Source organism: Thiohalocapsa marina (assembly GCF_008632335.1).
GTDB classification, from domain to species: domain Bacteria; phylum Pseudomonadota; class Gammaproteobacteria; order Chromatiales; family Chromatiaceae; genus Thiohalocapsa; species Thiohalocapsa marina.
In genome coordinates this window covers 1-57,671 of the sequence record NZ_VWXX01000002.1, presented here as the reverse complement: position 1 = coordinate 57,671, position 57,671 = coordinate 1, and the positions used below count along the sequence as shown (strand labels likewise).

At 66.5% G+C, this 57,671-nt stretch carries 47 protein-coding genes (1 of these 47 running past the window's edge); 26 read left to right on the top strand and 21 right to left on the bottom strand.

All coding sequences use genetic code 11. The annotated features are described in order from the left end of the window. Both F2Q65_RS01765 and F2Q65_RS01760 read right to left on the bottom strand, forming a co-directional pair. Nucleotides 1–1,106, bottom strand: the 5' portion of a protein-coding gene (locus F2Q65_RS01765; protein ID WP_150090217.1) for a S41 family peptidase. It extends 166 nt beyond the left edge of the window; 1,106 of the gene's 1,272 nt are visible here — the first part of the coding sequence; the start codon lies at nucleotides 1,104–1,106; its stop codon lies off the left edge, out of view. Nucleotides 1,107–1,491: 385 nt separating this feature from the next. Beyond that, complete coding sequence (locus tag F2Q65_RS01760; protein WP_150089806.1) at nucleotides 1,492–2,862, bottom strand: murein hydrolase activator EnvC family protein; 1,371 nt, start codon at nucleotides 2,860–2,862, stop codon at nucleotides 1,492–1,494. Nucleotides 2,863–2,960: 98 nt separating this feature from the next. Between F2Q65_RS01760 and F2Q65_RS01755 the strand changes: the two genes are divergently transcribed. The 4 genes from F2Q65_RS01755 (at nucleotide 2,961) to F2Q65_RS01740 (ending at nucleotide 5,685) form a co-directional block, all read left to right on the top strand. Continuing rightward, nucleotides 2,961–3,263, top strand: a complete 303-nt coding sequence (locus F2Q65_RS01755; protein WP_150089804.1) for an ArsR/SmtB family transcription factor — start codon at nucleotides 2,961–2,963, stop codon at nucleotides 3,261–3,263. A 258-nt stretch (nucleotides 3,264–3,521) separates the two neighbouring features. Then, complete coding sequence (locus F2Q65_RS01750) at nucleotides 3,522–3,947, top strand: rhodanese-like domain-containing protein (protein WP_150089802.1); 426 nt, start codon at nucleotides 3,522–3,524, stop codon at nucleotides 3,945–3,947. A 166-nt stretch (nucleotides 3,948–4,113) separates the two neighbouring features. After that, nucleotides 4,114–4,611: a protein-export chaperone SecB gene (gene secB, locus F2Q65_RS01745; protein WP_150089800.1), complete on the top strand. Its 498-nt coding sequence runs from the start codon at nucleotides 4,114–4,116 to the stop codon at nucleotides 4,609–4,611. 3 nt (nucleotides 4,612–4,614) lie between these two features. Beyond that, nucleotides 4,615–5,685 carry an NAD(P)H-dependent glycerol-3-phosphate dehydrogenase gene (locus tag F2Q65_RS01740; protein WP_150089798.1) on the top strand — a complete coding sequence of 357 codons (1,071 nt, stop codon included), beginning with the start codon at nucleotides 4,615–4,617 and terminating at the stop codon, nucleotides 5,683–5,685. 114 nt (nucleotides 5,686–5,799) lie between these two features. Here the strand turns inward: F2Q65_RS01740 and F2Q65_RS01735 are convergent, their stop codons facing one another. Next, complete coding sequence (locus F2Q65_RS01735; protein ID WP_150090215.1) at nucleotides 5,800–6,282, bottom strand: tRNA (cytidine(34)-2'-O)-methyltransferase; 483 nt, start codon at nucleotides 6,280–6,282, stop codon at nucleotides 5,800–5,802. Between the two features lie 234 nt (nucleotides 6,283–6,516). On the opposite strand from F2Q65_RS01735, the gene F2Q65_RS01730 reads away from it, so the two are divergent. Continuing rightward, nucleotides 6,517–6,741 carry a hypothetical protein gene (locus tag F2Q65_RS01730; protein WP_150089796.1) on the top strand — a complete coding sequence of 75 codons (225 nt, stop codon included), beginning with the start codon at nucleotides 6,517–6,519 and terminating at the stop codon, nucleotides 6,739–6,741. A 339-nt stretch (nucleotides 6,742–7,080) separates the two neighbouring features. Here the strand turns inward: F2Q65_RS01730 and F2Q65_RS01725 are convergent, their stop codons facing one another. The 6 genes from F2Q65_RS01725 to F2Q65_RS01700 all read right to left on the bottom strand — a co-directional run bounded on the left by F2Q65_RS01725 (nucleotide 7,081) and on the right by F2Q65_RS01700 (nucleotide 16,278). Continuing rightward, a complete protein-coding gene (locus F2Q65_RS01725; protein WP_386114229.1) occupies nucleotides 7,081–8,478 on the bottom strand; it encodes a KamA family radical SAM protein in 1,398 nt (465 codons plus the stop codon). A gap of 412 nt (nucleotides 8,479–8,890) precedes the next feature. Further along, nucleotides 8,891–9,286: a hypothetical protein gene (locus F2Q65_RS01720; RefSeq protein WP_150089794.1), complete on the bottom strand. Its 396-nt coding sequence runs from the start codon at nucleotides 9,284–9,286 to the stop codon at nucleotides 8,891–8,893. Nucleotides 9,287–9,462: 176 nt separating this feature from the next. After that, the gene (ntrC, locus tag F2Q65_RS01715; RefSeq protein WP_281290971.1) at nucleotides 9,463–10,905 is read right to left on the bottom strand and encodes a nitrogen regulation protein NR(I); all 1,443 of its coding nucleotides are present in this window, start codon (nucleotides 10,903–10,905) and stop codon (nucleotides 9,463–9,465) included. Next, nucleotides 10,895–11,977 (bottom strand): nitrogen regulation protein NR(II), encoded by a 1,083-nt coding sequence (gene glnL / locus F2Q65_RS01710; RefSeq protein WP_150089790.1) that lies wholly within the window; start codon nucleotides 11,975–11,977, stop codon nucleotides 10,895–10,897. Before glnL ends, ntrC begins: the two co-directional genes overlap by 11 nt. 402 nt (nucleotides 11,978–12,379) lie before the next feature. Beyond that, complete coding sequence (glnA, locus tag F2Q65_RS01705) at nucleotides 12,380–13,786, bottom strand: glutamate--ammonia ligase (protein ID WP_150089788.1); 1,407 nt, start codon at nucleotides 13,784–13,786, stop codon at nucleotides 12,380–12,382. Between the two features lie 845 nt (nucleotides 13,787–14,631). Continuing rightward, a complete protein-coding gene (locus tag F2Q65_RS01700; protein ID WP_246155906.1) occupies nucleotides 14,632–16,278 on the bottom strand; it encodes an AmpG family muropeptide MFS transporter in 1,647 nt (548 codons plus the stop codon). 425 nt (nucleotides 16,279–16,703) lie between these two features. Between F2Q65_RS01700 and F2Q65_RS01695 the strand changes: the two genes are divergently transcribed. From F2Q65_RS01695 to rng, 4 genes are all read left to right on the top strand, one after another. After that, nucleotides 16,704–17,270 (top strand): tetratricopeptide repeat protein, encoded by a 567-nt coding sequence (locus tag F2Q65_RS01695; protein WP_342782207.1) that lies wholly within the window; start codon nucleotides 16,704–16,706, stop codon nucleotides 17,268–17,270. Nucleotides 17,271–17,337: 67 nt separating this feature from the next. Beyond that, nucleotides 17,338–17,820 (top strand): 23S rRNA (pseudouridine(1915)-N(3))-methyltransferase RlmH, encoded by a 483-nt coding sequence (gene rlmH, locus F2Q65_RS01690; RefSeq protein WP_150089786.1) that lies wholly within the window; start codon nucleotides 17,338–17,340, stop codon nucleotides 17,818–17,820. Nucleotides 17,821–17,838: 18 nt separating this feature from the next. After that, the gene (locus F2Q65_RS01685; protein WP_150089784.1) at nucleotides 17,839–18,456 is read left to right on the top strand and encodes a Maf family protein; all 618 of its coding nucleotides are present in this window, start codon (nucleotides 17,839–17,841) and stop codon (nucleotides 18,454–18,456) included. Then, a complete protein-coding gene (gene rng / locus F2Q65_RS01680) occupies nucleotides 18,453–19,907 on the top strand; it encodes a ribonuclease G (RefSeq protein WP_150089782.1) in 1,455 nt (484 codons plus the stop codon). Before F2Q65_RS01685 ends, rng begins: the two co-directional genes overlap by 4 nt. On the opposite strand, the gene folK is transcribed toward rng, so the two are convergent. After that, nucleotides 19,871–20,398, bottom strand: a complete 528-nt coding sequence (gene folK, locus F2Q65_RS01675) for a 2-amino-4-hydroxy-6-hydroxymethyldihydropteridine diphosphokinase (protein WP_150089780.1) — start codon at nucleotides 20,396–20,398, stop codon at nucleotides 19,871–19,873. The genes rng and folK overlap by 37 nt on opposite strands. Nucleotides 20,399–20,445: 47 nt before the next feature. Here folK and pabB point away from each other — a divergent pair, with 47 nt between their 5' ends. Next, complete coding sequence (gene pabB / locus F2Q65_RS01670; RefSeq protein ID WP_150089778.1) at nucleotides 20,446–21,846, top strand: aminodeoxychorismate synthase component I; 1,401 nt, start codon at nucleotides 20,446–20,448, stop codon at nucleotides 21,844–21,846. Nucleotides 21,847–21,877: 31 nt separating this feature from the next. Here the strand turns inward: pabB and F2Q65_RS01665 are convergent, their stop codons facing one another. Beyond that, entirely contained in the window at nucleotides 21,878–22,804 is a 927-nt protein-coding gene (locus F2Q65_RS01665) for a ribose-phosphate diphosphokinase (RefSeq protein ID WP_150089776.1), read from the bottom strand. 3 nt (nucleotides 22,805–22,807) lie between these two features. Then, nucleotides 22,808–24,361 carry a thymidine phosphorylase family protein gene (locus F2Q65_RS01660; RefSeq protein ID WP_150089774.1) on the bottom strand — a complete coding sequence of 518 codons (1,554 nt, stop codon included), beginning with the start codon at nucleotides 24,359–24,361 and terminating at the stop codon, nucleotides 22,808–22,810. A gap of 564 nt (nucleotides 24,362–24,925) precedes the next feature. Here F2Q65_RS01660 and F2Q65_RS01655 point away from each other — a divergent pair. From F2Q65_RS01655 to F2Q65_RS01635, 5 genes are all read left to right on the top strand, one after another. After that, nucleotides 24,926–29,320, top strand: a complete 4,395-nt coding sequence (locus F2Q65_RS01655) for a YhdP family phospholipid transporter (RefSeq protein ID WP_150089772.1) — start codon at nucleotides 24,926–24,928, stop codon at nucleotides 29,318–29,320. Between the two features lie 99 nt (nucleotides 29,321–29,419). Further along, nucleotides 29,420–30,247 carry a carbon-nitrogen hydrolase family protein gene (locus tag F2Q65_RS01650; protein WP_150089770.1) on the top strand — a complete coding sequence of 276 codons (828 nt, stop codon included), beginning with the start codon at nucleotides 29,420–29,422 and terminating at the stop codon, nucleotides 30,245–30,247. Nucleotides 30,248–30,410: 163 nt separating this feature from the next. Next, nucleotides 30,411–31,856 carry a metalloprotease TldD gene (tldD, locus tag F2Q65_RS01645; RefSeq protein ID WP_150089768.1) on the top strand — a complete coding sequence of 482 codons (1,446 nt, stop codon included), beginning with the start codon at nucleotides 30,411–30,413 and terminating at the stop codon, nucleotides 31,854–31,856. Nucleotides 31,857–31,903: 47 nt separating this feature from the next. Continuing rightward, nucleotides 31,904–33,286: a metalloprotease PmbA gene (gene pmbA, locus F2Q65_RS01640; RefSeq protein WP_150089766.1), complete on the top strand. Its 1,383-nt coding sequence runs from the start codon at nucleotides 31,904–31,906 to the stop codon at nucleotides 33,284–33,286. Next, entirely contained in the window at nucleotides 33,279–33,611 is a 333-nt protein-coding gene (locus F2Q65_RS01635; RefSeq protein WP_246155901.1) for a hypothetical protein, read from the top strand. Before pmbA ends, F2Q65_RS01635 begins: the two co-directional genes overlap by 8 nt. A gap of 62 nt (nucleotides 33,612–33,673) precedes the next feature. Here the strand turns inward: F2Q65_RS01635 and F2Q65_RS01630 are convergent, their stop codons facing one another. Further along, entirely contained in the window at nucleotides 33,674–34,243 is a 570-nt protein-coding gene (locus F2Q65_RS01630) for a peptidylprolyl isomerase (protein WP_386114152.1), read from the bottom strand. 308 nt (nucleotides 34,244–34,551) lie between these two features. After that, nucleotides 34,552–35,181: a hypothetical protein gene (locus F2Q65_RS01625; protein ID WP_150089762.1), complete on the bottom strand. Its 630-nt coding sequence runs from the start codon at nucleotides 35,179–35,181 to the stop codon at nucleotides 34,552–34,554. Nucleotides 35,182–35,331: 150 nt separating this feature from the next. On the opposite strand from F2Q65_RS01625, the gene F2Q65_RS01620 reads away from it, so the two are divergent. From F2Q65_RS01620 to F2Q65_RS01600, 5 genes are all read left to right on the top strand, one after another. Beyond that, on the top strand, nucleotides 35,332–36,864 hold the full coding sequence (locus tag F2Q65_RS01620) for a helicase HerA-like domain-containing protein (protein ID WP_170265440.1): 1,533 nt from the start codon (nucleotides 35,332–35,334) through the stop codon (nucleotides 36,862–36,864). Nucleotides 36,865–36,930: 66 nt separating this feature from the next. Continuing rightward, nucleotides 36,931–37,917: a glycine--tRNA ligase subunit alpha gene (gene glyQ, locus F2Q65_RS01615; RefSeq protein ID WP_150089758.1), complete on the top strand. Its 987-nt coding sequence runs from the start codon at nucleotides 36,931–36,933 to the stop codon at nucleotides 37,915–37,917. Continuing rightward, nucleotides 37,914–40,019: a glycine--tRNA ligase subunit beta gene (gene glyS / locus F2Q65_RS01610; protein ID WP_211353920.1), complete on the top strand. Its 2,106-nt coding sequence runs from the start codon at nucleotides 37,914–37,916 to the stop codon at nucleotides 40,017–40,019. Before glyQ ends, glyS begins: the two co-directional genes overlap by 4 nt. 56 nt (nucleotides 40,020–40,075) lie before the next feature. Continuing rightward, nucleotides 40,076–40,627: a D-glycero-beta-D-manno-heptose 1,7-bisphosphate 7-phosphatase gene (gene gmhB / locus F2Q65_RS01605; RefSeq protein WP_150090205.1), complete on the top strand. Its 552-nt coding sequence runs from the start codon at nucleotides 40,076–40,078 to the stop codon at nucleotides 40,625–40,627. A gap of 71 nt (nucleotides 40,628–40,698) precedes the next feature. After that, the gene (locus F2Q65_RS01600) at nucleotides 40,699–41,424 is read left to right on the top strand and encodes a lysophospholipid acyltransferase family protein (protein WP_150089756.1); all 726 of its coding nucleotides are present in this window, start codon (nucleotides 40,699–40,701) and stop codon (nucleotides 41,422–41,424) included. 168 nt (nucleotides 41,425–41,592) lie between these two features. Here F2Q65_RS01600 and gyrB read toward each other — a convergent pair whose 3' ends face one another. The 4 genes from gyrB to dnaA form a co-directional block, all read right to left on the bottom strand. After that, nucleotides 41,593–43,998, bottom strand: coding sequence for a DNA topoisomerase (ATP-hydrolyzing) subunit B (gene gyrB, locus F2Q65_RS01595; RefSeq protein WP_150089754.1), 2,406 nt, complete (start codon nucleotides 43,996–43,998; stop codon nucleotides 41,593–41,595). Between the two features lie 201 nt (nucleotides 43,999–44,199). Then, on the bottom strand, nucleotides 44,200–45,246 hold the full coding sequence (recF, locus tag F2Q65_RS01590; RefSeq protein WP_150089752.1) for a DNA replication/repair protein RecF: 1,047 nt from the start codon (nucleotides 45,244–45,246) through the stop codon (nucleotides 44,200–44,202). A gap of 12 nt (nucleotides 45,247–45,258) precedes the next feature. Continuing rightward, nucleotides 45,259–46,368, bottom strand: coding sequence for a DNA polymerase III subunit beta (gene dnaN, locus F2Q65_RS01585; protein ID WP_150089750.1), 1,110 nt, complete (start codon nucleotides 46,366–46,368; stop codon nucleotides 45,259–45,261). A gap of 251 nt (nucleotides 46,369–46,619) precedes the next feature. Next, on the bottom strand, nucleotides 46,620–47,969 hold the full coding sequence (gene dnaA, locus F2Q65_RS01580) for a chromosomal replication initiator protein DnaA (RefSeq protein WP_150089748.1): 1,350 nt from the start codon (nucleotides 47,967–47,969) through the stop codon (nucleotides 46,620–46,622). Nucleotides 47,970–48,420: 451 nt separating this feature from the next. Between dnaA and rpmH the strand changes: the two genes are divergently transcribed. The 5 genes from rpmH to mnmE all read left to right on the top strand — a co-directional run bounded on the left by rpmH (nucleotide 48,421) and on the right by mnmE (nucleotide 52,423). After that, nucleotides 48,421–48,555 (top strand): 50S ribosomal protein L34, encoded by a 135-nt coding sequence (gene rpmH / locus F2Q65_RS01575; RefSeq protein WP_150089746.1) that lies wholly within the window; start codon nucleotides 48,421–48,423, stop codon nucleotides 48,553–48,555. Between the two features lie 70 nt (nucleotides 48,556–48,625). Beyond that, nucleotides 48,626–49,129, top strand: a complete 504-nt coding sequence (gene rnpA, locus F2Q65_RS01570) for a ribonuclease P protein component (protein WP_246155891.1) — start codon at nucleotides 48,626–48,628, stop codon at nucleotides 49,127–49,129. Beyond that, nucleotides 49,108–49,344 (top strand): membrane protein insertion efficiency factor YidD, encoded by a 237-nt coding sequence (gene yidD, locus F2Q65_RS01565; RefSeq protein WP_246155886.1) that lies wholly within the window; start codon nucleotides 49,108–49,110, stop codon nucleotides 49,342–49,344. Before rnpA ends, yidD begins: the two co-directional genes overlap by 22 nt. Continuing rightward, entirely contained in the window at nucleotides 49,337–51,016 is a 1,680-nt protein-coding gene (yidC, locus tag F2Q65_RS01560; RefSeq protein WP_150089742.1) for a membrane protein insertase YidC, read from the top strand. The genes yidD and yidC overlap by 8 nt, the downstream gene beginning before the upstream one ends. A gap of 54 nt (nucleotides 51,017–51,070) precedes the next feature. After that, on the top strand, nucleotides 51,071–52,423 hold the full coding sequence (gene mnmE / locus F2Q65_RS01555) for a tRNA uridine-5-carboxymethylaminomethyl(34) synthesis GTPase MnmE (RefSeq protein WP_150089740.1): 1,353 nt from the start codon (nucleotides 51,071–51,073) through the stop codon (nucleotides 52,421–52,423). A gap of 151 nt (nucleotides 52,424–52,574) precedes the next feature. Here the strand turns inward: mnmE and F2Q65_RS01550 are convergent, their stop codons facing one another. The 3 genes from F2Q65_RS01550 to F2Q65_RS01540 form a co-directional block, all read right to left on the bottom strand. Then, nucleotides 52,575–53,123 carry a DUF342 domain-containing protein gene (locus F2Q65_RS01550; RefSeq protein ID WP_150089738.1) on the bottom strand — a complete coding sequence of 183 codons (549 nt, stop codon included), beginning with the start codon at nucleotides 53,121–53,123 and terminating at the stop codon, nucleotides 52,575–52,577. A gap of 196 nt (nucleotides 53,124–53,319) precedes the next feature. Further along, a complete protein-coding gene (locus F2Q65_RS01545; protein ID WP_150089736.1) occupies nucleotides 53,320–54,696 on the bottom strand; it encodes a TRAP transporter large permease in 1,377 nt (458 codons plus the stop codon). After that, complete coding sequence (locus F2Q65_RS01540) at nucleotides 54,689–55,243, bottom strand: TRAP transporter small permease subunit (protein ID WP_150089734.1); 555 nt, start codon at nucleotides 55,241–55,243, stop codon at nucleotides 54,689–54,691. Before F2Q65_RS01540 ends, F2Q65_RS01545 begins: the two co-directional genes overlap by 8 nt. Before the next feature lie 69 nt (nucleotides 55,244–55,312). Between F2Q65_RS01540 and F2Q65_RS01535 the strand changes: the two genes are divergently transcribed. Then, nucleotides 55,313–56,407 (top strand): TRAP transporter substrate-binding protein, encoded by a 1,095-nt coding sequence (locus tag F2Q65_RS01535; RefSeq protein ID WP_150089732.1) that lies wholly within the window; start codon nucleotides 55,313–55,315, stop codon nucleotides 56,405–56,407. Nucleotides 56,408–57,671 lie beyond the last annotated feature (1,264 nt).

Below are 57,671 nucleotides of genomic sequence, written 5' to 3'. Positions count from 1 at the left end.
GGCAGATGCCGTCGCAGGTCGGCCTCGGTCAGGGGCGCGACGGCATCTGCCTCGTCCAGGGTCAGGCTGCCGCGGGCCAGCTCGATGTCGGGGACGATGCCCTGGGCCTGGATGGAGCGGCCGGACGGGGTGTAGTAGCGGGCCGTGGTGAGCTTCAGCGCGGTGCGCTCATCGATGGGGACGATGGTCTGCACCGAGCCCTTGCCGAAGGTGGTGCGGCCCATGACGATGGCGCGGCCCTGGTCCTGCAGGGCGCCGGCGACGATCTCGGAGGCCGACGCGCTGCCGCCGTTGACCAGCACCACCAGCGGCGCGGCGTCGAGCACGTCGTCCGGCCCGGCCTTGAACTCCAGCCGGGAGTCGTCGATGCGGCCTTCGGTGTAGACGATGAGCCCGCGCTCGAGGAAGGCATCGCTGACGCCGACGGCGGCATTGAGCACGCCACCGGGGTTGTTGCGCAGGTCCAGCACCACGCCCTCGAGGCCGTTGGGGTTGTCGCGCTTCAGCGTGGCCACGGCGTCGAGCACGTCCTCGGTGGTGCGCGCCTGGAAGTTGGAGATGCGGATGTAGCCGAAGCCGGGCTCCAGCGTGCGGCTCTTGACGCTGGCCACCTTGATCACGTCGCGCACGATCTCGATGCTCAGCGGGTTGCCCTCGTCCTCGCGCACCACGGTCAGGGTGATACCGGTGCCCGGCTTGCCGCGCATGAGCTTGACCGCCTCGCTCAGGCTGAGACCCTTCACCGGCTTGCCGTCGATGCGCACGATCAGGTCACCGGCCTGGATGCCGGCGCGCTGGGCCGGGGTGTCGTCGATAGGGGCGATGACCTTGATGAAGCCGTCTTCCATGCCGACCTCGATGCCGAGGCCGCCGAACTCGCCGCTGGTGCCGACCCGCAGGTCGCGGTACTCGTCCTGGTCCAGGTAGGCGGAGTGGGGATCCAGCCCGCCGAGCATGCCGCGGATGGCGCTGGAGAGCAGCGCGCGGTCGTCCACCGCCTCGACATAGCCGCTCTTGATGCGACCGAACACCTCGGCGAAGGTGCGCAGGGCATCCAGTGGCAGGCCTTCCGGCGCTTGCGCCGTGTCGGCGCCATCCGGAGCCATGGCGTCGGGGGCGGCTTCTTCCGGAGTGGCCTCAGGGGCGCTTTCGGCGTCCGGAGCCGCACCGGGGGGCATATCCGTCGGCGCATCAGGGACCGGAACGGATTCCGGCGCCGGGTCGGATGCCGGCTCCGATGCCGAATCCGCCGCGGGCTCCGGGGCCGGCGTATCCCAGGCCGGCGGCGGCAGTGGGGCCGGCGGTTGATGGGGCCGCAGCACGGGCGCTTGCGATTTTGGTGCCGACTCCGGTGCCGTTGTCGATTCCGGCGCTGATTCCGGTGCGGGTCCGTCGGCGTGGACGGGGCTCGACAGCAGCGTGAGCAGGGCGCAGGAAAGTAGCAGTCGGTTCGTGCGGTTCATTGTTGACCCCGGGGATCTGTTCGGTCTGTCAGCCACGGCCCGGCGCGCACCAGTGCTCCGGGTCCAGCGGCCGTCCCTGTCGCCGGACGGCGAAGTATAGCCCAGGATGGAGACTGCCGCCGCTGCCGCCGGCCAGCGCGATACCGTCGCCGGTGGCGACCCACTCGCCCACCTCTTTCAGAAGGGTCTGGTTATGGCCGTACAGGGTCATGACGTCGTCGCCGTGGTCGATGACCAGCAGCAGGCCGAAACCCCGCAGCCAGTCGGCGTAGATGACCCGGCCATGGTGCACCGCCCGGACCTCGCCCCCGGCGTCCGCGGCAAGCAGGACGCCGTCGGCGTGCAGGTCCTGGTCCTCGCTCCCGGGGCGAAAGCGGCTGATCAGCCTGGCCCTGGGCAGTGGCCAGTCGAGCCGGCCCTTGCGGGCGACGATGGATTCCGGATTCACGTCGAGCTCGTCGGCGATCTCGGCCTGGCGTCGCAGTTGTTCGATCAGCGACCGCAAGGCCTCGGCATTGGCAGTGAGCTGGCTCAGCCGGTCGCGGTCGGCGGCGATGAGCCGGTCCAGGCCGTCCACGAGCACTGCTCGCTCCTGCTGCGCCATGGCCAGCCGCTGGCGGGTCTCGTCCTGGCGGTCGGCGAGGCGCTGCAGGCGCTCCGCCTCGGTCGCGGCCCGATCCTGCAGTGCCGACAATTGCTCGGCCAGTTGCCCAACCTCGGCAATGCGCCGGGCGCGCGCCTCGCCCAGGCAACGCGCATAGCCCAGCATGCGGTCCGCCAGCACCAGGTCGTCGCCGTCCAGCAGCAGTCGCAGCCGGTCGCCCCGACCGCGGGCATAGGCGGCGCGCAGCAAGGCGGCCAGGGACGACCGGGCGGCGGCCAGCTCGCCGTGCACCCGCTGCAGGCGGGCGTCCAGTTCGGCGACGGTGGCCTGCTGCTCGTCCACCAGCAGGCGCAGTTCGCGGCCGGCCCGGGCCAGCGCGGCGATGTCGCGTTCGCTGCGCTCGAGTTCGCGGTAGAGGTCCTCGCGGCGTTGCTCGCGGTCCACCAGGGCCTGCTGCAGGCGAGCGGCGCTGGCCTCGAGCCGGTCCAGTTCGCGCTCGCGGGCGGCCATGTCGGCCACATCAGGCGTCTGGCTCGCGCCTGACTGCGCCTGCGGGGGCGCGGCGTCGGGCAATTCCGGAACCGGTTCCGGAGCCGCCCCCTGAACAGGATCGGCCGTCGGCACCACGACCGCTTGGGCGAGAACAGCGGACGGGAACCCGAACAGGCTGATGGCCAGCGCGGCGACGGGCCCCAGCCCTTGCAGCACTGTCCTTTGCCGAACCGGTTCCCGCGACTCGATCAACCGCCGGACGGGCGCAACCCCGATGACGGTCCAGGAGAAAAAGTGTATCATCGTATGCTTATTCTATGATGTGACTTCCGACGATGAACGTTCATCCTCACCGATCAGACTGGCCGATTCTGAACAGTTCCCCCGAGCAGGCTAAGGACATGGAACTGTTTGCAGATGACGCCGATATCGAGCGGGCGTCGCGTTCGCTGAAGGCGATGTCACACCCGCTGCGGCTGAAGATCCTGTGCACGCTTGGCGACGAGGAGGTCAGCGTTCAGGATATCGTGGAGCATGTGGGCACGTCCCAGAGCAACATTTCGCAGCATCTGGCCATCCTGCGGGACAAGGGTATCCTCACTTCACGCAAGGATGCCAACCGGGTCTACTACCGAGTCGGCGATTCGCGCACGCTGCGGCTGATCGGCATGATGCGCGAGGTCTTCTGCAACCACGAGCATTGATTGCGGGCCCGGCCGGGGGGCCTCTCAACCGGGTTGCTCACGAGCTGGCATTGGCTGGCGGCTTCCGAGCGACTCGCAAACAACACTCAGGCCTGCCTCTGCGTCCTCCGCGGCTCTGCCGTCGGACGCGTCACCGTCCGGTCATCCATGGCGCGGGGGTTTCCGGTATACTTTCGCGCCTTTCGTCATTGCCCGGTATCCGGCGTCGGTCCGACGCATCCGGGCACAACAGTAACGGCAGCATGAAGAGCATCATCGATGCAGGCGCAACTCCTCGAATTTCTTGGCAATCACTGGATCCTGTTCATGGCCCTGGGGGTCATTCTCGGTCTGCTGACGTACAACCTGATCGTCGGTGACAAGGGGTCGGTGGACCCGATGGGGGCAACGGCCCTGATCAACCAGAAGAATGCGGCGATCATCGACGTGCGCCCGGCGGCGGACTTCGCCAAGGGGCACATCATCAATGCCGTCAACATCCCTATGAACGGCTTCAAGAACCAGACCGCGGCGCTGGGCAAGTACAAGGACAAGCCGATCATCGTCAACTGCCGCTCCGGCTCGCAGTCCCAGGCGGCCTGCCATGTGCTGCGCAAGGCGGGCTTTCCTGAGGTATACAACCTCAAGGGGGGCGTGATGGCCTGGGAGAATGCCAATCTGCCGCTGACGCGCAAAAAGCGCTAGGGTGACGCTGATTTACTGGCCTCCCGGCCAGAAATCGGTACGCGATTCGAAAACGCGGTTTCCGACCCGCTTCATCTTCAGCGGCATGCGCCGCTAAGAATGGCGGGGTATCCTGCCCCGCGCGGGCCCGGACTACTTTAGACACACATTTCAGGAAGCAGACATCATGGCCGAAGAACAACCGCAGACCGCTGCCTCAGGTGAGGCCCAGCGCCAGTTCATGCTGCGCAGCGTCTATGTGAAGGATCTGTCGTTCGAGTCGCCGAACGCACCGGAGATCTTCCGCGGCGAATGGAAGCCGGAGACCGCGCTGCAGCTCGACATCAAGATCAAGGCGCTTGCCGAGGACACCCACGAGGTAACCCTGACGGTCACGGTAACCACCAAGGTCGGCGAGACCACGGCGTACCTGATCGAGGTGCAGCAGGCCGGTATCGTCACGGTGCAGGGCTTCGAGCAGCAGGAGCTGGGGCCGATGTTCTATGTCTACTGCCCGAGCGTGCTGTTCCCCTACGCCCGCCAGGCGGTGACCGACCTGGTGGCCAAGGGCGGCTTCCCGCACCTGGTGCTGCAGCATGTGAACTTCGACTCCATCTACGCCCAGAAGCTGGCCGAGCAGGCGAAGGCCCAAGGCCAGGGCCAGCCGGCGGAAACCCAGCACTGATCAATGAGCTCGACCGCCCCGGCAACCGACCACGTCCCTGACCTGCCCTCAGACCGCAGCCCCGATCATCGGCCTGATCACTCCAGGGTCGCCGTCATCGGCGCCGGCTCCTGGGGCACCGCCCTGGCCCTGCAGATCGCACGAACCGGTCATCGGGTGGCGCTCTGGGGACATGATCCGGAACACATCGCCGCCCTTGTCCGCGACCGCGAGAACCGCGCCTTCTTGCCCGGCTTCGCGCTGCCGCCGGCGGTGCAACCGGAGGCCGACCTGGCGACTGCGCTGCGCGGGGCCGTCGACGTGCTGCTGGTGGTGCCGAGCCAGTTCTTTGCCGATATGCTGGACCAGGTGGCGCCACTGCTGTCGGACGGCCAGGGCCTGGCCTGGGCCACCAAGGGGTTCGAACCCGGCAGTGCGCGCCTGCTGCACCAGGTGGCGATGGAGCGCGTGGGCGAGCGCGACCTGGGCGTGCTGTCCGGCCCCAGTTTCGCCGCCGAGGTGGCACGGGGCCTGCCCACCGCCATCGCCGTGGCGGCGTCGCGGCTGGAATTTGCGCAACACCTGGCCAACCTGGTCCACGGGGGTAGTTTTCGCGCCTACACCCAGGACGATCTGATCGGCGTGCAGGTCGGCGGCGCAGCCAAGAACGTGCTGGCCATCGCCACCGGCATTGCCGACGGTCTGGGCTTCGGCGCCAACGCCCGCGCTGCACTGATCACCCGCGGCCTGGCGGAACTCATCCGTCTGGGCGTCGCCCTGGGGGCCCGCCCCGAGACCTTCATGGGCCTGGCGGGCCTGGGCGACCTGGTGCTGACCTGCACCGATGACCAGTCACGCAACCGCCGCCTTGGACTCGCGCTGGCCCGGGGCAGGTCCGCGCAGCAGGCGATGGCGGAGATCGGTCAGGAGGTGGAAGGTGTGGTCACCGCCCGCGCCGTCAAGACCCTGGCCGCCCGGCTGAATGTGGAGATGCCGATCTCGGAACAGGTCTACGGCGTGCTGTACGAAGGCCTGACACCGGAAGAGGCCACCCGCCACCTGCTGGAGCGCGCCGGCAAGTCGGAGCTGGATTAGGGACGCATCCCCAATATCCCGGCCGGAAAGACGGATCCTCCTGTCGTCCCGGCCGGGAAGCGGGGATCCAGGCCAGGGAGGGCAAGCCTGTGTCGACCCCGATGCGGCGCCTCCCTAAAGTGCTGCTGGCGGGGCCTCAAGGACAGCAAACCCGTTCTGTCGCCAGGCCTCGAACAGCACCACCGCCACGGCATTCGACAGGTTCAGGCTGCGGTTGCCGGGCTGCATGGGGATGCGAACGCGGTGCTCCTGCGGCAGCGACTGCAACACTTCGTCCGGCAGCCCCCGGGTTTCCGGACCGAACAGCAGGGCGTCGCCCGGCATGAAATGCGGCTGCGTGTAGCACACCCCGCCACGGGTACTCAGCGCGAACAGCCGCGATGCACCGATGGCCCCGCAACAGGCGGACAGCGACGCATGCACCCGAACCCGCGCATATTCGTGGTAGTCCAGCCCCGCCCGCCGCAGACGCCGGTCATCCAGCTCGAAACCCAGCGGCTCGACCAGATGCAGCGCGGCACCGGTGTTCGCGCAGAGGCGGATCACATTGCCCGTGTTGGGCGGGATCTCCGGCTGATAGAGGATGACGTGGAACATGGACCCAGGCCGGTTGTTGCCGTTCATTGCGGTTTCTGCGGCCTGCCGATGACCCCGGTGGACTGACTGGCGGCGGAACCAGCCGAACGAAAAGCCGAAGGCAGGCCGGGTGACACCGACTTGACGCCGACGAAGCGCAGCGTGCTATATTAAGATTTCCGCATATACAAGGCTAGGAATATTCCCGGGCCACCAATCGAAGCTCCATACCATTCCCGAGAGGGGGACATACAGATGACCGACATCGCTGCGTTGAAGAAAGAGAAGCAGGAACTGATCGACAAGATGCTCGTGATGCAAAAGCAGTTCATCGACCACGAGCACGCGCATGGCGTCACCGGCAAGGACTATTGGGCCTCGCAGGACGGTCTGCTGGCCAACTACCGCCAGGAATACATGGACATGGCCAACCGCGTCGTCGACATCGCGCACGAAATCGTGGGCTCCTCCCGCAACTGAGCCCAAACGCCACGCCGTCACGCGCTGCGTCATTCCGGAAATACGCCGATGTCCAGCGCTGGCACGGCGCGCCGGAGGCGAAGACAAAACCCGCTGTTGGCAGCGGGTTTTTTTTATGCGCGACCAGTGGGGGTGGAAACGCTTCGCTTATTCCACCCTACCGGTGTTGTCTTGCCTGCTGATCTATGGGGGTGGAAACGCTTCGCTTATTCCACCCTACCGGTGTTGTCTTGGCCGCTGATCTATGGTGGTGGAAACGCTTCGCTTATTCCACCCTACTGGTGTTGTCTTGGCCGCTGATCTTCGGCTTGAAACACCTGCCCATGGAGCCGCGAACCATCAATCCCCAAACCCCATCCCGAGCCAGCGGTTCTGATACTCCTCCTCGAAGAAGAACCGCTCCTCCCCGAAGGCCGGCTTCAGATCATCCAGCCAGAAGGCCTCGGGATCGAACCGGGCAAAGAAGGGCCGATTGACCCAGTCCGGATTGCGTCCCTGCAGAAAGCGCAGCACGAACACCCGCTCGCCGCCGATCTCGGCCATCCCCTGCACCTCCACCTTGCCCGGCCCGGCGCTCATGCTCGGACCGCGCGCCGTGCGCGACAGGCCCGATACCTGCTGGATCGCCTCGTGGTAGATCTCCCAGGCCTGCGCCAGCGGCAACTTGAAATACTGATGCGCGCCGGTATCACGCTCGACGAACATGTAATACGGCACGATGCCGAGCCGCACCTGCGTCTTCCACAGCCGCGCCCAGACATCAGAATCGGCATTGATATGCGCCAGCAGCGGCCCCTGGCTGCGGATCTGCGCCCCGGTGGCCCGGATGCGCGCGATCGCCTGCTCGCAGATGTCCGTGTCCAGCTCGCGCCAGTGGTTGAAGTGCGCCATCAGCGCCACATGCTTGCCGGCGGCGGACAGGCGTTCCAGCAGATCCATCAGCTCGTCGGCATCGGCGTCGGTGACAAACCGGTAGGGCCAGAAGGTCAGCGCCTTGGTACCGATGCGGATGGTCTGGACATGATCGAACTCCGGGCGCAGCAGCGGCTCCAGATAGGCCTTCAGGTGCCGGGTCTTCATCACCATCGGGTCACCGCCGGTGAACAGCAGGTCCGTGACCTGGCGATGCTGCAGCAGGTAACGGTGGACCTTGTCCGCCTCGTTGGTGGCGATGCGCAGGGTCTTGTCGCCGACGAACTGCGCCCAGCGGAAACAGAAGCTGCAATAGGCGTGGCAGGTCTGCCCCTGGCTGGGGAAGAACAAGACCGTCTCGCGGTACTTGTGCTGCAGTCCGGGCACGACCTCGCCGTTGGGCAGGCGCGGGACGTTGAGCTCCCGCTGGCCCGCCGGATGCGGGTTCAGCGCCTGGCGGATCTCGGCCACAGCGGCATCCAGTTCGGCCCTGGGCGCGTCGCGCCGCAGCAGGTCGGCGACCCGGTCGAAGTCTGCCCCGGCGAGCATGCCGGGTTGCGGAAAGGTCAGCTGGAAGATCGGATCGGCGGGCACATTATCCCAGTCGATCAGGTCTTCGATGACGTAATCGTTGACGCGAAATGGCAGCACGGTCGAGACCACCTTCATCGCGAAGCGTTGCGCCGCGGGCAGGTGGTGCACGGCGGTGATGCGATCGAGGTCGCGCTGCGTATGGACCCGGTACGGGCGTCCCGATCTGGCACCGGCGCCATCATTGACTCTGGCGTTGGCCCCGGGTCCTGCGGGAAGCTCCCGCGGCCGCATCGGTACCGGGTTGCTCGGTACTGGATTGACTGCATTCATGGTTCGCTCCTTCCTGCCGCCGCGGGCAGGTACGCGTCGGCACTGTCGGCATCAGGCCGGACAGCGGCCGTGATCGACGGCGAGGCGATGCCGTCGATCATTCGGCGCCGAGAGTGCGCCGACACGGTTCAGTGATGCCATCCGCCAAGTCTTCCTGAACCCGCGCCAGAGGATGTGGAGGCACGGATCGAACGGAGACTGCGTCGACGGATGGAGGGATTCCGGAAACCCCCGGACGGGTCACGCCTGTAGGCGCTTGTTGTGTTATCTGGGCCTATTATACCCGGCGCGGGCCAGCTTTTCGGATCAATGCCTGGATGGCACCGGCCTGTGTGGCCTTGCGGGTCTTTTAGCGGGTCCGGGGTGGCCCGGGTCAGTCGCGGATGTGGCGGATGTATTTGGCCACGTCGCGCATCTGCAGCCGCACGGCGCGACCACTGGCGACGATGCGCTGGTCGCTGTCGCGCAGCCGCAGGTCGCAGCGGACATGGCCGCGGCTCTCCAGCGGCACGGGGATCATGTTGCGGTAGGTGTAGACGTTCTCGTCGACGTCGCCGCCGTCGCAGATGCCCGGTCCCTCCGGCACGGGCTGTTCCGCCTCCGCGTCGTCGATGATCAGGGTGCCGGCCTGCCACCAGAGGGTACGCTCGGCGGAGCCGGTCATGGTCTTGACGATGTAGGCGCGGGCGAACTCGACCCGCAGGGTGCCGTCCTGCAGGGAGGCGCCGGCAATCTCTGAGCCGGGGAGTTGGATGCTACTGCTGTCCACGGGTGGTATTGCTGTCTGGTCAAAACCTGTTAAATGCGGGTGACAGGGAGAATTCCCAGTCCTGGAGACGCTGGCAGATGGGGTCTGATCGGTCCAGCACAGGTTCGCGACTGGTTCGGGGCTGGGCCGGAGCCAGGCCAGAGCAGGGCCAGAGCAGGGCCGGAGCAGGGCCCGGGTCAGGGCTCGCGGTCTTCGTCGTCGTGTTCCAGACCCACGGGCACCGCCAGTTCCAGTTCCTTGATCTTGCGCGTCAAGGTGTTTCGGCCCCAGCCGAGCAGGCGGGCGGCCTCCTGTCGACGGCCGCCGGTGTACTCCAGCGCGGCGGTGATCAGGATGCGCTCGAACGCGGGCATGGCGGAGTCCAGCACGGCGCCGCCCCCCTGCAGCAGTCGATGGCGGGTCCAGGCGCGCAAGGCGCTCTGCCATTGCTCGTCGTCGTCGGCGGCGGGCTCGCCTGAACCCAGGTCCGGCGGCAGGTCGCAGATGTGGATCTCCTTGGTGGAGGCCATCACGGTCAGCCAGCGGGCGGTGTTCTCCAGTTGCCGCACATTGCCGGGCCAGTCGAGGCATTGCAGCCGCTCCAGCGCGTTGGCGGAGAGGACCTTGGGCTCGCAGCCCAGTTCGATGGCGGCCTGGGCCAGGAAATGGCGCATCAGCAGGCCGATGTCCTCACGCCGTTCGCGCAGTGCCGGCAGGTGGATGCGGATGACGTTGAGCCGGTGGAACAGGTCTTCGCGGAACTGCCCCTGGCGCACCAGGTGCTGCAGGTCCTGGTGGGTGGCGGCGATGATGCGCACATCCACCTTGATGGGGCTGAGCCCGCCCACCCGGTAGAACTCGCCGTCCGCCAGCACCCGCAACAGCCGTGTCTGCATCTCCGCCGGCATGTCGCCGATCTCGTCCAGGAACAGGGTGCCGCCGTCGGCCTGTTCGAAGCGCCCCTCGCGGCGTGCCTGGGCGCCGGTGAAGGCGCCGCGCTCGTGGCCGAAGAGTTCCGACTCCATCAGGTCCCGCGGGATGGCGGCCATGTTCAGCGCAATGAACGGGGCACCGGCCCGGGGGCTGTGCCGGTGCAGGGCGCGTGCCACCAGTTCCTTGCCGGTGCCGGATTCGCCGTTGATCAGCACGGTGATGTTGGAGCGCGCCAGCCGGCCGATGGCGCGGAACACCTCCTGCATGGATGGCGCCTCGCCGATGATGTCCGGGCTCTTCTCCAGCGGGGCGGGCTCGGCGGCTCCGGCGGCGGACTGATGGCGGCAGGCGCGGCGCACCTGATCAACGGCGTCGTCCAGGTCGAACGGCTTGGGCAGGTATTCGAAGGCGCCGCCGTGGAAGGCGGACACGGCGCTGTCCAGATCGGAATGGGCGGTCATGATGATGACCGGCAGCGCCGGATGGCGGGCGGTGATCTGCCGCAGCAGGTCCAGCCCGTCGATGCCCGGCATGCGGATGTCGGACAGGATCACGTCCGGCTGCTCGCGCTGCAGCGCCTCCATGATGCCGACGCCGTTGGAGAAGGCGGTCACGTCCATGTCGGCCTGGCGCAGCGCCCGCTCCAGAACCCAGCGGATGGAGCGGTCGTCGTCGATGACCCATACTCGCGGCAGCTTACTCACCATAGGACTCCAGGGGCAGGTAGACGAGGAATCGGGTGTTTCCGGGGCGGCTCTCGCACTCGATCAGGCCGCCGTGCTGGCTGATCAGCTCCTGGGCGATGGCGAGTCCGAGGCCGGTTCCTCCGGCGCGGCCGGAGACCATGGGGAAGAAGATGCGCTCGATGAACGCCTCCGGGATGCCCGGCCCGGAGTCTTCCACCTCCACCCGCAGCACCAGGCGGTAGCGGGTACTGCCGATGGTGAACTGGCGCAGCACGCGCGAGCGCAGGATCAGCTGACCGCTGTCGCCGGCGGCCTGGGCGCCGTTGCGGGCGATGTTCAGCAGCGCCTGGATCAGGCGATCGGCATCCGCCTTGAAATCCGGGATGCTCGGGTCATAGTCGCGGATGATCTGCGGACCGGCCGGAAACTCGGCGCACAACAGGCTGCGCACGTGCTCCAGCACATGGTGGATGTTGACCTGGTCATATTGGGGCATCTGATTGGGGCCGAGCATGCGGTTGAGCAGCGCCTGCAGGCGGTCGGCCTCGTCGATGATGATCTGGGTGTATTCCCTAAGCGCGCTGTCCGGCAACTCGCGTTCCAGCAGTTGCGCGGCGCCCCGCAGGCCACCCAGCGGGTTATTGATCTCGTGGGCCAGGCCGCGCAGCAGGGCCTGGGTGGCCTGGTGCTGGGACAGCAGGTGCTCTTCGCGGGTGATGCGGATCTGCCGGTCCACCTGGTGCAGTTCCATCAGCAGCTGGCAGTCTGCACCGGATTGGTGCACCGGCAGCAGGGTGCAGTTCACGCGGATGGGCTGGCCGTCGGGCCGCAGGATCTCCACCTCCCGCTCGGTGAACGGCTGTCGCGTGGCCAGGGCCTGGCGCAGGCGCCCGGTGATAGGCTCCCCCGGGCAACAGATCAGATCCCCCGCCACCTTGCCGAGCACCGTGTTCTCGCTCATGGCCAGCAGGTTCTCGCCGGCGGCGTTGAGATACCGCAGACGCAGGTCCTGATCGAACAGCAGCACCGCCGTGTTCAGGTTGCCCAGGATCGAGGCCTCCAGTTGACCTTCCGGTAGCTGGCGCTGTTTCATCCGTCTCGCTGTGTCCGCTGGGTTGGGTTAGGGGTTGGGTTGGGAATGGAAATGGCGGCTTGCCCAATGTTTTTGCAATTAACGCGCCAGAAAACACCGTGTCCTACAGCCGCCTCGGTGTCGCCGGATCCATGCAGCCAATTCCATGCAGTTGGGGGTCAGCGGCAACGGTGTCAGGTTTTGGCGCCGCTTAAGGAGACGCTGATTTATTGGCCTCCTGGCCATAAATCAGCACGCGATTCGAAAACGCGGTTTCCGAATCGCTTCATTTTCAGCGGCTTGCGCCGCTAAAAATGGCGGGGCCTCCTGCCCCGCACGGGAAATGCTGAATAAATCAGCATTTCCTTAAACGCAAAACGCCCCGAAACGGGGCGCCTTGCGGGGTCGGTTGCCGATCCGGCCTCAGAGGCTGTAGTACAGGTCGAACTCCACCGGATGCGTGGTCATGCGCAGCAGCGTGACCTCCTTCATCTTCAGCGTGATATAGCTGTCGATGACGTCATCGGTGAAGACGCCGCCGGCGGTCAGGAACTCGCGGTCCTTATCCAGTTCGTTCAGGGCCATGTCCAGCGCGTAGCAGACCTGCGGGATGGCCTTCTCTTCCTCGGGCGGCAGGTCGTACAGGTCCTTGTCCATGGCGTCGCCGGGATGGATCTTGTTCTGGATGCCGTCCAGGCCGGCCATCATCATGGCCGCGAACGACAGATACGGGTTGCCGGTGGCGTCCGGGAAGCGCACCTCGATGCGTGCCGCCTTGGGGTTGGGATCATAGGGGATGCGCACCGACGCGGAGCGGTTGCGGGCGGAGTAGGCCAGCATCACCGGGGCCTCGAAGCCCGGCACCAGGCGCTTGTAGGAGTTGGTGGAGGCGTTGGTGAAGGCGTTCAGCGCGCGGGCGTGCTTGATGATGCCGCCGATGTAGTACAGCGCCAGCTCGGACAGGCCGCCGTACTTGTCGCCGGAGAACAGGTTCTGCCCGTCCTTGGCCAGGGACTGGTGCACATGCATGCCGCTGCCGTTGTCGCCCACCAGGGGCTTGGGCATGAAGGTGGCGGTCTTGCCGTAGGCATGGGCAACGTTGTGCACGCAGTACTTCAGGATCTGGTTCATGTCGGCGCGGTGCACCAGGGTGGAGTAGCGCGTGCCGATCTCGCACTGACCGGCAGTGGCTACCTCGTGGTGGTGCACCTCGACCGGCACGCCCATCTCTTCCAGGGCCAGGCACATGGCGGCGCGCAGGTCATTCAGCGAGTCCACCGGGGGCACCGGGAAGTAGCCGCCCTTGACGCCGGGACGATGGCCCATGTTGCCATCTTCGAACACGCGCTCGGAGTTCCACTGGGCCTCTTCGGAATCGATCTTGTAGAAGGCGCCGCTCATGTCGGCGCCCCAGCGCACGTCGTCCAGCACGAAGAACTCGGGCTCGGGGCCGAAGTAGGCGGTGTCGGCGATGCCGGTGGACTTCAGGTAGGCCTCGGCGCGCTTGGCCACGGAGCGCGGGTCACGCTCGTAGCCCTGCATGGTGGAGGGCTCCAGGATGTCGCAGCGCACGATCAGCGTGACCTCGTCGGAGAACGGGTCGAGCACGGCGGTGTCTGCTTCGGGCATCAGCACCATGTCTGACGCCTCGATGCCCTTCCAGCCCGCGATGGACGAGCCGTCGAACATCTTGCCGTCCTGGAACATGGCATCGTCGACCATGCTGGCGGGCAGCGAGACGTGCTGCTCCTTGCCCCGGGTATCGGTGAAGCGGAGGTCGACGAACTTGACTTCCTCGTCTTTGATCATCTTCAGGACATTGGCGGACATTGATTGGAATCTCCCGATTTCGAGTACGGTGGTTTGTGGTCGTGACCTGAACTATGGGTCTGCGGGGCATCCGGTTGGTCCGTGCCCGGCGCGTCGCCCCGATGGCCTGCCAAGCTACAAGCAGTATCCGTGCCAGTATCTATGGCAGCAGCGCTGGCGGTCTCCGTCGGCGCATGCGTCGCGGTGCCCGCAGGACGCGCCGGGATACACCTGCCGCGTGGTTCGGTGGCTGTTGCGTTGCGATCTGGGTCGAATGTCGGCCGGCGTTCAATGGGTTTTCAACGGGCTTTCAGCGAGCACGGCCGCGGCCATGCGTTCGGCGCAAGCGCCTGACAGTGGTCGGTGCACCACAGGGAGGCGGTAATCTGCACCAGGATGGACCACGCCCCCGGATGATAGCACTGTTCTGGTGCGTTGCCGGGCCACAGAAGGCCACATGATGAGGGTCGCCTGACCACCTTGGCTCCCATGTGCCAGGCAGGAACCATTCGAACAAGGCACTGCCTTCGGAACTCGGAACTGGCGGCTGAGGCTTCTGCATCTGTCGATCGGGCTGGCGGGTCGGGTGTCAGCACGCGGGGGACGCCGTGAATCCGTCCGTGGAGGCTTCACGACCGCATCCATGCGGTCGAGACCCCCGCGTGCTGACACCCGACCCACCAGCCCTGCACAGACATCGGCTGTTGGCTCGCCGTTACGCCGTCGCCCGCGCCGATGCAGCCACTGATCCTCGCTCGCCGTTACGCCGTCACCCCTCATCCTGGTTCCCATGCGCTGCGTGGGAACCTTTGTGCGTTGGCTCACCATTACGACGCAGTTGCCAATCGACCATCCTCGGCTATCTGCTAGTCGCTGGCGGCTGTCAGTCCCTCACCACGGATGGCCAGTCGGCGCCCGGCCAGCCAGACCAGCCAGAGCACGGGCACGCCGATCAGGGTGGTGAAGATGAAGAAGCCGGGATAGCCGATGCCGTCGACGATGGAGCCGGAATAACCGCCCAGCACCTTGGGGAACAGGGTCATCAGCGAGCTGAAGATGGCGTACTGCACGGCGGTGAAGGACACACTCGTCAGGCTGGACAGGAAGGCGACGAAGGCGGCGCTGGCCAGGCCGGCGGCCAGGTTGTCCGCGGCCACGGCCAGGTACATCAGCGACAGGTCATGCCCGGCGTAGGCCAGCGCGACGAACAGCAGGTTGGTGGCCGCGGACAGCACCGCGCCGAGCATCAGGATGCGCATGACGCCGAACCGCGTGGCCAGTACGCCGCCGAGGAAGCCGCCGGCGATGCTCACCAGCACGCCGAAGGTCTTCACCGCCTTGGCGATCTCCGGCTTGGTGAAGCCGAGGTCCTGGTAGAAGACGTTGGAGATGACACCGAGGACGATGTCGGAAATGCGGTACAGACCGATCAGCGCCAGCAGCAGCAGGGCCGTGGCCAGGCCGTAGCGGCGGAAGAAGTCGAGCACCGGCGCCACCCAGGTCTCGCGCGCCATGGGCCGGTCCACCAGGCCGACGCGCACCAGCGACCAGCCCACCGCCACGGCCACGCCGATGGCCAGCAGGAAGCGCAGGCTCTCCAGCAGGAAGCTTACCAGCACGCCGCCGCCCCAGCCGTTTGCCAGGCTGCCCCCCAGGGCGTCGCGCAGCAGCGCGAAGCTGCCGCCGCTGACGAAGAAGCTCCCGGCGAAGGCCGCGGCAGCCAGCGCGAACACCAGCAGCAGCCGGGCGTAGTCCGCCGGCGCGTGTCGGTAGGCCTGGGCGCGGTCTGCCTGCGGCTCGTCGATGACCAGGGTGGTGACCACGCCCACCAGCATGGTGGCGGACATGATCAGGTAGGTCAGTTTCCAGGCCGAGTAGGCGTAGTCGTCGGCGGACGACAGGAACAGGGCCGCCAGGAACAAGGCCCCGGCACCGCTGGCGACCATGCCGACGCGGTAGCCGGCGATGTAGGCCGACGACAGGATGGCCTGCAGACGCGGCGGGGCGGACTCGATGCGGTAGGCATCGATGCAGATGTCCTGGGTGGCGGCGGAGAAGCCGAGCATGACCGCCGCCAGCGCCATACGCGTCAGGGCATCGGGGCCGGTGGCGGGGTCCACCGCGGCCATCAGCGCAATGGCGGTGATGATGGCCAGTTGCGACAGCAACAGCCAGCCGCGCCGGCGGCCGTAGCGACGGGTCAGCCAGGGCAGGGGCAGCCGGTCCACCAGCGGCGCCCAGACGAACTTGAAGGAGTAGCCCAGGGCGGCCCAGCTGAAGAAGGTCACCGCGCTGCGCTCGACCCCGGCCTCGCGCAGCCACAGCGACAGCGAGGAGAAGATCAGCAGCAGTGGCAGCCCGGCGGAGAACCCCAGCAGCAGCATGGTGACCACACGACGATCACGCAACGCCATCAGCGCCCGGCGCCAGCCCGCACCGGGCTCCGGCAGCTGCTCGGTTGCTGCATCGCCGGGGTGATCCCGCCGAACCATGGTGACCTTGGCCTGCCGCACTGCTTTGCCTCCCTGGCCCTTGCCGGACACATCTGCTCGGAACTCAGCGCCACAGAGTATATAGCCATCGCTGCGAGGTTTTCGGTTTTCACGGGCTGGACCAGCGATTCCAGAGCCGCCAGCCGCCCAACACTAGCCGATCGCGCTTGGTCGCGGCTCGATTAACCGCAGAGGCGCGGAGAGCGCAGAGGCAAGAGAGAGTTTTTTATAGCCTCCAGCCTCCTGCCTCCTGCCTCCTGCCTCCTGCCTCCTACCTCCTGCCTCCTGCCTCCTGCCTTCAAACTTCGAACTTCGAACTTCCAGCTTCGGCCACCAGCCCCAGCTAACAGACTTCAGACTTGGAATCGCCGGGGAGGTCGTCGGCTTCAGCCTCGGGTAGGATACGCGCTAGACTCCCGCCACGGTTCCGAATCGATCCCCAGACCATGCTGCCAAGACTGACGCCGCTGCAGTGGCTGATCGCCGCTGCCTTTCTCGCCTTCTACGGCTTTGCCGTGTTTGCGCTGACGCGCGATTACTACCTCCGGCACCCGCCGTCGGCCCCGGTGGCGTCGGCGGCCACGTCCGCCGCGCTGGGGCAGAGCCTGCGCGCCGCCGCCGGCAGCAGCGCCCTGCCGCCGGAGCTGATGGACGCCAGTCCAGCGCTGCTGTCACAGGAGGCCGATCGGCTGTTCGCGGCCCAGCGCTTTGCCGAGGCGGCCACACTCTACCGCCGGGCGCTGGAGCAGAACCCCGCGGATGCCGGGATCAGCAACGACCTGGGGCTGGCGCTGCACTACGCCGGCAACACCGGCGCCGGCCTCGCGGTACTGCGCGACGGCGCCGACGCGGCGCCGGAGTTCCAGCGCATCTGGCTCAGCCTGGGCTTCGTCGCGCTGCAGGCCGGCGACCAGACCCTGGCTCGGCGGGCCCTGACCCGGGCCGAGACGCTGGACCCGGAAACCGACATCGGCGCCGAGGCCACGCGGCTACTCGGCGAGTTGCAGCCGTGAGGCGGTTCTGCCCGGATCTGGACCGGAGCCGGAGCCCAGGTCGAGGCCCTATTCGGACTCAGGCCCCATGCGCATCCGCCTGCTGAGCGTCGGTCGGCGCATGCCCGGCTGGGTGGCGGACGGTTATGCCGAATACGCCCGGCGCATGCCACCGGAGTGCGCGCTGGAGCTGGTGGAGATCGAGCCCGGGCAGCGTGGGCGCGGCCGGCTGGGCGCGGCGGAGCTCGACCGGCTGCGGCGCGACGAGGGCGAGCGCCTGCTGAAGGCCGTGCCCAATGGTGCCCTGGTGGTGGCGCTGGATGTGCGCGGGCGGCCCTGGTCGACGGAACAGCTGGCTCAGCAGCTCGACGGCTGGCTGGGCAGCGGACGCGACCCGGCATTGCTGGTGGGCGGCGCGGACGGGCTGGCGGAGTCCTGCCTGGCGCGGGCCGAGCAGCGCTGGTCGCTGTCGCCGCTGACCTTTCCGCATCCGCTGGTGCGGGTGATCCTGGCCGAGCAGTTGTACCGGGCCTGGAGCATCCTGAGCGGACATCCCTATCACCGGGGCTGAGGTGCCAGACGAGCAGCCATGAACGAAGTCGCGCTCTATCTGGCATCGCGTTCGCCGCGCCGCCGTGAACTGCTGCAGCAGCTGGGGCTGGCGCATGGGCTGCTGCCGGCGGACGTGGACGAGTCGCCGCTGCCAGGCGAGTCGGCGGAGGCGTTCGTGATCCGGATCGCGCTGGAGAAGGCCCGCGCCGGGCGCCAGGTCGCCCCCAGCCCGTTGCCGGTGCTGGGGGCCGACACGGCGGTGGTCTGCGACGGGCGCATCCTGGGCAAACCCGCGGACGCAGCGGATGCCGCGGCGATGCTGGCGCTGCTGAGCGGCCGCGCGCACCGCGTGCTCACCGGCGTTGCGGTGCTGGGCCAGCGCGAACAGACAGTGCTCAGCGAGACCCGGGTGCAGTTCCGCCAGATCGCGCCGGCAGAGGCCGACGCCTACTGGGCCAGCGGTGAGCCCCGCGACAAGGCCGGCGCCTACGCCATCCAGGGGCGCGGCGCGCTGTTCGTGGAGCGGATCAGCGGCAGTTACACCGGTGTCGTCGGGCTGCCGCTGTTCGAGACCGCCCGCTTGCTGGCCGCCGAGGGCGTCCACCCCTGGGATTCGACCCTGGTCCCCTCTAACCTTGGAAACCAGACCCCGTGAGCGAAGAAATACTCATCAATGTCACGCCGCCGGAGACCCGCGTCGCCGTGGTCGAGAACGGCGTGGTGCAGGAGATCATCATCGAGCGCGCGGAACGCTGCGGCCTGGTGGGCAACATCTACCGCGGGCGCATCTGCCGTGTGTTGCCGGGGATGCAGGCGGCCTTCGTCGACATCGGCCTGGAGCGGGCCGCGTTCCTGCATGCCTCCGACATCGTCAGCGCCGACAGCGACAGCCGCGGGGAACAGATCACGGAACTGGTCAAGGAGGGCGACGGCATCGTCGTGCAGGTGGTCAAGGATCCCCTCGGCACCAAGGGCGCCCGGCTGACCACCAACATCTCCATCGCCTCGCGCTACCTGGTGTTCATGCCGCGGCTGGCCAACACCGGTGTGTCGCAGAAGATCGAGGGCGACGATGAACGCAAGCGGCTGCGGGAGATCCTGCAGCGTTACGTGGACGAGCACGAGGGCGGCGGCGGCTTCATCGCGCGCACCGCCGCCGAGGCGGTGGATGACGAAGCCCTGTGCCGGGACATGGCCTTTCTGGCCAAGCTGTGGCGGGGGATCAAGGACCGCTGCGACAACAGCGACGCCATCGGTCTGATCCACGACGACCTGCCGCTGGCCCTGCGGGCGCTGCGCGACCTGGTGACGCCGGAGGTGGAGCGCATCCGCATCGACTCCCGCGCCACCGTCGACAAGGCGCGGCCGTTCGCGTCGAAGTACATCCCCGAGATCGTCGAGCGCATCGAGAACTATGCCGGCGAGCGGCCGCTGTTCGACCTGTACGGCGTCGAGGACGAGATCCTGAAGGCGCTGCAGCGCAAGGTGGCGCTCAAGTCCGGTGGCCATCTGGTGATCGACCAGACCGAGGCCATGACCACCATCGATGTGAACACCGGCGCCTTCGTCGGCCACCGCAATCTGGAAGAGACCATCTTCAAGACCAACCTGGAGGCGGCCCAGGCCATCTGCCGGCAATTGCGGCTGCGCAATCTCGGCGGCATCATCATCATCGATTTCATCGACATGACCGACGACGAGCACAAGCGCCAGGTGCTGCGCGCGCTGGAGAAGTGCCTCGCCCGGGATCATGCCAAGACCCACATCACCGAGGTGTCGGCCCTGGGTCTGGTGGAGATGACCCGCAAGCGCACCCGCGAGTCGCTGGAGCATGTGCTGTGCGAGCCCTGCCCCTGCTGTCACGGGCGCGGCTCCATCAAGACCGCCGAGACCACCTGTTACGAGATCTTTCGCGAGATCCTGCGCGAAGCGCGCCAGTTCGAGGTGGAAACGCTGATGGTGCTCGCCTCGCAGGAGGTGGTGGACCGGCTGCTGGACGAGGAATCCAGCCACCTTGCGGAGCTGGAGGAGTTCATCGGCAAGCCAATCCGGCTGCAGGCCGAGGCGCTCTACACGCAGGAGCAGTACGACGTCGTGCTGATCTGATCGGGCAGCCGCTGGATGATCTGCCGATGGCGGATGCGGTGCCGGAGTGCCGCCAGCGGCTGCTGCTGCTGCGGGTGCAGCGCGTCGGGCGCGATGTCCAGCAGCGGCTCGAGCATGAAGTCGCGCTCCAGCAGGCCCGGATGCGGGATGCGCAGGTCCGGTTCGGCAACGACCTGCGCGTCGTACAGCAGGATGTCCAGGTCGATGGTGCGCGGGCCGTTCTTCTGCAGGCGCACCCGCTGCAGCCGGCGCTCGATGTCCTGGGTACTGGCCAGCAGCGGCAGGGGCGCCAGTGCGGTCTCCAGCGCCACCACCAGGTTGACGAACTCCGCTTGCGCCTCGAGGCCCCAGGGCCGCGTGCGATACCAGCCCGACACCGCCGTCAGCCGGCTCTGCGGCAGCCGCGACAGCAGGCGCAGGGCGCGCGGGATATTGCGCAGGGGCTCGATGTTGGAGCCGATGGCGATGTAGCTGCAATGACGCCTGGTCATGGATTGCCTGTCGTTTCCCCCTGTTGTTCTCAGACCATGCACGGCTCATGCACGACGCGATCGACCTGCCCTACCATCCGGACAGCACAGCGCTGTTCGAGTACATCGCTGACCGCCCCTGGGCGGCGTTTCTCGACAGCGGCTGGCCGCTGTGCGAACAGGGACGGTACGACATCCTGACCGCGAACCCAAGGCGGACCCTGGTCTGCCGCGGCGGCCAGACCGAGATTCGCGACGCCGCCGGCACCCAGATGTCGCGGGAGGACCCCTTTGCGCTGTTGCGCCACGCGCTGGGCCAGCATCTTAACGCGCAACCGGGCGCCGCTGCGGAGCCCATACCGGGCATCCCGTTCCGCGGCGGCGCCCTTGGCTGGTTCGGCTACGATCTGGCCCGCCGCATCGAGACCCTGCCGACGCTGGCCCTGGACGCGGAACAGCTGCCGGAGATGGCCGTGGGCCTGTACGACTGGGCCCTGGTGGTCGACCATCGGCAGGCGCGCAGCCGCCTGGTCTGGTCCGGCCCTGAAATGCCAGCAGCGCTGCCGCGCCTGGCGGCCCTGTTCCGGGAGCAAATCCGGGAGCAGATCCGGCAGCCGGCACCCCCGCAGCAGCGGGCGTTTCAGGCACTGGCCAAGCCCCAAGCGAACCTGACACGGGCGGCCTACGGCGCCGCCTTTGCACGCATCCAGCGCTACATCCGCAACGGCGACTGCTATCAGGTCAATCTGGCCCAGCGCTTCGCCGCCCCGGTGCAGGGTGACACCTGGGAGGCCTACCGCCGGCTGCGCCGGCTCAGCCCGGCGCCCTTCTCGGCCTATCTGCGCACCCCCTATGGCCGGGTGCTGAGCGCGTCGCCGGAACGCTTCCTGCAATTGCACAACGGCGATGTGACCACCCGGCCCATCAAGGGGACCCGACCGCGGGGCGCCGACGCCGCAGCTGATGCGGCACTGGCCCGGGCGCTGGCGGACAGCCCCAAGGACCGCGCCGAGAACCTGATGATCGTCGATCTGCTGCGCAACGACATCGGCCGCGTCTGCGAGATCGGCAGCGTGCACACGCCTGAGCTGTTCGCGGTGGAGCGCTTCGCCACGGTGCATCACCTGGTGAGCACCATCCGCGGCCGTCTTCGCCCCGGAGAGGACTCGGCCAGCCTGCTGCGGGCCTGCTTTCCCGGCGGCTCCATCACCGGCGCGCCGAAGATCCGCGCCATGCAGATCATCGAGGAACTGGAACCCCACAGGCGCGGTATCTACTGCGGCGCCATCGGCTATCTGGGCGTCGACGGCAACATGGACACCAATATCGCCATCCGCACCCTGGTGGAGAGTGACGAGGTGATGCGCTGCTGGGCCGGCGGCGGCATTGTCGCCGACTCCGAGGTGGAGGCGGAATACCAGGAGACCCTGGACAAGGCCGCCGCCATGCTGACGCTGCTGGGGGCCTGATTGCCGGGAGCCTGATTGCTGCCTGCCCTGCTCAAGCCTCGGCCGCCGACAGCCCCTGCAGGGTCTCCGCCAGCAGCGGGGCCAGCGAGACTCGGTTGCTGTGATGGGCAACGCTGTCGCTGGACCACAGCGCCTCCAGTCCGGCATCGCGCAGACGCTGCTCGGCCTGCGCATCCGGCAGGGCATGGGTCACCAGCGCCACCACCCGCGCCGCGCCTGTCTGGCGCAGCAGCCGGCAGGCCTCCGCCAGGGTGGCGCCGCTGCTGATCACGTCGTCCACCAGCACCACGGTCTTGCCGCGCCAGTCGCCCCCGGGGAGCTCCACCCGCACCTGGCTGTCGCCGAACCGTTGCTTGCGGGCCGTGTCCCAGGGCCTGTGGCAGCGCTCGGCCAGGGCCCGCACCCACTGCCGCGCCTCGGCATCCGGCCCCAGCAGCACGGCATCGGGCTCTTGGCGGCCCAGCCAGTCGCCCAGGGCGGGCGCCGCGCTGACGGAAACCGCGCGCGGCAGGGGCACCGCCTGCCGGATGTGGCTGATGCGGTGCAGGTGCGGGTCGACGGTGACCAGCCCGTCGAGATGCCGCGCCAGCAGCGCGCCGATGATGCGCTGGCTGACGGCCTCGCCGGGGCGGAAGGCGATGTCCTGGCGCATGTAGCCGAGATAGGGCGCGATCAGGCCCACCCGCCGTGCCCCCAGGTCGCGGGCAGTGTCGGCGCTGAGCAGCACCGTCACCAGGACGTCGTTGGGCGGGGTCAGGCTGCCGAACAGCCAGAGGTCTGTTTGCGAAAGGGTTGACTGTTCGGTCGGCTGCTCGATCGGCAGCCGCACCCGCAGCTCGCCGTCGGGAAACCGGTGTACCTCGATGGCCTGGCAGGTGCAGCCGAGGTGTTGCGCCAGCCGTTGCGCCGGCTCGACATAGCCGGGAAAGGCCAGCAGGAGCTGTAGGTCGCTGGACATGGCTCACTCCACGAAGGCGCGGGACTCGGGCGGCGCGTCGCCGATGTGGTAGCCGTCCGCCTTGTTGCTGGCGGCCATGGCGAACTGGAAGTCCGCCTTGAACTCGGCATGGATGCGGTACAGCGGCTCGCCCTGGCGCACCGGGTCGCCGAGCTTCTTCATCACGTCGACGCCGGCGCCCTTGTCATAGGGCGCACCGGCCAGGCGCGCGATGTGCGCCAGGCACAGGTTGTCGATGGCCACCACGAATCCCGCCCGCGGCGCGCACTGCTCGTGGGTCAGGTGGCCGGGCTGGGGGATCTCGGGCTGCGGGCCCTGTTGCGCAATGATGTCGTGCATCTTTTTCAGTGCGCGCCCGGAGTCGAGGATGTCGCGTGCAATGGCAAAGCCATGGCCGCCGCGCACGTCCGGATCGAATTCCAGCACCCGTCCGGCCAGGCGCAACGCCCGTTGTCGCAGGTCCGGCGGCGCCTGCGGGTCGTTCTCCAGCACCTGCATGACGTCGCGCGCCTCCAGCACCGGACCGATGCCGCGGCCCACCGGCTGGCGGCCGTCGGTGATGATGACCTCCAGGTGCAGCCCGAGCCGGTCCCCGACGAACTCGAACAATTTGCGCAGCGACAGGGCCTCGCGCATGTGCCGCACCTTGGCGCTGGGACCCACCGGGATGTCGATCAGCAGGTGGGTGGAGCCGGCGGCCAGTTTCTTGGCCAGGATCGAGGCCACCATCTGCCCCTGGGAGTCGATGCCCAGCGGCCGTTCCACCGAGATCAGGATGTCGTCCACCGGCGCCAGCCGGGCGGTGCCGCCCCAGGCCATGCAGCCGCGCTGCTTGTGCACGATCTCGCGCAGCCGCTCCGGCGGCAGTTCCACCCGGGCCATCACCTCCATGGTGTCGGCGGTGCCCGCCGGCGAGGTGATGGCGCGGCTGGAGGTCTTGGGGATCAGCATGCCGTGGGCGGCGACGATGGGCACCACGATCATGGAGGTGCGGTTGCCGGGGATGCCGCCGATACAGTGCTTGTCCACCACCAGTGCCTCGTCCCAGTCCAGCCGGTCGCCGGAGGCGGCGGTGGCAACGGTGAGGCTGAGTACCTCGTCGCGGTCCAGCCCGGCCTGACCGGACGCGATCAGGAAGGCGGCCATCTCGGTCTTGGCGTAGCGGTTCTCGACGATGTCGCGGGCGATGGCGAGGAAGTCGTCGGCGGACAGCCGTTCGCCGGCGACCTTGCGCCGCACGGCGGCGATGGAACTGGGCAGTTCCGCCTGGGCGATGCGCACCAGGGTCCCGGCCTCCTGCGCCAGCTGACTGAAGGCCTGCTCCGACAGCCCGAGTTCGTCAGGACCGACGATGGCGGCGTCGTCGACGACGTTGAGCACGGCCAGGATGTGGTTCTGTTCGACGCTGACCTCTACCTTGGCCAAGGCCTGGAAGCCTTCGGCCCGGTAGATGGCGCAGTCTCGGTGCAGGTAGGCGACGTTCTCGCGATAGGTGTCAATGGCGACGGGTCGTAGCTTCAGGGTGTCGGCGGGTGGTTCTGCCGGAATGTCGGTCATGGGCGGCCTCGCTGTGTCTGTTTTCATTCTAGACCTGGTCTGCGGGGTTCGCTTTCCGTGGGGATGTTTTGTGACAACCTGGGTTTTGCGCTGACGCCTGCGCGGGTTGGGTGCGACGCTTGCCCTGGGTGGTACCAAACGCCTGCGCGGGTTGGGTGCGGCGCTTGCCCTGGGTGGTACCAAACGCCTGCGCGGGTTGGGTGCGGCGCTTGCCCTGGGTGGTACCAAACGCCTGCGCGGGTTGGGTGCCGGCGATCGGGGGACGCCGTGAATCCGTCCTTGGAGGCTTCACGATCGCATCCCTGCGATCGAGACCCCCGATCGCCGGCACCCAACCCACGCAGGCTGCTACGGTCATGGTGGCAGCTGGAGGCTGGAGGCTGGCGGCTGGCCACTAGCGGCTGACCGCCGCTGGGGGTACCCTTTGGGGCGATGAATCCGGAAACCGCAGTCGAATCGCCAAGGCCCGTGGCATCCCGGCTGCTGCCGGGTGGCTCGGGGCGGTCTGGTGGATCGATGCCGCCGGGATCACGCTGGCGATCCTGGCTGAGGCAGATGGCGCTGGTGGCCAGGACCGCCTCCGTCCTGCTGGCATTGCTGGCGTTGTTCTTCTTCGGCCTGCGCGCCTGGCTGCCCCATGCGGATGGTCTGCGCGGGCAACTGGCAGAGACGCTGGGTGAACGCCTCGACGTTCAGCTCAGCGTCGGCGGGCTGCGCCTGGCGTTCGACCGGCTGCAGCCAACCCTGAGCCTGGCGGACGCGGAATTGCGCGACCGCCTCAACGGCGAACCCCTGCTGCAGGTGCGCGCGTTGCGCCTGCATCTGGATCTGTCGGCCAGTCTGCGCGCCCTGCGTCCGCGCATCGACGGTGTCACCCTGGTGGGGGCACGAGTCGAGCTGCGCCGCAGCGCCGAGGGGCGCATCACGCTGCGCGGTCTGGATGCCATGGCCCCCGGCAACGACCCCGGCGCCATGGCCTTCTTTCTGGATGAAGGGCGCTTCAGCCTGACCGACAGCGTGCTGTACTGGACCGACAGCTTCGCCGCGGCGCCAACCTTGCGCTTCGATCTGGAGCGTCTGGATCTGGTCAATCATGGGCACATCCATCGGCTGCAGGCCCGTGCCCGGCCGGCCGGCGACGCCGACACCGAGCTGTTGCTGCGCGGCGAACTCAGTGGTCCGGCGGGCCAGCCCTCGCGCTGGTCCGGCCAGATCGATGCGGACTGGCGCGGTGGCGATCTGGCGCGGGTCCTGCGCGGACAATTGCCGGGGGATCTGCGCCTGGCCACCGAGGCGGTGCGCCTGACCAGCTGGAACCGGCTGCAGGACGGCCACCTCACCGAATCGCTGAACCGCCTCCGCCTGGACGGGCTGGTGCTGCGCCGCACCGATACGGATCGCGTGCTGGAACTGGGGGATGTCCGCGCTCTGGGCCGCTGGCGCCAGCAGGCGGACGGCTGGCAGCTGCAGGTGGCGGAGCTCGATCTGTTCGGCACCCTGCTGGCGCCCCGGCGTACGCGGCTCAGCGTCGACCTGCAGCGCGCCCCCAAAGGTTCAGCGCCAGGGGATGTGCCATCCGGCGACGGGCCAGCGTACGCCGTGCCGGCGGATCCCGCGCCAGCGCGGCCTCGGCAGCTGACCGCCAGCGTCGGCACCTTGCCCATCGCGCCCCTGGTTCGGGTCATCGGCCTGTTCGACGACCGGCTGCCGGAGGCCGTGGCGCCCTGGTTGCGCGGCACGATCGATGGCGAACTGGCGGCCCTGGCACTGCACGTGGACCTGGCGCCGGAGGCCGTGCCGGGATCGACATCTGGACCGGTCTCTGCGCCAGGTCCTACACCGATCTCCAGAACAGCCTCCGGGTCGGTCTCTGAACGGGCATCTCTGTCGACTGCGGCGCCAGAACCGCTAGAGATGCCGATGCCGTTCGGGGCAGCGGCCTGGCGTCTGCAGGCCCAGCTACAGGACCTGGGATCCGACGGCGCAGGTCCGCTGCCGCCGTTTCAGGGGCTGGACCTGACACTGGATCTGACGCCGGAGTCCGGCTCCGCCCGGGTCAGCGGTCGCGACCTGCAGCTGGATCTGCGTCCACTGATGGCGGAGCCGAGCCGGTTGGAGCGCGTCGCGGGCACGCTGCACTGGCGGCCGATGCCCGCCGGCTCGGTCCATGTCTGGACCTCGGCCCTGCAGGCGGATACGGCCGAGCTGCAGACGGTGAGCCGCGTCAGCCTGTGCGCGCATTCCTCCGGCGCCAGCCCGTTCATTGATCTGCACACCCACATCACCGGCCGGCCGGGTACCGATCATGCCGCAGCGATGCCGCGCTACCTGCCGGTGGGCATCATGCACGAGAAGCTGATCGCGTGGCTGGAGCAGGCGATCGTGGCGGTGCGGGTGGAATCCGGCGACATCCTGTTCCGGGGCAGGCCCGAGGCCTTTCCGTTCGACGATCAGGACGGGCGCTTCCTGCTCACATTGCGGCTGTACGACGGCATCCTGGACTATCAGCCGCCAAAGCTGGCGCCAGCCCTAGAAGCGGCACCGGAAACGACGCCGATATCTGAACCGAGAGCCGGACCGGCATCGGCGGCGACTGCGAGTTCGGCCACGGCGTCGGCCGCGCCTGACCAGGCGGGCCTGCGCAGCGCCGAGCCGGTCCTGCTGCCGGGCTGGCCCCGGCTGGAAGAGGTGGACGCCACCCTGCGGCTGGAGAACCGCAGCCTGGCCATCGACATCGACCGCGCGCGGCTGCTGCAGAGCGAGATCCTGGCGGGGCAGGTCTCGTTGCCCAATCTGTGGCAGCCGCACGCCCTGGAGGTCCGCGGTCAGGGTACCGGACCTGCCGACGACGGCCTGCGCATCTTGTCGGAGACGCCGCTGGCGGCGCACCTCGGCGGCGTCGCGCAGGTGTTCGACGTGACCGGCGACATCGACCTGGAGCTGGAACTCGGCATACCGCTGAACAAGGCGCTGCCGTTCCGTTATGCCGGATCGGTGGCCCTGGACGGGTCCGCGGCCGCGACACTGCGGCCCCTGGGGTTGCGCTTCGGCGGGCTGGCGGGGGCGCTGCGCTTCGACAACCTGGGGTTGTGGGCCGATGACGTGCTGGCGAACCTGAACGCTGACCCGGAATCGGATCGGAAGCCGCTCCCGCTGCGCATCGGCGTGCGCACTCTCGACGGCGGCACGAAACAGGCGCGCACCGAGATCGCCATCGATACCCGGGCCGGCGTGGACAGGCTGCAACGGGATCTGCCGAACCGGGCCTGGCAGATCGCCCGCGGCGAGACCGACTGGCGATTGCTGGTGTCGCTGGACAACGCAGACACGGCCGCGGACGGCACGCTGCCGCTGGATCTGACGCTGCGCTCGGACCTGCAGGGCCTGGCGCTGGCGCTGCCGGCGCCGCTGGGCAAGCCGGCGGACCAGTTGCGGACGTTGACGCTCTCCAGCCGCTACGACGGTCGGTGGCCGATGCCGGTGGCGGTGGACTACGCGGTCGCCGGTGGCGGCTTCGGCGCGCTGCTGGGACTGGCCCCGACGGAGGCCGGCGGGCTGCGGCTGGAACGGGCGGCGATCGGGATGGATGGCCCACCGGCACGGCTGCCGGGCGCACGCGGGCTGGTGCTCGGCGGCACGTTGCCGCGGGTGGATCTGGATCCCTGGTTGCGCTGGGTTTCGGCCAATACGGACATCTGGCGCCGCAGACCGGAGGATCCGCCGGGGTTGCCGCTGCTGAACTCGCGGCTGCGCGGCGAGCGCATCGATCTGGGTGCCTTGCGCTGGCGTGATCTGGAGGCGGAGGTCGACGCCACCCCCGCTGGTGGCTGGTTGCTGCGCTTTACCAGCGCCGATGGCGGGGGCGAGATCGAACTGCCGGCGCCGGACAGCAACCAGGCCCTGGACATCCGGCTGGAAACCCTGGACCTGGCGCCCTGGCTGGGTTCGGATGCATCCGCCGATGCCGGTGCCCGTGCCAAGGCGGGCGCCGCCAACAGGCGTGAGGACCCGCGCCGGGTCGGTCGCATCGCGCTGGCGATCGACGACCTGCATCAGGACAACCGGGCGTTGGGGCGGCTGCGCCTGACGACGGAGCCGGTACCGGACGGCGTGCGACTGTCGGAACTGTCGCTGGACGGGCCCCTGGCGACCCTGCAGGGTGATGGCCGCTGGATCCTTGCGGATGGCGAAGATGGCAGCCGCATCGAACTGCGGCTGGAGCTGCAGAGCGATGACCTGGGCCAGTGGCTGCGCAGCATGGGCTATTTCAGCGACATCAGCGGCGCCCCGTCCACCGCAGATCTGGCGCTGGGCTGGCCCGGCGGCCCCGGCGCGCTGACCATAGACAGGCTCCAGGGCACGGTGCGTGCAGACATCGGCGCCGGCCGCTTGACCCAGGTTGAACCGGGGGTGGGCCGCATGCTGGGGGTGCTGAATCTGGGGGCGCTGCGCCGTCGGCTGAGCCTGGATTTCAGCGATGTCTTCGTGCAGGGTTACAGTTTCGATTCCATTTCCGGCAAACTGACCATCGCCGATGGCGAGGCGCGCATCGACCGGCTGGCGATCAAGTCTCCGACGGCGGATATCCGCGTCAGCGGTTCCACCGATCTGGTGCAGCAGCGGTTCGATCAGTCGGTGCGGGTGACGCCGAAGATCGGCACCGGGGTCGCGCTGGCCAGCGCGGTGGCGGGAGGCCCGCTGGTGGGCGCCGCGGTGCTGCTGGCGGATCGCGTGAGCGGCGGGGCGATGGACCGGCTGGGCAGTTTCGAGTATCGGGTCACCGGGCCCTGGCGCGAGCCGGAGTTCCACCGGGTGGCGGGCGCCGGGGGCGCGCAGTCCGTGCCGGATCTGTTTGCCGAGCAGCCGGATAAAGGCGTGCCAGCCGACACGGCCCGGTCCGGTGACAAGGGGCGCGCCAATCTGCCCAGGGATGACAATCCCTTTCTGGAGGGATTCTGACGGGACACTGCTGCATCGTGAGTCGCTTGAGCGACTGTGGTTGCATCGCCTTTCCGAAAACACCGAATACATCAGCGTCTGCATAGGTTTTGAATCAACATGAACAACCATCCGACTGTTGCGGCGGTGCAGATGGCCTCCGGGCCCAATGTCGACGCCAATCTGATCGAGGTGGAGCGGGTCATCGGCGCGGCGGCGGAGTCCGGCGTCGGCCTGGTGGTGCTGCCGGAGAATTTCGCCTTCATGGGCAAACGGGATGCGGATCTGTTGCCGCTTGCGGAGCCCGAGGGCGAGGGTCCGCTGCAGACCTTCCTGGCGCGCACCGCCGCCCGCTTCGGTGTCTGGCTGGTGGGCGGCACCATCCCCATGGCCACGGCATCAGGAGAGCGGGTGCGCGCGGCGACGCTGGTGCTGAACGACCGCGGCGAGCGGGTGGCGCGCTATGACAAGATGCATCTGTTCGATGTCAGTCTGCCGGGCGCCGACGAGCGCTATGAGGAGTCTGCAGTGATCGAGCCCGGCGACGGGCCGGTGGTGGTGGACACACCGTTCGGGCGTCTGGGGGTCATGGTGTGTTATGACCTGCGTTTTCCGGAGCTGACCCGCCGGATGCAGGCCGACGGCATGCAGTTGCTGGCGGTGCCGTCGGCCTTCACGGCCCTGACCGGCAAGGCGCACTGGGAGACGCTGGTGCGCGCCCGGGCCATCGAGAACCTGTCCTACGTGATCGCCGCGGCCCAGGGCGGCTATCATCTGAGCGGCCGCGAGACCCACGGGCACAGCATGATCGTGGATCCCTGGGGCACGGTGCTGGCGCAGATGTCCCGCGGCAGCGGCTGGATCTCGGGTCGCATCGACCCGGACTACCAGGCCGCCGTGCGCCGCCGCTTCCCGACGCTGGAGCATCGACGATTGAAATGCGGCTGAGGCGGGTTCACCTGCTTGATATGCGCAGGGCCATCAGCTTTTGGCCCACACTGTTTGGCCCGTAATTCTTGGCCCAGAGTGCTTGACCCATACTGGGCGGGCCGGTATCCAGCCCGCGAAGCCGAATTCTCGTAACCGCCCCATTTTCTGTACCCTTTGTTCCATGAATGACACCCTAGCCATCGCCCGGGATCGGATCCTTACCCCAGCCGGTCTCGGCGACCGTGAACTCGACCGGCTGGTCGGCGCCCTGCAAAGCCCGGCCATCGACGCCGCAGACATCTATTTTCAGAGCAGCCGGCTGCAGTCCTGGGTGCTGGAAGACGGCATTATCAAGGACGGCAACTTCCACATCGAACAGGGCGCCGGGCTGCGTGCAGTGGCCGGCGAGAAGACGGGGTTTGCCTATTCCGACGAGCTGCAGTTCCCGGCCCTGCAGCAGGCCGCCGGGGCCGCCCGTGCCATCGCCGGCGGCGGGCACGCGGGCCGCATACGCATCAGCGGCGTGCCGGTCGGTCATCGGCTGTATGCACCGCTTGATCCCATCGGTACCCTCGACGACGCCGACAAGGTGGCGCTGCTGCACCGGGTGGACGCGGAGGCGCGGCGCGCCGATCCCCGTGTGACCCAGGTCGTGACCAGCCTGGTCGCGGTGCAGGACACGGTGCTGGTGATCAGCGACGACGGCCGCATGAGTGCAGATGTGCGGCCGCTGGTGCGGCTGAATGTCAACGTGGTGGTGGAGCAGGACGGCCGGCGCGAGCAGGGCCACAGTGGCGGCGGCGCCCGTCGCGACCTCGAGTTCTTCCTCGACGGCGACCGGGCCATGGGCTACGCCCGCGAGGCGGTGCGCCTGGCCCTGGTCAGCCTGGAGGCCGAAGCGGCCCCCGCCGGCAGCATGACCGTGGTGCTCGGCGCCGGCTGGCCCGGGGTGCTGCTGCACGAGGCCATCGGCCACGGGCTGGAAGGCGACTTCAACCGCAAGGGTACGTCGGCCTTCGCCGGTCGCCTGGGCGAACGCGTCGCCGCCGCAGGCGTGACCGTGGTGGACGACGGCACGCTGCCCGACCGGCGCGGCTCGCTGAACATCGACGACGAGGGCACGCCGACCCAGTGCACCACGCTGATCGAGGACGGCGTGCTGACGGGCTACATGCAGGACCGGCTCAATGCGCGTCTGATGGGCATGCCCACCACCGGCAACGGCCGTCGCGAGTCCTACGCCCATCTGCCGATGCCGCGCATGACCAACACCTACATGCTGGCCGGCGACCGGGATCCGGCAGAGATCATCGCCTCGGTGGACAAGGGCCTGTACGCGGTGAACTTCGGCGGAGGCCAGGTGGACATCACCTCCGGCAAGTTCACCTTCTCCGCCAGCGAGGCCTACCTGATCGAGAACGGCCGCATCGGCCGTCCGGTCAAGGGCGCGACGCTGATCGGCAACGGCCCGGACGTGCTGACCCGGGTCAGCATGATCGGCAACGACCTGAAACTGGACGAAGGCGTCGGCACCTGCGGCAAGGAGGGTCAGAGCGTGCCCGTGGGCGTCGGCCAGCCCACCTTACGGGTGGATGGCCTGACCGTCGGCGGCACCAGTGCCGGCTGAGGTCGGGCTGGCGAAACGGAAACCGAACAACCAAGGAGTCTGACGGCATGGACAACCGCAACATCGACACCGCGCATCCGGCGACCGATGCCGCAACGAATCCTGCAGAACCGCTGGACCGGCTGCGGCAGAAGATCCAGGACCTGCTGGCCGAGGCCCGGCGCCGCGGCGCCTCCGCCGCCGAGGCCGCGGTCAGCACCAGTACCGGGCTCGAGGTCGGGGTACGCCTGGGCGAGGTCGAGACCGTGGAGCACACCCGCGACCAGGGCCTCTGGATCAGTGTCTACTTCGGCCATCGCAAGGGTTCCGCCAGTACCTCGGACCTGAGCATGGGGGCCATCCGCGACACGGTGGAGAAGGCCTGCGCCATCGCCGGCCACACCCAGGAGGACACCTGTGCCGGCCTGGCGCCGGCGTCACTGATGGCGACGGGCGCACTGCCGGATCTGGACCTCAACCACCCCTGGGACATCGATGTCGACGAGGCCATGCGTCTGGCCATCGCCTGCGAGGACGCGGCCCGCGGCGCGGATCCGCGCATCGTCAATTCCGAGGGCGCCAGCTTCAGCAGCCACGCCGGGCTGCAGGTCTACGGCAACAGCCACGGATTCGTCGGCGGTTACCCCAGCACGCGGCACGGGCTGAGCTGCGCCGTGATCGGCAAGCAGGACGACGCCATGCAGCGGGACCACTGGTGGACCACGGCGCGGGCGCCCGGGGATCTGGACGACCCTGCGGCGGTGGGCCGGCGCGCGGCGGAGCGGACCCTGTCCCGGCTCGGCGCCCGCCGGCTGGGCACCTGCGAGGTACCGGTGCTGTTCCGCGCCGAGGTCGCCGCGGGGCTGCTGCGCCATCTCACCGGCGCCATCCATGGCGCCAGTCTGTATCGCAAGACCAGTTTCCTGCTGGACCGGCTGGGCGAGCAGATCCTGCCGGCATTCGTACGGGTATCGGAAGACCCGCTGAAACCCCGCGGCCTGGCCAGTGCCGCCTTCGACAGCGACGGCGTCGCCACCCGCCCGAAGGATCTGGTGACCGACGGCGTGCTGAGCAGTTATCTACTGGACCATTACTCGGCGTGCAAGCTGGGGCTGCAGTCCACGGGCAACGCCGGCGGCGCCCGCAACCTGAGCGTCGACCTGGGGGATCTGGATCGCGACGGCATGTTGCGGGCGCTGGGCACCGGGCTGTATGTGACGGAGTTGATGGGGCAGGGGGTGAACAATGTCACCGGGGACTATTCCCGCGGCGCCAGCGGCTTCTGGGTAGAGAATGGCGAGATCTGCCATCCGGTGGAGGAGATCACCATCGCCGGCAATCTGCTGGACATGTACCGTGGCCTGGTCGCCATCGGCAATGATTGCGATTTCCCGGGCAGCACCACCACCGGCTCCTGGCTCATCGACCGGATGATGGTGGCCGGTGAGTGAGCAACACCTGAGTGACCAGCAAGTGCGTGATCGACCGGCTGAGGGCAGCCTGATGGACCCGGAGGAGGCGCTGCGGCGGGCCGTGGCCGTGATCGAGCAGGCGCCGGAATCCGCCAGTGCGCTGACGCTCTACGCCCTGGCCAATACCCTGGAGTATGAACGGGCAGGCTGTCTGTTCAAGCTGACCAAGCTGCGGGATCTGGCACCTGTGCATCGCCCCATCGCCTACGGGCTGATGGAGCGATGGACAGTGCAGGGCATCGGCGACCCGGCCTGGGTCGAGGCCCGGGCGCGCATGGAGCGGGCTGTGCGCGGGTCTGGGTAATCCTGGCCGCCTCTTGTGCGGCCCAGATGGTCGTGTGACCTGGCCTGTGGATTGACCGCAGGTTATAGGACGCGGCAAGCCTCCAGCACCACCGGCTCCTTGGTGCGGCCGCTGCGGGAGCCCTGCTCTTCCATGGTCTTGATCACGTCCATGCCGTCGACCACCTTGCCGAAGACCACATGCTTGCCGTCGAGCCACGGGGTCGGCGCGACGGTGATGAAGAACTGCGAGCCATTGGTGTTCGGCCCCGCATTGGCCATGGACAGCAGCCCGGCCTCGGTATGGCGGAGCTGGAAGTTCTCGTCCTCGAAGCGGTCGCCGTAGATCGATTTGCCGCCGGTGCCGTTGCCCCGGGTGAAGTCGCCGCCCTGGATCATGAAGCCGGGGATGATGCGGTGGAACGGGCTGCCGGCGTAGCGCATGTCTTCCTGCTCACCGGCGCAGAGGACGCGGAAGTTCTCCGCCGTCTTGGGCACCACGTCGCTGAAGAGTTCCAGGGTAACGGTGCCGGCGGGCTCACCGCCGATGCTGACATCCAGCGCGACCCGTGGATTGTCGGCGGGGTCTGCGGCCAGCGCGGATCCCGCGAGACCAACGGACAGGGCGAGGGCGAGGGCGGAGCGTTTTTTCACGGATCGAATTCCTCTGGTTGATGGATCTGGGTAGTGAATCTGGTTGGCGGCTCTGGATGCTGCCATTTGTCAGCAGCACCGCGTCGGTGCTGCGTGGGGCGGCAAAGTATACCCGTTATGGACGCGCATGCGGTTTGCGCGGGCGTTCCGGCAGCACTTCCAAATTCAAACCGCAGAGGCCCGGAGAACACAGAGACCAGCCAGCGTTATCCTCAGCTTCTCTGCGTGCGCTTCGCGTTCTCTGTGTCTTTGCGGTAAATCGCGCTGCGACAAGGCAGCAAATTTGAAATTGCGGGCGCTCCGATCCGTCAGCCCCCGGTTTCCGTCGTGGTCGGTGTGGCCGAGCCGGCGAGCCCTTCCGGCGGCGGCTGGCGTTGCAGCAGGCCGTCGGGCACTTCGCCGCGGCCGGCCTGGTAGAGGGCACCGGATTCCAGCATGATCAGCGCCATGACCGTGAGCAGCAGCGGCACGACGCCGATGCGCGCCCAGATGGCGGAGCCCATGTCCTGAGACTCCAGCTTCTGCCGCTCCATCGCCTGCATGGCCGGCGGCAGTTGGGCGATACGCTGCTCCAGATCCTTGTGCTCGTGACCGCCGACGAAGGCGAGGCTGACCACCGCCGCGCTGACCACATAGGCCGCCAGCAGCGCCCGATAGCGCCGCGCCGCCAGGTGCCAGTGCACTGCCACGAACCAGGGCCCTTCACGCTGCGACCGGGCGGCTCGCCACCAGGTGAACAGGATCAGGGCCATGGACAGGACCAGCGGTACCGCCACCGCGAGCCACTTGTATCGGGCAAGCACCGAGTCCGGTTCGGCCATGGAACCTGCCAGCAATGCGATCCCGGCCGCCAGGTTGAACAGGATCAGGTTGACCATGGCCAGCTCGTGCGGATTCTTGGCACGGCGTTTCTGCTGGTCGTCGATGGCATAGAACATGCGCGTGGTCCCCCGGCGTCGGCCGTCTGGAGTCAGTTCGGATCGCGTGGACGCTATACTTGTTTCGGTCGATGAACAACGGACAGTATATACGCAAGCCGCGGCAGGTTTTGCGCACGCATCCACACAGGGCAAGGGGCATACCGGTTCATGAACAACGGCATTCTCATCGGCAAGGGCGCGGCGCCTGATACAGGCGCAGGGCCTGTCACAAGTTCTGTCACAGGCCCGGGCATGGAGTCCCGGGTGTGGATCCATCCGCGCATGGCCAATCGTCATGGCCTCGTGGCCGGCGCTACCGGCACCGGCAAGACAGTCACGCTGCAGAGCCTGGCGGAGCAGTTCAGCCGTCTCGGCGTGCCGGTGCTGCTGGCGGATGTGAAGGGCGATCTGGCCGGGATCAGCCAGCCCGGGGGCGACAACCCCCGGGTGGAGGCCCGGGTGCGAGAGCTGGGCCTGGAGGCCGACGGCTTTCGCTACGGGCCCTGTCCGGTCACCTTCTGGGACCTGTACGGTGAACAGGGCCACCCGGTACGCACCACGATCAGCGAACTGGGGCCGCTGCTGCTGGCGCGTCTGCTTGGACTGAACGAGGTCCAGGAGGGCGTGCTCGATATCTGTTTCCGGGTCGCCGACGACAACGGGCTGCTGTTGCTGGACTTGAAGGACCTGCAGGCCATGCTGGTGCATGTGGCGGACAATGCGGCGTCGCTGCGGACCCGCTTCGGCAATGTCTCCGCCGCTTCCGTCGGCGCTATCCAGCGCCGTCTGCTCAAGCTGCAGGATCAGGGCGGCGACCGGCTGTTCGGCGAGCCGGCACTCGACCTGGCGGACCTGATGCAGACCGATGAACAGGGGCATGGGCTGGTCAATGTGCTGGCAGCAGAGCGGCTGATCCAGCATCGCGCGCTGTACGCCACCTTTCTGCTGTGGCTGTTGTCGGAACTGTTCGAACAGTTGCCGGAGGTGGGCGATCCGGACCGACCGCGGCTGGTGTTCTTCTTCGACGAGGCGCACCTGCTGTTCGATGACGCCCCTGCAGCGCTGACCGACAAGGTGGAGCAGGTCGTGCGGCTGATCCGCTCCAAGGGGGTCGGCGTCTATTTCGTGACCCAGAACCCGATGGACATCCCGGATCGGATCCTGGCGCAACTGGGCAACCGCGTTCAGCATGCCTTGCGGGCCTTCACCCCGCGGGAGCAGAAGGCGGTGCGGACCGCGGCGCAGACCTTTCGGCCCAATCCGGCGCTGGACACCGAGGCCGCCATCAGCGCCCTCGGCGTTGGTGAGGCGCTGGCCTCCACCCTCGACGCGGACGGTGTCCCGACCGTGGTCCAGCGCGTGAAGGTCGCCCCGCCCGGGAGCCAGCTCGGCCCCATCAGCGCAGAACAGCGCCGGCGCCTGATGGCCGGCTCACTGGTCGCCGGGGTCTACGAAACGCCTGTCGATCGGGAATCCGCCTACGAGCGCCTGCGCGACATGGCCGAGCAGGCCGCCCGGGCGGCGGAGGACGATGCCCCGGCTGCTGCCCGGCAGCGCGACCGAAGCCCTTCGCGCCGCAAGGCCCAGACGCCGATGGAGGCATTCGTCGTCAGTACCATGCGCTCGCTGGGCACCCAGATCGGCCGACAACTGGCGCGTGGTGTGCTTGGTTCGCTGTTCGGCGGCGCGCGACGGCGCTGATACTGGCTCAGCCCGGCAGGAAACCGATACAATGCAGGCCCTTGATTATCCAGCCTGGTGTTTCCCTTGGCCACTTCATCCCCCGATGTCCCCAGTTTTCAGGATCTGATCTTCCGGTTGCAGCAATTCTGGGCCGACCGCGGCTGTGTCGTCATGCAGCCCTACGACATGGAGGTGGGGGCCGGCACCTTTCACCCGGCAACCTTCCTGCGCTCCATCGGCCCCGAGCCCTGGAATGCTGCCTATGTGCAGCCGTCCCGGCGACCGACGGACGGACGCTACGGCGAGAACCCGAACCGCCTGCAGCACTACTACCAGTACCAGGTGGTGCTCAAGCCGTCGCCCCTCGACATCCAGGAACAGTACCTGGACTCCCTGCGCATGCTGGGGATCGACCCCTTGGTGCACGATATCCGCTTCGTCGAGGACAACTGGGAGTCGCCGACCCTGGGCGCCTGGGGCCTGGGCTGGGAGGTCTGGCTCAACGGCATGGAGGTGACCCAGTTCACCTACTTCCAGCAGGTCGGCGGGCTGGAGTGTCGGCCGGTGACCGGCGAGATCACCTACGGCCTGGAGCGCATCGCCATGTACCTGCAGGGCGTTGAGAGCGTGTTCGATCTGGTCTGGGCCCGCACCCCCGCCGGCGTGGTGACCTACGGCGACGTGTTCCTGCAGAATGAGCGCGAACAGTCCGCCTACAATTTCGAGCACGCCGACGTGGCGGCCCTGTTCCGGCAGTTCGACGTCTGCGAACAGCAGAGCGCGGCCCTGGTGGAGGCCGGTCTGCCGCTGCCGGCCTACGAGCAGGTGCTGAAGGCGTCCCACCTGTTCAACCTGCTGGACGCGCGCGGGGCCATCTCTGTGACCGAGCGTCAGCGCTTCATCCTGCGTGTCAGGACCCTGGCCCGGGCCGTGGCCGAGGCCTACTACCAGAGCCGCGAGCAGCTCGGATTCCCGATGCTGTCGCAGAGCCGGTCGGACACCCCTACCCAGGAAAGTGCCTCGCAGGAAGGCCTTGCACGGACAACAGCACAGCAGGAGGCGCGCGCGTGAACGCAGACCAGAACCCTGACAGCGAACAGACCGCCAGCCTGCTGGTGGAGATCGGCACCGAGGAGCTTCCGCCAACGGCCCTGAAACGGCTGTCCGAGGCCTTCGCCGATCAATTGAGCACCCAATTGACGGAACAGCGCATCGGGCACGGGAATCTGGAGCGCTTCGCGGCACCCCGGCGGCTGGCGGTGATCATCCAGGATGTGCAGGTGCGCCAGCCGGACCAGGAGACGCTGCGCCGAGGCCCGGCGCTGGCAGCCGCGTTCGATGCCCAGGGACAACCGAGCAAGGCGGCGCTCGGGTTTGCCCGTTCCTGCGGTGTCGAGGTGGACGCCCTCGATCGGGAGCAGACCGACAAGGGTGAATGGCTGTGCTTTCGGCAGCAGGCCACGGGAGAACGCACCCTCACGCTGCTGCCGGCACTGGTGGAGGCGGCCCTGGGCCGGTTGCCGATCCCCCGGCGGATGCGCTGGGGAGACGGCGATGCCGAATTCGTGCGGCCAGTGCACTGGGTCTGCGGCCTGCTTGGGGCGGAGCCGGTGCCCGGCCGGGTATTGGGGCTGGACATCGGCACAGGCTCTCGCGGTCACCGGTTCCATCATCCAGACAGGGTGCAGATCCCGCGGCCGGAGGCCTACGCCGAGGCACTGCGGGCCGCGTCGGTGGAGCCCAGCCTTGAACTGCGCCGACAGGCGATCCGGGAGCAGGTACTGCAACTGGCGGCCTCGGTGCATGGCCATGCCGATCTGCCGGACGACCTGCTGGACGAGGTTGCGGCCCTGTGCGAGTGGCCGACGGCACTGCTCGGCCGGTTCGATGCGGACTTTCTGCAGGTGCCGGCAGAGGTGCTGATCGAGACCATGCAGAAGAACCAGAAGTATTTTCCGGTATTCGACGACACCGGCGCGCTGATGCCCTGGTTCATCACCATCGCCAACATCCGCAGCCGTGACCCGGACCTGGTGCGCGCCGGCAACGAACGGGTGATCCGCCCGCGCTTTGCCGATGCGCGATTCTTCTGGGAGCAGGACCGCAAGACCCCGCTGGCCGACCGACGCGATGCCCTTGGTTCCGTGGTGTTCCAGCACAAGCTGGGCAGCCTGCTGGACAAGTCCCGACGGGTGGCCGGGCTGTCGCGGCACATCGCAGGCCTGCTCGACTACGACCAGGACGAGGCGGAACGGGCGGCGGAGCTGGCCAAATGCGACCTGGTGACCGCCATGGTCGGTGAGTTCGCCAGCCTGCAGGGGACAATGGGTCGCTACTACGCCCAGCACGACGGCGAACGGCCCGGTGTTGTCGCCGCCATGGAAGAACAGTATCTGCCCCGCCATGCCGGTGACCGGCTGCCCACCAGCGATGCCGGGCGCACATTGGCCCTGGCGGACAAGCTGGACACCCTGGTCGGCATCTTCGCCATCGGTCAGCGACCCACCGGCGTCAAGGACCCTTACGGCCTGCGCCGGGCGGCCATCGGCGTGCTGCGCATCCTGATCGAAACCCCGCTGGCCCTGGACCTGAAGGATCTGCTGTGGCAGGCCGCCTTCGGTTATCGGGGCGTGGTGGAAGCGGAGGACGCCGTAACCCAGGTATTCGATTACATGATGGAGCGGCTGCCTGGCTACTACGGCGACATGGGCGTCGCCGCCGAGGTGGTGGATGCGGTGCTGAGCCTGGGGCCGCAGGTGCCCAGCGACATCGATCGGCGGATCCTTGCGGTGGCGGCCTTCCGCCAGCTGGAGGCCGCAGAGGCCTTGTCCGCTGCCAACAAGCGCATCCGCAACATCCTGAAGAAATCCGGCGACGGGATCGCTGCCGATATCGATACAACCGTGCGTCCGGAAGGCCTGCAGGAAGAGGCCGAACGGCGGCTGGCCCAGGGGGTTGAGCAGATGCGGGCGCGGCTTGCGCCGATGCACGCGGCGCAGGACTACGAAGGCATGCTGCGCACCCTGGCCGGATTGCGGGAGGATGTGGACCAGTTCTTCGACCAGGTCATGGTCATGACGGACGACGCCGAGCTGCGACGCAACCGACTGGCCTTGTTGCGATCGCTCGAGCAATTGTTCCTGCTGACCGCGGACATCTCGCGACTGCACTAGTGGTCTCGCGGTTGCTGCAGCAGCGGATAGGGTTGCCGGGGAGCGGAACCACCGGACTGGTGATCCTTGACCGTGACGGGGTCATCAACCAGGACTCGGATGCCTTCATCAAGTCACCTGAGGAATGGTTACCCATCCCAGGCAGTCTGGAGGCCATCGCCACGCTCGGCAACGCCGGTTTCACCGTGGCCGTTGCCACCAATCAGTCCGGCATTGCCCGCGGCCTGTTCGACATCGATACCCTCGGTGCCATTCACCAGCAGATGATGCGCCGCCTGGCGGACCTGGGCGGCCATGTGGATGCCATCGCCTTTTGCCCCCATGGCCCGGGGGACGGGTGCCGCTGCCGCAAGCCGGCGCCTGGTCTGCTGCTGGAACTCGGCCGGCGCCTCGGCAGGCCGCTGGCAGGGGTGCCGGTGGTGGGCGATTCCCTCAGGGACCTGGAAGCGGCCGTCGGTGTCGGCGCCTCGCCGATCCTGGTCCGCACCGGCAAGGGAAGGCGGACGGAACAGACCTTGCCCGAGACGCTGGCGGGAATACCGATTGCGGATGACCTGCAAGCTGCCGTCGACCTGATCCTGCGCACCTATCCGGATCCTGCGCGATAGGATCCCACCCTCCGGCCTGCACGGCTGGCCCCGGCCAGCAGACTCCACAAACGTTCGAGGTATCGTCAACCATGGTGACTCTGCGTTCGCTCGTCTTCTTTGCGATTCTGATCCTGGCCGTGATCGCCTACGCCCTGGCGATCATGGTGTCGTCTCGCTGGATGTCCCGGGACCGGTTGCAGGGCCTTTCGCGCAGTTGGTCGCGCTTTCTTTTACGGACATTGCGGCTGGTGTGCGGGCTGGACTATCGGATCTGCGGGCTGGAGAACCTGCCGGACGGACCCTGCATCCTGCTGTCGAAACATCAATCTGCTTGGGAGACCATCGCCCTGCCGGGGGTCATCCCCAAGCTTCAGGTCTGGGTGCTGAAACAGGAATTGATGCAGATACCTTTTTTTGGCTGGGCCTTGCGGGCGTTCGATCCTATTGCCATCGATCGCTCCGCCGGGCGCAAGGCCATGCGACAGTTGCTTGCCGAGGGCAAGCAGCATCTGGACGCCGGCCGATCGATCCTGGTGTTTCCGGAGGGAACCCGGGTGGCCGTGGGTCAGCGCAAGGCATTCACCATCGGCGGCGCCATTCTGGCGGAGCGCAACCAGGTACCCATCGTGCCCATCGCCCATAACGCCGGGGTGTTCTGGGCGCGGCGCGGGGTCAGAAAGCGGCCCGGCTGCATCCAGGTGGTCATCGGCCCGCCGATCGCAGCCGAGGGCCGTTCGGCCCAGACCCTGAATGCCTTAAGCGAGGAATGGATCAATTCCACCGTGGAATCACTGCCTCAACAGGCAGGCGACTGAGGCAGCACCTGCAAATTTGCAGCCTTGCCGCAGTTCCATTGACCGCAGCGCAACAGGGGAGGCAAAGCGCACGCAGGGAGGCTTATGGACAACTGCCATCCATTTTTTCGCCGCACCTTTAGCGGGGTGGGTATCGGCAAGCACCGATGATCGTTCGCTACGCAGATCTCAGATATCGATGTTCTCCGCATCCAGCGCATTGCTCTCGATGAAGGCCCGCCGCGGCTCCACCTGTTCGCCCATCAGCGTCGTGAAGATCTGATCTGCGGCCACCGCGTCCTCGATGGTGACCCGCAGCAGGCGACGGGTGGTCGGATCCATGGTGGTGTCCCAGAGCTGCTCGGGATTCATCTCGCCAAGGCCCTTGTAGCGCTGGATGTGATATCCACGTTTGGCCTCGCCGATGAGCCAGTCGTAGGCCTCGGCGAAGTCAGCCACCGCGGCAGAACGCTCGCCGCGGGAAACCATGGCACCCGGCTCGATGAGTCCTCCCAGCTGATCGCTCAGACCGGCGATGCGGCCGTAATCCACCGAATCGAAGAAGTCCAGCGGCACCAGACGTGTCTCGGGAATACCGTGGACCAGGCGAATCAGCTCGATGCTCTCCGGGCGATCTTCCGCATCCGTCAACACACGCGCCCGGTAGTCCACCGCCGGACCGCTGCCGGTGGATAGCCGCTCCACCAGAGGGCCCAGCCACGCCATGATCGCCTCAGGGTCCGCGCGCATGTCCGCGGTCAACCTTGGCCGGTTGACCAGTTCCGCCAGGAACAGCGGGTCATGCCGGTGGGACAGGCGCGTGACCATGGCGCGGTAGATCTGGAAGTCCCGCACCAGCGCCTCCAGCGCGACTGTGGTCATGGGCGGCGCACCGGTGGCAACCGACAGGCTCGCGCCGTCCAGCGCCGCGGCGATCAGCGAGGCGCCCAGTTCCCCGTCGTCCAGTAGATAATCTTCCTGCTTGCCGCGCTTCACCTTGTATAGCGGTGGCTGGGCGATGTAGACATGGCCCCGATCCACCAGCTCTGGCATCTGGCGATAGAAAAAGGTCAGCAGCAGGGTGCGGATATGGGCGCCATCCACGTCTGCGTCGGTCATGATGATGATGCGGTGATAGCGCAGCTTGTCCGGGTTGTATTCCTCCCGTCCAATGCCGCAGCCCAGGGCGGTGATCAGTGTGCCGACTTCCGCCGACGACAGCATCTTGTCGAAACGGGCCTTCTCGACGTTCAGGATCTTGCCCTTCAGCGGAAGGATCGCCTGAAAGGCCCGGTCGCGACCCTGCTTGGCGGAACCGCCGGCGGAGTCGCCCTCGACGATGAAGAGTTCGGAACTGGACGGATCCTTTTCCTGGCAATCCGCCAGCTTTCCGGGTAGGCCGGCGATGTCCAGCACGCCCTTGCGGCGGGTCATCTCCCTGGCCTTGCGGGCGGCCTCACGGGCGCGGGCCGCTTCCAGCATCTTGTTGGCAATGACCTTGGCCTCGGCGGGATTCTCCTCCAGGAAGGCATCCAGGTATTCCACCAACAGGGATTCCACCACGCTCTTGACCTCCGACGAGACCAGCTTGTCCTTGGTCTGGGAGGAGAATTTGGGGTCCGGCACCTTGACCGAGACTACGGCCGTCAGGCCTTCGCGGGCATCGTCGCCCACCGGGCGGGTCTTCTGGTGCTTGTCCAGCGCCTCGCGCTCGATGTACTGGTTCAGGGTACGGGTCAAGCCGGCGCGGATGCCGGCGAGATGGGTGCCGCCGTCTTTCTGCGGGATGTTGTTGGTGAAGCAGAAGATCGACTCCTGGTAGGAGTCGTTCCACTGCAGCGCGATCTCAACCGTCACCTCTGACCGCTCCGCCGTGAAGTAGAACACGCTGGGATGGATCGGCGACTTGTTTCGGTTCAGATGCTCGACGAAGGCGCGGATTCCGCCCTTGTATTCGAAGGTGGCCTCGCGGTCGGTGCGTTCGTCCCGAATGCGGATCTTGACCCCGGAGTTCAGGAACGACAGCTCTCGCAGGCGCTTCACCAGGATCTCGTAATGCAACTCGAGATCGGTAAAGATGGTGCCGGAGGGCTTGAAGGTGATGGACGTACCACTGCCTGTGGCTGCGCCGATTTCCCGCAACGGATACTGCGGCTCGCCGAGCCTGAACTCCTGCTCGTAACGGATGCCATCGCGGTCGATCTGTAGCCGCAGATGTTCCGACAGGGCATTCACCACCGAGACGCCGACACCGTGCAGTCCGCCGGACACCTTGTAGGAGTTGTCGTCGAATTTCCCGCCGGCGTGCAGTACCGTCATGATGACCTCGGCCGCTGAACGATTCTCTTCCGGGTGGATGTCCACCGGGATACCGCGGCCATTGTCTGCCACTGTCACGGAGCCATCTGCATGCAGGGTCACCAGGATATCGCTGCAATACCCCGCCAGGGCCTCGTCGATGGAGTTGTCCACCACCTCGAACACCATGTGGTGCAGGCCGGTACCATCGTCGGTATCGCCGATATACATGCCGGGGCGCTTGCGAACGGCATCCAGGCCGCGGAGTACTTTGATGTTTGACGAATCGTAGGACATGCGTGAGGGACAGCCGGTGAGGAAAGGACGGGGGTTGCGGGTTGCATGCGGAGGGAGATCCGCATCAAGCGCCTGATTATACCGCGTTTTTGGAACTTCCGGGACGATGGGGCGCGATGGTGCGGCAACGACTGCCCGGTGACTTTCCAAGCAGCGCTCGCTTCGTCGCAGAGGCAAATTTGAGCGAGGTTGGCGGATACGTCAGACCACCGCTCGCAGGCTGGGCATCGACCGTACTGTTCCATGTTCCACGTGGAACACCTGCATGCCGGCCTGTCTGACTGCGCTGCCAGGCGACTCCAACGCGGTACTCAGCACCTGTGTCGACGCGGCGCGTATGGCGCCGTACAACAATGCCTGTCGCTCTCGATCCAGTTCAGCCGGCAGATCATCAACCAGCCAGATTGAAGGCTCGGGATATTGTTCCCGCACCACCCGATCCGCGGCCAATTGCAACAGTACGCCGGCCGTCTTGTTTTGGCCGCGGGAGCCTACCCAGGTTGTCCCGTCTCTCTGCAGGCAGAAATCACCGCGCGAGGCGGAAAGGTAGGTATAGCCGCGGCCAACGTCCCCGGGGAGCTGTCGCTGGAGCACGGCCAAGGTTTGATCGGGATCCGTCGGGATGTCAGAGCGCCAGACGAGCTCGAGTCCATCCAGAACACCCAGCTCAAGTGCAAGGGTATGAAATGCCTGCCGGAGCCGGTCTAAAAGGTCGGCCCTCACCTTGGCAAGGATGCTCAGGGCGGCGGCATACTCGGCATCCCAGATCGCAGCGCCCTGACCGCCGGCACGCAACCAGGCGTTGCGCTGGGCAGCAGACCGACGTAATCGGCTTCGTAGCTCCGCCAGGCCATGTTCCACGTGGAACACGTTCCAGTCGATGAAGCGGCGGCGAAGCTCCGGATCACCCTCCACCAGCGCATGCATCGCCGAACCGACCAGCCTGACCGGTAACCCTGTCTCCCGGGTTACGACTCCAAGCTCCGAACGCCATTGGCGCCTGACTGCATGTCCGCCCTGATAGCCGGCCAGATCGATGCTGGCACCAGCCGCCCCATGCATCACCACCGGTCCGTGTCTGCGGCCGCGGAAACTGCCGCCCCTGTTGACCAGGTAGACCGCCTCCAGTAGCGATGTCTTGCCGGCCCCGTTCCCGCCGACCAGGCAGACGTGCCCTTCCGAAAGGCTCAGCTCGACCGCGGCCAGATTCCGCAATCCGCGGATCCGCAGATGTTCGATCCAGGCCACGACCCCTGTCCATCAGAGCCGCATGGGCATGATCACGAAGATCTCGTCCTCGGTGCCCTCACCCCGCCAAATGGAACTACCGTCGGCATCCCGCAATCGCACCTCGATCCGGCTGGTTTCCACGGCATTGATCACATCCATGATGTAACCAACGTTGAACCCGACCACCACGGGTTCACCCTGATATTCCATCTCCACCTCATCCTCGGCCTGCTCATGTTCCGGATTGTGCGACAGCAGACCGAGGACGCCGTCGTTGAAACTGACTCGGACGCCCTTGTATTTTTCGTTCGACAGGATCGCGGTACGCTGCAGGGCCCCCTTGAGCACATCCTTCGCCAACAGCGCGACGTGCGGCAGATCCTTCGGGATGACCCGATCGTATTCCGGATATTTGCCGTCCACCAGCTTCGACACGATGGCGGTTTCGCCAAAGCTCACGCGTATCGTGCGGGCACCCATCTCCAGCCGGACCAGGGCATCGTCCGTGGGCAGCAGGCGCTTGAGCTCGATCACCGACTTTGCGGGCACGATGGCCTGCCGGGACGATTCACCCGTGTCCACAGCCGCTGCAAGTGCCCCTGACATCTTCGCCAGCCGATGCCCGTCCGTCGCAACCGACACCAGCGACGCAGCCTGCAGCTCCAGCAGCACGCCATTCAGGTAGTAGCGCACATCCTGCTGCGCCATGGCGAAGGCCGTTTTTTCGAACAGTCGCTTCAACACCGAGGCGTCCAGATCCAGCGACAGGTCCAATTCACCGGTCTCCATCGACGGAAAATCATCCGCTGGAAGCGTGCTGAGTGAAAACCGGCTACGGCCGGATGAAACCAGCACACGTTCAGCTTCCTTCCGGATGCGGATCATCGCGCCTTCCGGCAGCGTCCGGCAGATATCCAGGAACTTCCGGGCGGGTACCGTCACCGACCCGCTGTCATGGACCTCCGCCGGCGTCCGCGTGGCGATTTCCAGCTCCAGATCCGTACCCCGAATCGCCAGGCTCGCATCGCTGGCACTGAGCAGGAGGTTTCCAAGTATCGGCAGCGTCTGTCGCTTTTCGACGACGCCCGACACGATGGAGAGCGCCGGCAGCAGACCCGCGCGTGTAATCTCGATGTTCATGAACGACCCATCCTGTTGCTTTATACCTGTTACAAGCGAGATTTCGGTTTTCGTCCCGACCGTTGGTCTTTGGCCGCGCCCCCAGTCCGAGGAAATGCTGGCTGATTCAGCATTCACCGCACGGGGCAGGAGACCCCGCCTTTTTATCGGCGCACGCCACTGAAAATGAAGCGATTCCAAAAATACATTTCGGATCGCGTACTGATTGTTGGCCCGGACCGGATCAGGGAAGCCAATCCATCAGCGTCTCTCTAAGCCGTTAGGGTACGCAGCAGGATCTTGTAGTCCTCTTCCAGCATGGTGTCGGCCTCGCGCAGCTCCGCCACCTTCCGCGTAGCGTGAATCACCGTGCTGTGATCCCGGCCGCCGAACGCGGCCCCGATCTCGGGCAAGCTGTGCTTGGTCAGCTCCTTGGCCAGCGCCATGGCCATTTGCCGCGGACGGGCGATGCTGCGCGTGCGCTTTGCCGAAACCAGATCGGCGACACGGAGCTTGTAATGGTTCGCCACGACTTTCTGGATGTTCTCGATGGTGACCTGCTTGTCCTGAGCCACCAGCATGTCTCTGAGCACATTGCGCGCAAAATCCATGCAGATCGGCGACCCGGTGAACTGCGAGTTGGCCACCAGGCGTCGCAGCGCCCCCTCCAGCTCGCGGATGTTGGAGCGCATCCGCTTGGCAACAAAGAACGCCACATCTTCCGGCAGTTCCACCCCAACCGTTGCCGCCTTGCTGTGCAGGATCGCCACCCGCGTCTCCAGATCCGGTGGATCGATGGCCACCGTCAGCCCCCAGCCGAAGCGCGATTTCAAACGGTCTTCCAGCCCGGCGACCTCCTTCGGGAACCTGTCGCTGGACAGGACGATCTGCTGCTTGCTCTCGAGCAGGGTGTTGAAGGTGTGGAAAAACTCTTCCTGGGAGCGGTCCTTGTTGGCAAAGAACTGCACGTCGTCGATCAACAGCGCATTGACGCGCCGGTAGCGGCGCTTGAACTCGTCGATCTTGTTGTGCTGCAACGCCCGGATCATCTCCGACACAAACCGCTCGGAATGCACGTAGATCACCTTGGCATCCGGATTGGTCTCGACAATGACGTTGCCGACGGCGTGCATCAGATGGGTCTTGCCGAGACCGACCCCACCATAGATGAACAGCGGGTTGTAGGCGGTGCCCGGATTCTTGCCGATCTGCATGGACGCGGCCCGAGCGATCTGGTTCGACTTGCCTTCGACGAAGGTGTCGAAGGAGAAGTCCGGATTCAGATTGCCCTCGCGTCGACGACGCATGCGCTCCGCCTCGTCGGACGCAGACACATTCGACAGCCGCCTGGCCGCCGAGTCGCCCTCCTCGTCCGGGCTCCGCAAGGATCCGATCTCGAAGCCCAAGCGGCCGATGCGTTGACCGCTGACCTGCGCGCAGAGGGTAAGGATGCGTTGTTCGTAGTGCTGTTGCACCCAGTCCTTGACGAACCGGTTTGGCGCAAACAGCAACAGGATGTCGCCCCGGTCACTCGCCTGCAGGGGCAGAATCCAGGTGTTGAATTCCGCCGACGTCAGTTCCCCCTTGAGCAAGGATGTACATTCCTTCCACACCTCTAGCATCGGCTGCAAATCCCCATAGAGTCCCACAAGCACACATCACTATCGTCAACGCCCATGAACCGCGAAGACAGGGATCCATTTGCCTCCCTGATCCGATTCCCTGATCCGATTCCCTGATCCGATTTCCTGATCCGACTTCTTGATCCGACTTCTTGATCCGACTTCTTGATCCGATCCAGGCCAAAAAACAGCATTTCCCTTCCAACCAAGGTCCGCCCCTGTCCCACCGATCAGGTCCATGGCTGCCTGCACTGGCAAAGAGCACCAGTCTAGCCCCCTCCGTGCGACTTATCCACAACCCCATGCATCTGCGGGGCCAGCATGAACCATGCCCGGCTACGTAGAGATTGACCTTGCAGGACGTCAAGGTTATCATTGTGAGTCTTTTTTCTGCGTACTGCCCTTCCGGGCGGTGCCCGTCCCGAATCATCTCCCGTCGAGGGCCATCGTTGTGAAGCAGACATTCAAGCCCAGCCGTCTCAAGCGCGCACGCACCCATGGTTTCCGTGCGCGTTGCGCAACCCGTAACGGCCGCAAGGTCATTCAGGCGCGTCGTGCCAAGGGTCGTGCCAGACTGACGCCCTAGCACTGGCTCCCGAAGACTCAGTTCGAGCGGCAACCTGAACGACAATCCGACAGCCGGCACCATCGAAGGCGTGACCCAAGTCGCAACGGAAGATGCGACCGGTGATCCGAACAATGATCCGGCCGGCAACTCGGTCAGCGATCTGTTCGACCCGAAGGCGAACGTCCCGGTCAAGCGTCCGCAACCAACGCAGGCACGCTGTGCTGACAGGGGCTTTCCCCGCCGGCGACGTCTGTTGCGGCCGGGCGACTATCAGGCCGTCTTCGCAGATCCTGCCCGCAGCAGCGACCGCCTGTTTACGGTGCTCGCCAGCCGCACCTCGGTCGATACAGCATGTTCTCGCCTGGGCTTGGCCATCTCGAAAAAATGTGCACCGCGGGCCGTGGACAGAAATCGCATCAAGCGCCTGATCCGGGAGTCGTTCCGTCAGGGTGCGGTTGCGACATGCGCGCTGGATCTGGTCGTGCTCGCGCGTCCGCAGGCGCGGACGGCCGACAACCGGTCCATCGCCAACTCGCTGCAGCGCCACTGGTCAAGGCTCCAGCAGCGGTTGTGCGCACCCTCGTCCGACTGATCATTCGCGTCTACCAGTACGCCATCAGCCCGCTGCTCGGTCAGCACTGCCGCTATCATCCCAGCTGCTCCCAGTACACCCTCGAGGCCGTCGAGCGCTTCGGCGTGTTCCGCGGCTGCCTGATGGGCATCAAGCGTCTGTCCCGCTGCCACCCCTGGCACCCCGGTGGCTTCGACCCTGTTCCAGAACCACGGAAACCCCGTCACGATGGATAACATCCGGCTCCTGCTCATCCTTTCCCTTGCCGCCATCCTGTTCCTGATCTACCAGGCCTGGGTCCAGGACTACGGATCACCGGCCCAGCCGGCCAAGGTCGCCAGCCAGACGGATGCCTCAGTGGCCGCCGATCAGCCCCCGCTGGACGCCCCCGACGCTCCTCCGGCCACCCCCGTCGCTCAGCCCGCTGGTGACAACGCCCTGCCCGCGGTCGCCGGAGCCCCCGCCGGCAGCATCATCAAGGTGGAAACCGACGTGATCCGCGCAGAGATCTCCAGCGTCGGCGGAACCCTTCAGGCCCTGTGGCTGCTGGACTATGCCCAGACCGCCGACGACCCCAGCCGCCCATTCCAGCTGCTGAAACCCGACATGCCGAACATGTTCGTGGTCCAGTCCGGCCTGCTGGGCAACCAGGGCCAGATTGCGCTGCCCACACACAAGGCGCACTTCACCAGCACGCAGTCGCGCTTCAGCCTGCCAGCTAACGAAGACACGCTGACAGTGACCCTGCACTGGACCGAAGGCGGCATCGAGGTGCGCAAGCACTACCACTTCCAGCGCGGCAGCTACCTGGTGCGGGTGGAGCAGGAGATCGTCAACCAGACCGACGCCGCCCTGGCCCTGCGCACCTACGAGCAGCTGCAGCGCACCGAACTCTATGATCCGGAGAAGTCCAGCTTCATCCATACCTTCACGGGCGGCGTCTACTACGGCCCGGAGACCAAGTACCGCAAGGAATCCTTCGGCGACATGGCCGACGAGCCCCTGGATGTGAAGATCACCGATGGCTGGATCGCCATGATCCAGCACTACTTCATGGCCTCGTGGATTCCGCCGCAGCAGGTGGAGCAGACCTTCTATACCAAGGTTGTCGGCAATGACCACTACATCATCGGCACCTACTCCCCGGCGCTGACCATCAACCCGGGCGAATCCCGCATCGTCGACACCCGCCTGTTCGTCGGCCCCAAGCTGCAGAACACCCTGGAGGAGATCGCCCCGGGACTGGAGCTGGCAGTGGACTACGGCTGGCTGACCATCCTGTCCAAGCCGATCTTCTGGTTGCTCAACGCCATCCACTCGCTGGTGGGCAACTGGGGCTGGGCCATCATCATCCTGACCATCCTCATCAAGCTCGCCTTCTACAAGCTGTCCGAGACCAGCTACAAGTCGATGGCGAACATGAAAAAGCTGGCGCCAAGACTGCAGGCGCTGAAAGACCGCTACGGCGACGACAAGGAACGTCTGAACCAGGCCATGATGGAGATGTACAAGAAGGAGAAGATCAATCCTCTGGGGGGCTGCCTGCCCATACTGGTGCAGATCCCGGTCTTCATCGCGCTGTACTGGGTGCTGCTGGAGAGCGTCGAACTGCGCCACGCACCCTTCATCCTGTGGCTCGACAACCTGACTGCGCCGGACCCCTACTATGTGCTGCCACTGATCATGGGCGTGTCCATGTTCGTCCAGCAGAAGCTCAACCCGCCGCCGCCGGATCCCATCCAGGCCAAGGTGCTGATGGCGCTGCCGTTCGTGTTCACGGTGTTCTTCGCCTTCTTCCCGTCGGGGCTGGTGCTGTACTGGACCGTGAACCAACTGCTGTCCATCACCCAGCAATGGCACATCACCCGCAAGATCGAAAAGGCGGAGGCCACGAAACGGGCCAACTAGAGACAAGGGCGCTCCACAGGTCCCCGTCTGATCACTGAACGATTGCAACCTGGCGTGAACGCACGCGACACTATTGCCGCCGTCGCCACCGCGCCTGGCGTCGGCGGCATCGGCATCGTTCGCGTCTCCGGCCCTGACTGCGCCCGCATCGCCCGGGCCATGCTGGGCCGGCTGCCCAAGCCCCGTCGGGCCCTGTTCGGCGATTTCCTGGGGGCAAACGCCGACCCACTGGACTCCGGTCTCGCGCTGTTCTTTCCGGCGCCACATTCGTTCACCGGTGAGGACACCCTCGAGCTACAGGGCCATGGCGGCCCAGTGGTGCTGGACCTGGTGCTGGCGCGCGTATTGGCACTGGGCGCACGCCTGGCGCGGCCGGGCGAATTCAGCGAACGGGCATTCCTGGAAGGCAAGCTCGACCTGGCGCAAGCCGAGGCCATCGCCGACCTCATCGACAGCGGCACCGTCGCCCAGGCGCGCCTGGCCAGCCGCACCTTGCGCGGCGTGTTCTCCGAACAGGTCGACGCCTTGCTGACGGACCTCATCCGCCTGCGCACCCTGGTGGAGGCCGCTCTGGACTTCCCGGACGAGGACATCGACGTCATCGCCGACGCAGATGTCCGCGCAGACCTGAACGCGCTGCTGCAACACACCGTTAACCTGCTGCAACAGGCCCAGCGCGGCGAGCGTGTCCGCGACGGCCTGCTGATCGTGCTGGCCGGGGCGCCCAATGCCGGCAAGTCCAGCCTGCTCAACGCCCTGTCCGGCCAGGACACGGCTATTGTCACCGCCATCCCCGGCACCACGCGCGACCTGTTGCGGGCCGACATCGTCATTGATGGTCTGCCACTGCGGGTGGTGGACACCGCCGGCCTGCGGCTGTCGGCGGACCCCATCGAACGCGAGGGCATCCGCCGCGCCCGGGAGCAGATCGATCAGGCCGACCGCGTCCTGTTGATCGTCGACGACCAGCAAGACCCCGACGCCTGCGCCGTCGACCGCGCGCTGCTCCCGGACGGCGTGGCCTTGACCCTGGTGCGCAACAAGATCGATCTGAGCGGTCGCAGCGCCGGCGTCATCCGACCGCAGACCGACGGCCCCACCGAGATCGCCTGTTCCGCCGAAAGCGGCCTCGGGCTGGACGCGCTAAGGGATCATCTCAAGCACTGCGCCGGCTACCGTGGTGCAGCCGAAGGCGAATTCAGTGCCCGCCGACGCCATCTCGACGCCCTGCGCCGCACCCAGGCGCATCTTGTGGCCGCCCGCGACACCCTCGACACCACCGCCTCCGCCGAACTGATGGCCGAAGACCTCCGCCAGGCCCAGCACAGCCTTGGGGAGATCACAGGCGCCTTCACCTCCGACGACCTCCTCGGGCGCATCTTCTCGGAATTCTGTATTGGGAAATAGGGCCTTGGAGCCCTGTTGGTTACAAATGCCCTGGTAGCCGGCGCAGTCCTAGAGAGGGTTCCGTAACACATCCAGGCCGCGGCCGCTTTTGAACGCACCCGCGATACTTCCGGTATTCCGGGTTGCGCCGGCCTGCCCCGGTCGGTATCGATCACGCGATCAAAAGATCCGCCAGCTTGAACACCGCCCCCAGCACCGCCAGCCCGCCGAGCAGCCAGCGCGTCTGCGCCGCCATGGCCTGGTGCAGGTTCACCTCCACACGGGCGATCCGCTCCTGCAGACGCGCCTCGACCTCCCCGATCTGCAGTTCCAGTGCCTTGATGTCCCTCTGCAGCCGCGCCTCGACCTCGCTGATCTCCTTCTGCAGCCGTGCCTCGACTTCGTGAATCTGCAACTCGACGGCCTTGATCTGCTTCTGCAGCCGTGCCTCGACTTCGTGAATCTGCAACTCGACGGCCTTGATTTCCTTCTGCAGCCTCCCCTCGACCTCCTTGATCTCCTTCTGCAGCCGCCCCTCGACCTCCTTGATCTCCTTTTGCAGCCGCAGCTCGCTCTCACGCACATGGCCCTGGGTGGCCAGATCGGTGATCTGCGGAAAGCGCGCCTCCAGGGCATCGAAGGCGTCGGCGATCAGGCGCGCGCGGGTCTTCTCGTCCGGCGCCTCGGTCAATTGGGTATAGAGTTGCAGCGCTGCACTCATGGCGATCAATCCTGTCGTCGGGGTCTTCGCTCTGCCGTCACCGCTCGGGCGTTTGCGACACATTCGAACGCGTGGACAGCACCTCTCAGTCTAGCGCCTCGGCGAACCCGGGAGCAAAGGGCGGTCGAGTACAACGGCGTCTCGACCTGGGCCGTGCCGGCCCCGCACGGGAAGCGCCGAATAGATCAGCGCTTCCTTAACGGCCGTAGACCTGCTCGGGCAACCAGGTGATCAGGCCCGGGAACTGCCAGGCGATGGCGAGCATCAGCAGCTGGATCAGGATGAAGGGCACAACGCCGCGGTAGATAGTACCGGTGGCGACGGTGGCCGGAGTGACGCCCCGCAGGTAGAACAACGCGAAGCCGAATGGCGGGGTCAGGAAGGACGCCTGCAGGTTCAGCGCGATCATGACGCCGAGCCAGACCGGGTCAAGCCCCATGGCCAGCAGCACCGGGGCCACCAGGGGCACGACGACGAAGGTGATCTCGATGAAGTCCAGGATGAAGCCGAGCAGAAAGATCACCAGCATCACCAGCAGAAAGGCCCCGGTGACGCCGCCGGGCAGGGACTCGAACAGATCCTCGATCAGCCTCTCGCCGCCGAAGCCGCGGAACACCAGCGAGAACAGCGATGCACCGATCAGGATCAGGAAGATCATGGCGCTGATCTCGGTGGTGCCCTGCGCTACCTCCCGCAACAGGCCCAGGCGCAGCTTGCGCTTTACCAGCGCCAGCACCAGGGCACCGACGGCCCCCAGCGCGGCCGCCTCGGTGGGAGTGGCATAGCCGGCCAGGATGGAGCCCAGCACGGCGCCGATGAGCAGCAGCGGCGGCAGCAATGCGCCCACCAGACGGCCCCAGTCGATGGGGCCAAGTTCGTCCTGCGGCAACGCCGGTAGCTTGCGCGGTTGCAGCCAGGCCACGGCAACCAGGTACAGGATGTAGAGCCCCACCAGCATCAGCCCCGGGATCAGCGCACCGACGAACAGGTCGCCGACCGAGACCGTCTGCGGCGAGAAGATGCCCATGCTGAGCTGCGCCTGCTGGTAGGCGCTGGACATCACGTCGCCCAGCAGCACCAGCACGATGGACGGCGGGATGATCTGGCCCAGGGTGCCGGTGGCGGCCAGGGTACCGGTGGCGACGGATTGATCGTAGCCGCGGTTCAGCATGGTCGGCAGCGCCAGCAGACCCATGGTGACCACCGTGGCGCCGACGATGCCGGTGGAGGCCGCCAGCAACGCCCCTACCACACAGACGGAGATGGCCAGCCCACCGCGCAAACGGCCGAACAGCCGCGCCATGGATTCCAGCAGGTCTTCGGCGACGCGGGACTTCTCCAGCACAACGCCCATGAACACGAACAACGGCACCGCCAGCATGGTCTGGTTGTTCATGATGCCGAACAGGCGGTTCGGCAGCGCCTGCAGGAAGGCCGGTTCGAAGGTGCCGGTCAGCACCCCCACGCCGGCAAACAGCAGAGACACACCGCCAAGGGTGAAGGCCACGGGATACCCGGCCATCAGGGCCAGGCAGATGGCCACGAACAACAGGATGGCCATGGTTTCAGCCATGGGAGGACTCCGGCAACGCATGACCGGCCAGCAGATGGCCCGCCTTGATCAGGTCCGCCACTCCCTGCAGCCCCAGACTCCCGGCCAGCAGCCAGAGAATGGACTTCTGCAGGAACACCAGCGGCAGCCCGCCGCTCTCGCCGGATGCCTCCAGCGTGGACCAGGCATTGATCACGTAATCCCAGCTCGCCCAGCCGATGAACAGACAGAACGGCAACAACAGGAACAGGTTTCCGAGCAGATTCACCAGGGCCTGACGGCGGGCGCTGAAGCGCTGATAGAAGATGTCCACCCGCACATGGGCATTGCGCTGCAGCACCCAGGCGGCAGCGCCCATGAAGACCAGGGCATGGGCATACAGCACCGCCTCCTGCAGCGCAATGGCACCGATGTTGAAGCCGTAGCGCAACACCACCACCACGGCGGTGCCGACTACCAGGAACAACGTCAGCCAGGCACAGGCCTGACCGAGGCGGGCGTTGAAGGCATCGATGCGCCGCGCCAGCCGCAGCAATCGCGGGAGCGGCTTCGAGACTGGGGTTGACATGACTGGCATTCTAGCGGAAACAGGGCCGGTCACGCGGATAATTGTCACAAACAATCGACAGGAGAGCGCATGAAACGACGCCAATTCATCACCGCCGCCGGCGCCGGTCTGGCCGCCACGGCACTGGCCGGCTGCCAGCAAAAGCCAGAGGCAAACCAGGCCGAGGCCTCCCCAACAGAGACCTTCGAGTGGAAACTGGTCACGTCCTGGCCGAAGAACTTCCCTGGCGTCGGTGTCGGCGCCGAGCGCTTTGCACAGAAGGTCACTACCGCCAGCGGTGGGCGTCTGAACGTGCGCGTCTATGCCGCCGGTGAACTGGTGCCGGCGCTGGAGGTGTTCGACGCGGTCTCCCGCGGTGCCGCCGAGATGGGCCACAGCGCCTCATACTACTGGAAGGGCAAGATACCGGCGGCGCAGTTCTTCTGTGCCCTGCCCTTCGGCCCCAATGCCCAGGAGATGAATGCCTGGCTGCATCACGGCGGCGGCCTGGAACTGTGGGAGGAGGTCTACGCCCCCTTCGGCGTGTTGCCCATGGCCTGCGGTGCCACCGGGGTACAGAGCGCCGGCTGGTTCAACCGCGAGATCAACAGTATCGAGGATCTGAAGGGCCTGAAGATGCGCACCCCGGGCCTGGGCGGCGAGGTGCTGACCAAGCTCGGTGTCACGGTGGTGAACATGCCTGCCGGCGAGATCTTTACCGCCCTGCAAACCGGTGCCATCGATGCCACCGAGTGGATCGGCCCCTACAACGACCTGGCGCTGGGGCTGCACAAGGCCGCACGGTACTGCTACTTCCCCGGCTGGCAGGAGCCCAACGTCAGCTTCGAGCTGACCATCAATCGCGAGGCCTGGGACAGGCTGCCGGCGGATTTGCAGGAGATCGTGCGCGCGGCCGCCCGGCAGGCCAACGGCGACATCCTGGACGACTACAACGCCCGCAACATGGAGGCCCTGGAGCAGTTGCAGGCCCAGGAGGTCGTGGTGCGCCAGCTGCCCGCCGCAGTGCTGAGCGCACTCCAGGCCATCGCCCCCGAAGTCATCGACACCACCGCCGCCCGGGATCCGGTGGCGAACAAGGTCTGGCAGCAACAACGCGCCTGGCTGGAGCGGATGTTCGCCTATACCGCGCTGACCGAGCAGCACATCCATAACCTGAGGGGCTAAGGAAGCGCTGATTTTTGGCCAGCAGGCCAATGCATCAGCGTTTTACCAAGAATCGTCCGTCCTTCCGGTCGGAAAACCGGAATCCAGGCCAGGGATGGCAACCTCGCCGCTGGTCTACTGATCAGCATCCGACACGCACTTGCCCTCCGTGGCCTGGATCCCGGCTTCCCGGCCAGGACGACCTGGAATAGCCAACGACCATCGGTTGGTGAGCAAGACCCCGGACCGCTAACACCCAGGCCGCGAAAACCGACATCTCGTTTGCGGCAGGTCTGGTTGCCCCAGGCAGGGCCGGGCGCCGCATATAGTGCCCATATGTTACACATAAAGGATTGTCATTCTGGTCCGCTGCTTCAGCGGGGCCGGAGCGGCCTCTGCTGCCTCCCTTCACCGATATGACCATCTAATGTCATTCGATTAACATCGAAATGTGGTCGATCGGCCGTTCTGGCACTGTGCCCTATGATGAGTGTTTGTAATTCTTCTTTGTCGTAGTAATAACGCAGGTGGAAAACCACCCAAGGCATGAAATCTAATTTATAATGAGTGACTTGAGGATTTTTCTCACTGTTGTCGGTCGGCCGTTCAGCCTGTGGGTAACTGGTGGATAATCAGATCGGCTGAAATCAGCCACAGGTTATCCACAGCCGGCACCGCATTGCTGTCGACAGACTTGTTCGTACCGGTCTGCCGATCAGTCTTGCATGTCGGTCGATGCACGCCGGGTGGGACGGAAGCGGCCGAGGATGGGACGACGGCCGTGGTCAGATCAGGGAGCGTGCGCCCTTACCGTCGATCGCAATGACCTGACAGCTGCAGGTCTCCGCCACCGCCTGCGTCCAGCGGCGAAAGCACTCGTCAAACCCTATCGGGGTCGGGCGCGGGATCACATTGGCAACACCATCATGCGAAGGACACCGTTGGTGAAGGGCGCGAACTGGCGCAACCGGTCGAGCTTCTCGCACCGAAACTCCTCGATCGCTTCCCAGCCCCAAGCCCCCAGCGCCGCTGACCACCGCCCAGACCGCCAGCCCTCCAGCTCAATGACGAATGGAATCGCGTGCAAACGCCGCGATCAGTCGCGCGCCGCCAGCGTAGACGCCTGCCGGCCTCCTGATCACCCAGTCGCTGACCCAATGCCTATGAAAACACGGGCAACGCGCAAGCGTTCGCCTGTCTTGCCCTAGCCCGCAAATCTCACCAAGGGATTGAAGGAGGGCGGCTCTATCTGGCATAAGGGTTGTGCGATCAACGACTTGTGCCG

Bases quoted from the DNA above. Each gene is read 5' to 3' on its own strand.
- F2Q65_RS01760 (WP_150089806.1), bottom strand. From the start codon at position 2,862: ATGATACACTTTTTCTCCTGGACCGTCATCGGGGTTGCGCCCGTCCGG.
- F2Q65_RS01755 (WP_150089804.1), top strand. From the start codon at position 2,961: ATGGAACTGTTTGCAGATGACGCCGATATCGAGCGGGCGTCGCGTTCG.
- F2Q65_RS01750 (WP_150089802.1), top strand. From the start codon at position 3,522: ATGCAGGCGCAACTCCTCGAATTTCTTGGCAATCACTGGATCCTGTTC.
- secB (WP_150089800.1), top strand. From the start codon at position 4,114: ATGGCCGAAGAACAACCGCAGACCGCTGCCTCAGGTGAGGCCCAGCGC.
- F2Q65_RS01740 (WP_150089798.1), top strand. From the start codon at position 4,615: ATGAGCTCGACCGCCCCGGCAACCGACCACGTCCCTGACCTGCCCTCA.
- F2Q65_RS01735 (WP_150090215.1), bottom strand. From the start codon at position 6,282: ATGTTCCACGTCATCCTCTATCAGCCGGAGATCCCGCCCAACACGGGC.
- F2Q65_RS01730 (WP_150089796.1), top strand. From the start codon at position 6,517: ATGACCGACATCGCTGCGTTGAAGAAAGAGAAGCAGGAACTGATCGAC.
- F2Q65_RS01725 (WP_386114229.1), bottom strand. From the start codon at position 8,478: ATGCGGCCGCGGGAGCTTCCCGCAGGACCCGGGGCCAACGCCAGAGTC.
- ntrC (WP_281290971.1), bottom strand. From the start codon at position 10,905: ATGGTGAGTAAGCTGCCGCGAGTATGGGTCATCGACGACGACCGCTCC.
- glnL (WP_150089790.1), bottom strand. From the start codon at position 11,977: ATGAAACAGCGCCAGCTACCGGAAGGTCAACTGGAGGCCTCGATCCTG.
- glnA (WP_150089788.1), bottom strand. From the start codon at position 13,786: ATGTCCGCCAATGTCCTGAAGATGATCAAAGACGAGGAAGTCAAGTTC.
- F2Q65_RS01695 (WP_342782207.1), top strand. From the start codon at position 16,704: ATGCTGCCAAGACTGACGCCGCTGCAGTGGCTGATCGCCGCTGCCTTT.
- rlmH (WP_150089786.1), top strand. From the start codon at position 17,338: ATGCGCATCCGCCTGCTGAGCGTCGGTCGGCGCATGCCCGGCTGGGTG.
- F2Q65_RS01685 (WP_150089784.1), top strand. From the start codon at position 17,839: ATGAACGAAGTCGCGCTCTATCTGGCATCGCGTTCGCCGCGCCGCCGT.
- folK (WP_150089780.1), bottom strand. From the start codon at position 20,398: ATGACCAGGCGTCATTGCAGCTACATCGCCATCGGCTCCAACATCGAG.
- pabB (WP_150089778.1), top strand. From the start codon at position 20,446: ATGCACGACGCGATCGACCTGCCCTACCATCCGGACAGCACAGCGCTG.
- F2Q65_RS01665 (WP_150089776.1), bottom strand. From the start codon at position 22,804: ATGTCCAGCGACCTACAGCTCCTGCTGGCCTTTCCCGGCTATGTCGAG.
- F2Q65_RS01660 (WP_150089774.1), bottom strand. From the start codon at position 24,361: ATGACCGACATTCCGGCAGAACCACCCGCCGACACCCTGAAGCTACGA.
- F2Q65_RS01650 (WP_150089770.1), top strand. From the start codon at position 29,420: ATGAACAACCATCCGACTGTTGCGGCGGTGCAGATGGCCTCCGGGCCC.
- tldD (WP_150089768.1), top strand. From the start codon at position 30,411: ATGAATGACACCCTAGCCATCGCCCGGGATCGGATCCTTACCCCAGCC.
- pmbA (WP_150089766.1), top strand. From the start codon at position 31,904: ATGGACAACCGCAACATCGACACCGCGCATCCGGCGACCGATGCCGCA.
- F2Q65_RS01625 (WP_150089762.1), bottom strand. From the start codon at position 35,181: ATGTTCTATGCCATCGACGACCAGCAGAAACGCCGTGCCAAGAATCCG.
- F2Q65_RS01620 (WP_170265440.1), top strand. From the start codon at position 35,332: ATGAACAACGGCATTCTCATCGGCAAGGGCGCGGCGCCTGATACAGGC.
- F2Q65_RS01600 (WP_150089756.1), top strand. From the start codon at position 40,699: ATGGTGACTCTGCGTTCGCTCGTCTTCTTTGCGATTCTGATCCTGGCC.
- gyrB (WP_150089754.1), bottom strand. From the start codon at position 43,998: ATGTCCTACGATTCGTCAAACATCAAAGTACTCCGCGGCCTGGATGCC.
- dnaN (WP_150089750.1), bottom strand. From the start codon at position 46,368: ATGAACATCGAGATTACACGCGCGGGTCTGCTGCCGGCGCTCTCCATC.
- dnaA (WP_150089748.1), bottom strand. From the start codon at position 47,969: ATGCTAGAGGTGTGGAAGGAATGTACATCCTTGCTCAAGGGGGAACTG.
- yidC (WP_150089742.1), top strand. From the start codon at position 49,337: ATGGATAACATCCGGCTCCTGCTCATCCTTTCCCTTGCCGCCATCCTG.
- F2Q65_RS01550 (WP_150089738.1), bottom strand. From the start codon at position 53,123: ATGAGTGCAGCGCTGCAACTCTATACCCAATTGACCGAGGCGCCGGAC.
- F2Q65_RS01545 (WP_150089736.1), bottom strand. From the start codon at position 54,696: ATGGCTGAAACCATGGCCATCCTGTTGTTCGTGGCCATCTGCCTGGCC.
- F2Q65_RS01540 (WP_150089734.1), bottom strand. From the start codon at position 55,243: ATGTCAACCCCAGTCTCGAAGCCGCTCCCGCGATTGCTGCGGCTGGCG.
- F2Q65_RS01535 (WP_150089732.1), top strand. From the start codon at position 55,313: ATGAAACGACGCCAATTCATCACCGCCGCCGGCGCCGGTCTGGCCGCC.